This window comes from Rhodococcus sp. NPDC059968, assembly GCF_042738615.1.
GTDB lineage: Bacteria > Actinomycetota > Actinomycetes > Mycobacteriales > Mycobacteriaceae > Rhodococcus_F.
Genome location: NZ_JBHWUE010000081.1, coordinates 1 through 42,513, shown reverse-complemented (window position 1 = coordinate 42,513; position 42,513 = coordinate 1). Strand labels below are relative to the sequence as shown.

Genomic DNA, 42,513 nt, shown 5'->3' with positions numbered 1-42,513 from the left:
TCAGACAACCGCTGATCACTGCTCGGCTTCACCCATCCCACACGTGGCACGGGCTCGAGAATAACAGCCGTGTGATTCTAAGTAAACGGTATTGGAGCTAGCCCAGATGACTGTTGCCTCTGCACCCACCGTTAATCTTTCCGGCAGCGTGTCCATGCCGCGCCTCGGCCTCGGGACGTGGCCGATGAAAGACGCCGAAGCAGAACGCGCGGTCGAGTCCGCCCTGACGCAGGGCTACCGGTTGGTCGACACTGCCGCCGCGTATGGCAACGAAGCCGCGGTCGGCCGCGGGGTCCGTCAGTCGGGCCTTCCCCGGGAGGAGGTCTTCGTCACGACCAAACTGCACAATTGCGACCACGGGTACGACAACGCCCTGCGGGCGTTCGATCGGTCGTCGGACGAGCTCGGACTCGACTACCTCGACCTGTACCTCATTCACTGGCCGATGCCGTTTCTCGATCGCTATGTCGAGACCTGGCGGGCGTTGGCGAAGCTGCAGGAGGACGGACGGATTCGTGCGATCGGCGTGTCGAACTTCAAGCCTGCACACCTCGATCGGTTGATCGCTGAAACCGGCATCGTTCCTGCCGTGAATCAGATCGAACTGAACCCGCGCACCAACCGACCGGAAGAACGCGCCTACCACCGGGAACAGGGGATCGTCACCGAATCGTGGAGTCCCCTCGGGCCCGGAACCGATCTCCTGGAGATTCCGGCTATCACCGATCTCGCCCGCAAGTACGGCAAGCAGCCCGGACAGGTGGTCCTGCGCTGGCACATGGATCTCGGCCTGGTCGCCACCCCGAAGTCGGCGAACCCCGGGCGGATCGCAGCGAACATCGATGTCTTCGACTTCGCCCTCACGGCGGACGAGGTCGACTCCATTACCGCGCTCGATACCGGTTCAGTCCCCCCTGTGGACTCGGACAAGCCGCTGAGCCCGCCCCCGGGCGTCGTCGAATCCGGGGTGAACTAGTCCCGCTGGGTTTGCCGGCTGCCGGGACACGTCGATGACCGGTGCCGGCCGGAGGGTGCTCAGAGCGAGGTGACTGCCCGCAGCACGGTGGCCGCCGCCCCTACGTAGGCCAGGGCGACGGCAACCGTGCGGGCGTGGGCCGGGTCGACCCGGCCGGTCAGGGTGCTGCCGATCTTGACGCCGACCAACAGGGCGGCGGCCGCGGTCAGACCCAGTCTCGGATCGATGTGGACGGCTCCACCGGACGCGAGTTTGGTGGCCATCGACAGGCCGGCGACCGTGAAAAAGAACGGTTGCAGGGTCGCGGCGAAGGCTTGTTGTGGCCACCGGGTGGCGAGCGCGTAGATCGTCACCGGGGGTGCGGCGACCCCGGCGGTGGTGTTCATCAGTCCGGATACGAAACCCGCAGCCACCACCGGGGTTCGGCGATCGCCGTGGTGACACAGGCGCCGACGAGCCAGCACAGTGGCGGTGAGCCCGACGAGGACGCTGACCCCGACAACGAGGGCCAGCCACGACGCCGGGACCGCAGCGACCAGCACGGCGCCGGGTAGGACGCCGAGGGTCGCCGCCGCGGTCAGCATCCGGTACCGGCGCCAGTCCACGTCGCGGCGCACGACACCGAAGATCAGTGCGGCCGAACAGATGCTGCAGATGTTGACCAGCAGCACCCCCGTTGCGGGGCCGAGGAGCAGCGTGAGCAGCGGGGCGGAGACGAGCGCGAGACCGGTACCGCTGAGCCGCTGCAGGACGGCGCCGACCATCACCGCTGCGGCGACCGCCGCCCCGAGCAGGAGCACGGTATCGATCAACTGGTGCGCTCTCCGACGCCGATCTCCATCAGGTCTTCGCCGACGATCAGGTCGCCGGAGAAACCGGCGGCCGCGGCCTGCCACCGTTCGGTCGGGTTGTTTCCCGGCGCGAGATGCGAGAGGACCAGTGTTTTCACCCCGGCCTCCTCGGCGACCGGACCGACCTGCTCGATCGTGGTGTGCGAGTGCAGGAGGTGTTCGATGAACCCTTCCTCTTCCGGGCTGTACGGCGGTTCGCCGTAGAGTGATTTGACCCAGTCGGCGTCGATCACCTCGTGGACGAGGACGTCGGCGCCTGTGGCCATCGTGATCAGGTTGGGCGTGGGTGCGGTGTCGCCGGAGAAGACGATGGATCCGTCGTCGGTGTCGAAGCGGAACGCGAATGCGGGATAGACGGCGCCGTGATCGACGAGGGTCGCGGTCACCCGGACGCGGTCGTCCTCCATGACCAGGAACGGGTCCATGACCGGGAACTGGTTGTCGTTGGCCCGGGCCCCAACTTCGGCGGGAATCGGGATGTCGTGGGTGCGAATGAGCTTGTCGAGACCGGGTTTACCGGAGTCGCGGAGCCGGTCGTTGATGTCGGTGGCGAATGCCTGGGTGAGGTAGTTGGTCATGTCCACCGTGCCCGGTGTCGGGTTCTCGGGGTTGATCACCGGGACGTCGGTGTTGCCGGAGATCGGGGGCAGGGCACCCCGGTCACCGGGCCCGTACACCTCGACCGGTGCCGGACCGGGAAGTCCCTGGTACCAGCCGGAGAGCACGACGTTGAAGTAGTCCATGGTGTGATCGGAATGCAGGTGCGTCAGGAAGACACTGCGCAGTCCCTCGTAGCCGTGGAAGTCGCCCTCCTTACCGAGGTTGGCCAGCCGAAGTTGGTGTGCGACGCCCATTCCGCAGTCGACCAGATAGATCGCGTCGTCGACGACGAGCGCGGTGGCGATGCCGTGGCGGGTCTGGTCGGTGCCGTTGTGGGGGGCGATCCAAGTCATCGGGCCGCCGGCGGTGCCGAGCAGGACCAGGCGGGTGCGGTGCGAGCGTGCGTTGTCGACGTACGCGAAGCTGCCGGTAGACGCCTCGGAGGTGGTGGTGTCGGCCGAGGAGCATCCGGCCAGCGCGGTCGCGGTCCCGAGGGCCATGACGCCCGCGAGCAGTCCGCGGCGGGAAAGCGAATGTTGGTGAGCCTCATGGATGAGGTTGCACATCGAAATAGTCCTTCGCTGAATTCGGCACGGCCGGCCTCGACAGGGGCGCGCGTAACGCGGCATTGCCGGAGCGACCGTCGTGTGGGCGTCGACGCTGGTGCGGACGCCGCAGGCGCAGGCACCGGATCGGGTGGGTGGGTAACTCAGGAAGCGAGCGGTGCGGACCGGGCGGTGGTGGGGTTCTTCGTCCCGGCGCGTTCGCGTTCGGTCATTCCGCCCCATACCCCGTGCGGTTCGGGGGTGCCCAGGGCATGGGCGAGGCAGTGCGGCCGCACCGGGCAGTCGCCGCAGATCTTCTTGGCCGCGTTCTCGCGGCGGATCCGTTGTCCGGCGGGTTCGCCGTCGGGGGCGAAAAAGGTGGCCGAACCGGTGGTGCGGCATCGGGCGTGGAGCTGCCAGTCCCAGAATTCGGTGACGGCGGTGAGCTTGGCTTGCTGCCGCGAGAGCAGAGTCGACGGCATGGTGGTTCTCCTCCGGGGACCCGGTGACGGTCCGCCGCCGGGCACACGAATATCGGCGGACGTGGTTGCCCGCGGCCGGCCGGCGGGGTGGGTGCGCCACGCTCCCCACCCCGCCGACCGCCGACGGTCAGCGAATTCCTATGCGGGGATGGGGGTGCCCCGGTGGGTTTCGCTGAGTTCGGCCGGGCGCGCCGACTGTCCGGAGCCCGGGTCCTTGTGGAAGGCACCGTTCTTCATGATGCCCACGATCTTGGACTGGTCCTGCAGGATGGTGATGTCCTCGAGCGGGTCACCGTCGATGAGGATCATGTCCGCGTAGAACCCGGCCTTGACCTGCCCGAGGTCGTCGGGCATCCGCATGATCTGCCCACCGAGGGCGGTGGCCGAGAGCAGCGTGTCCTTTGGGGAGAACTCGAGCAGTTCGACGAAGTGCTGCAGGTCGCGGGCGTAGGTGCCGTGCGGGGTCCACGCGAAGCCGTAGTCGCCGCCGGGCAGCACCCGGATGCCGCGTTCCTTCATCTTCTTCAGCGCCTCGATCGCACAGTCGAGCTCGTGCTGGTATCCGGCAGCTTCGGCGGCCTCGGGGGGATACCCGAACGCTTCGGCGTCGTGCAGGGTGGCGACCAGCCAGTTCAGCCCGGGTGCGACGAAGATGCGGTCCTTCTGCTCTTCGAGCATGTCCAGACCTTCCTCGTCGGTGAAGGAGGCGTGGTAGATGATGTCGACGCCGTTGCGCAGCGACATCTTCACGCTCTCCCCGGACCGGGCGTGGGAGCACACCCGCAGTCCGCGGCGGTGCGCCTCGGTGACCGCGGCGAGGGTTTCCTCGTCCGAGAAGTAGTTGTCCTCGGCGTGCTGGTTGCCGGTGATCTCCTCGCCGGACATGCTCAGCTTCACCAGGTCCGCACCCAGGTCGACGTTGCGCCGGACGGCTTTGCGCATCTCCTCGGGACCGTCGGCGAAGGCGGTGATGCCCTTGACCAGTGCGCCGCCGGTGACCGCGATCTCCTGACAGTTCGCCAGGTAGCGGGGGCCGGGGATCTGGCTGGCGTTGATGGCGTTGCGGATGACCACATCGAGTCGCGGCTTGGCGGCCGCGGCGCCGACGCACATGGTGTAGCCGGAATCGATGTAGGTCTGCGCCGAGCGGGCACACAGCAGGGTGTGCTCTTCGACGCCCATCGTCCCGAGACCGGGCAGGTCGGCGGAGTTGACCCAGGAGAAGTGGGTGTGAGCGTCACACAGACCCGACATCAGGAACTTGCCCTGGCCGTCGATGACCCTCGCGCCGTCGCGAGGCAGATCTCCGGTGCCCTTGCGGACCTCGGCAATGCGTTCGCCTTCGACCAGCACTTCACCCTCGTACGGGTCGGAGCCGGTGGAGTCGAAAATCCGAACGTTGGTGAAAAGGATGGACTGATCGGGGGTGTTGGCTGACGTCATTGTCGCCACTCCTTTCTGGGAGAAGCTCAGGGCTTGTTCAGGAATTCCTGAAGCCGGTTGGTGACAGCACTGGGATCTTCGAGGGAGTGCCAATGGCCCACCCCGTCGAGCACGTGCTTCTGGGCATTGGGGTAGATCGAGAGCAGTTCGTCGTTGACCGCGACCGGGCTGACCTTGTCCTCGTCGCCGGTGAGCAGCAGCACCGGGACGTCGATCGACGCGAAGTCGGGTTCGACGGCGGCGGCGAGGGCCTCGCAGGCGCTCGCGTAGCCCTCCGGGTCCTGACCGAGCAGCAGCTCTCGGACCAGGGCCACCGACGCCGGGCGGGTGCTGTGCGTTTCCTGCGACAGCGCTGCTCCGACGATGGTGTCGGCGACGGCGGACATGCCGCCTTCGCGGACGGTGCGGGCGCGAGTGCGGGTGGCGGTCTTGGCTGCCTCCGGCTGAGCGCGGACCGCGCCGAGGAGCGCAACCTTGCTGACGCGCTCCGGGTATTTGGCGACGAACGTGTTCGCGACCAGGGTGCCCATCGAGTGCGCGACCAGGGCGGTCTGGTCGATGCCCTCCGCGTCGAGCAGTGCGCGCAACTCCTCGACCCAGTTGTCGATGCTCGCCGGCCCGGCGAACGGGGACCGGCCGTGACCGGACAGGTCGTAGCGCAGCACAGTGTGGGTTTCGGCGAGCGTCGCCACCTGCGGCTCGTACACGGTGGTCGTACCGCCGAGGCCGTGGATCAGCACGACCGCCGGCCCGCTGCCGGTCTTCTCGACGAACAGCTCGCTGGTCCCGACCGGGGTGAGGTGGTCCACCGCGGCGGGAATGCCGATGCTGTTGCGCAGCTCGCCGAGGCCGGGCGCGGAGACGATTACCTCGTCGCCCTCGACCAGGTACTTCGGCGGGTCGAAGCCGATACCGACACCGACCGGGGTGCCGGTCGCGATCACGTCACCGGGTTCGAGGGTGATCCCGGCCGAGAGCGTCTCGATGATGGTCGGCACGTCGAAGATGAGCTGGGCGGTGTTGGTGTCCTGTCGCAGCTCGCCGTTGACCCGGGTCTGCAGCTGCAGGTCGTTGATGTCGATCTCGTCCGCGGTGACGGCCCAGGGGCCGAGCGGGCAGAACGTGTCGAGGGACTTGCCGATGAACCACTGCTTGTGGTCGCGCTGTAGGTCGCGGGCGGTGACGTCGTTGATGAGGGTGTAGCCCCACACGTAGTCCATCGCGTCGTCGCGGCTGACCTTGGAGGCACGCTTGCCGATGATGATGCCGATCTCGCCCTCGTAGTCCAGGGCCGAAGTGATGTCGGTGTGCGGGTCGACCGGATCGCCGGAGGCGATGACCGTGGCGGCGGGCTTGGTGAAGACCACCGGGTACTGCGGCACGTGCTGGCCGTCCGCGGAGCCGGTCGCGTCGAACCCGCTCTTGGCGAACTCGGCGGCGTGCTCGGAGTAGTTCCGCCCGACGCAGAACACGTTGCGGTGCGGGGTGATGGGGGCGAGCAGCTTGCCGCCCTCGGCGGGGGTGCTGGTGCTCAGCCGGCCGAGTGCGGCCTGGCCGCCGGCGATGATCTCCTGCAGCTCGCGCACGGGGGCACCGGTGTCACCGAACTGCACGGGCAGTGCAGCACCGTTCGCGTCCACAGCGCAGACGACCGCGCCGTTCTTACCTTGAATCCGCGCGAAGCGCATGAAACCTCCTGATGAACCAATGTGAACCAAACCGGGTTGCGGTTCGTATTGGTTACGATAGGTCGAGGGTGGTGTGATCGTCAACACTTGATTTTTCCGAGTGTTGGCAGGAAAGCTGTAAACCAAGCCCCTATAATTGGTTCGAATTGGTTCGTCGAGAGGAGTTGTCGTGACCCTGGCTGTGGGACCTACGGCTGCCGCTCTGCGGCACATCGAAGCCCTCGTCGCCGAGCGGCAGTTGGGCCCGGGTGACAAGTTGCCGACCGAGCGGGAGCTCGCCGCGGAGGCCGGTGTCAGCCGTGCGGTGATCCGTTCTGTACTCGAGGACCTCGAAAACCGGGGAACAGTGGTGCGTTACGTCGGCCGGGGCACGTTCCTCGCCCCCAGTGAATCCGCGGCCGCGGAGACGGCGAACCATCCCAGCCCCAGCGAGATCATGAGCTCGCGGCTCATCCTCGAACCGGAACTGCTCCCACTCGCCGTCGCCGCAGCAACGCGCGACGACATCGAGGAAATGCGCCGCTGCCTGCGCGGCGGTGACGGCGCCCGATCCTCGGAAGAGTTCGAACGATGGGACACCGCGCTGCACCACAGCTTCGCACTCGCCACCCACAACATCGTCCTCATCGGGGTCAGCCAACTCCTCATCGACAGCCGTCAACAACCGATCTGGGGCGGACTGAAGAAACGCACCTTCAACCCCGAACTCCATCGCGAATACTGCGGCGAGCACGAGGACATCGTCGAAGCCATCGCCGACCGGGACCCGGACAGCGCCCGCACCGCGATGCGCGCGCATCTGCGGCACGTCCGCACGACCCTGCTGGGGGACAACGCCTGACCGCACCACCACAGCACCACTCGCGAAGCGCCGGCCCTCGGTCGGACCAGGCTTCGGCGGTCTCGTCGCCATGCGCGAACGAGCGCCGCACCCACCGCAGACACCCCTGAACCAGGAGCACCCACCGAATGGCCGGACCCATCCAGGACATCGACGAGAACGACATCATCGTCACCCACGCGAAGTCCTACGCCGCCGGGGTTCCCGCGGTATTGGTGTCGTTGCAGCGCGGAATGGAGCAGATGGGTCCGGTGCGCACCGCCCGCACCCTGATGAAGCTGAACCAGCGCAAGGGGTTCGACTGCCCCGGCTGCGCGTGGCCGGAAACCCCCGGGCACCGCAAGCACGCCGAATTCTGTGAGAACGGCGCCAAGGCGGTCGCCGAAGAGGCGACCACCCGCACGGTGACACCGGACTTCTTCGCCGCGCACCCGGTGTCGGAGCTGTTGGGCAAGACCGACTACTGGCTCGGTCAGCAGGGCCGGCTGACGCACCCGATGGTGCTCAGACCCGGCGCCGACCACTACGTGCCGATCGGCTGGGATGCGGCGTTCACCCTGATCGCCGACGAGCTGCGCACCCTGACCAGCCCGCACGAGGCGGTCTTCTACACCTCCGGCCGCACCTCCAACGAGGCCGCGTTCGTGTACCAACTGATGATCCGGGCGTTCGGCACCAACAACATGCCGGACTGCTCGAACATGTGCCACGAATCCTCCGGCACCGCCCTGGTCGAGACCATCGGCATCGGCAAGGGGTCGGTGTCCGTCCCCGACCTCGAGCACGCCGATCTCATCCTGATCGCCGGACAAAACCCCGGCACCAACCATCCCCGCATGCTCTCCACCCTGGAGAAATCGAAAGGCAACGGGGCGAGGGTGATCGCAATCAACCCACTGCCCGAGGCGGGCCTGCTGCGGTTCAAGGACCCGCAGAAGGTGCACGGCGTCGTCGGTGACGGCGTCCAGATCGCGGACGAGTTCCTGCAGATCCGGATCGGCGGCGACCAGGCCCTCTTCCAAGGCCTGGGCCGGCTCCTCCTCGAGGCGGAAGACCGCAGCCCCGGCACGGTGCTGGACCGGGAATTCATCGACACCCACTGCGCCGGATTCGAGGATTACGCGGCCCACATCCGCCAGGTCGACATGGACACGGTGCTCGCGGCGACCGGGCTGACATTCGAGCAGATCCAGGACACTGCGGACGCGTTGATTGCGTCGAAGAAGACGATCATCTGCTGGGCGATGGGCCTGACGCAGCAGACCCATGGGGTCGCCACCATCCAGGACGCGGTGAACCTGCTGCTGATGCAGGGCATGATCGGCAAACGCGGCGCCGGGGTCTGTCCGGTCCGCGGCCACTCCAACGTCCAGGGTGACCGCACCATGGGCATCTGGGAGAAGATGCCCGAATCGTTCCTTGCCGCATTGGACACCGAATTCGGCATCCGGTCACCGCGGGAGCACGGCCTCGACGCCGTCGATTCCATCCGCGCGATGCGCGACGGCACGGCGTCGGTGTTCATGGGGATGGGCGGAAACTTCGTGTCCGCGACCCCGGACACCGAGGTCACCGAGGCAGCCCTGCGTAAGTGTGCGCTGACCGTGCAGGTGTCGACGAAGCTCAACCGCAGCCACCTCGTCACCGGACGGACGGGGCTGATTCTGCCCTCACTCGGGCGTACCGACAAAGATCTCCAGAACGGCAGAAAACAGCAGGTCACGGTCGAGGACTCGATGTCGATGGTGCACCTGTCCCGCGGCGGCCTGACACCGGCCAGTGAGCACCTGCGCAGCGAAGTTGCGATCGTCTGCGGCCTCGCGCAGACGCTGTTCGGGCCGGATCACCCGGTCCCCTGGCCGGAGTTCTCCGTCGACTACGCCCGCATCCGCGACTCGATCGCCCGCGTCATCCCCGGCTTCGCGGACTTCAACACCAAAGTCCGTGGGCCCGACGGTTTCGGATTGCCGCACCCGCCGCGCGACGAACGCCGGTTCGAAACCCACACCGGCAAGGCGAACTTCACCGTCAACGACCTGAGCTGGCTTCCGGTCCCCGACGGGCGGTTGATGCTGCAGACGATGCGCTCGCACGACCAGTACAACACCACCATCTACGGCCTCGACGACCGCTACCGCGGTATCAAGAACGGCCGCCGGGTGCTGTTCGTCAACGAGAGCGATCTGGAGACGTTCGGGTACGCGGCCGGGGACCGGGTGGATCTGATCTCCGAATGGCAGGCCGCCGACGGGACCGTGCAAGAGCGCCGAGCCAACGACTTCCGGCTGGTGCCCTACCCGACCCCGGTCGGCAACGTCGCCGCCTACTACCCCGAAACGAACCCCCTCGTCCCGCTCGATCACGTGGCCCGCAAATCCAACACCCCGGTCTCGAAAGCGATCCTGATCCGCCTGCAACGGAGACCGTGATGGGCCGGGTCACCACCCGCGCCCCGGTCGTGCGGATCACCGCCGACCGGCAGTCGACGCGTCCGGACACCGTGGTCGTCGAGGAACCGCTCGAGATCCGGGTCAACGGCACCCCGCTGGCGGTGACGATGCGCACCCCCGGCTCCGACATCGAACTGGCGCAAGGTTTCCTGCTCACCGAAGGGGTGATCACCGGCCGGTCGGACATCACCTCGATCCGCTACTGCAACAGCCTCGACGAGAACGGGCACAACACCTACAACGTCCTCGACATCGATCTGGCCGCCGGAGTATCCCTGCCGGAGACCGGTCTCGAACGCAACTTCTACACCACCTCCTCGTGCGGGGTGTGCGGGAAGGCGTCGCTGGAGGCGATCCGGACCCGTTCCCGGCATTCCCCGGCCGACGACCCGGTCGTCGTCGCCGCGGACACCGTCGCCGCCCTGCCCGCGACCCTGCGGGCGGCGCAGAAGGTCTTCGACTCCACCGGCGGCCTGCATGCGGCCGGACTGTTCACCGCCGACGGCCAGTTGCTGGCTGTACGGGAGGACGTCGGCCGGCACAATGCCGTCGACAAGATCATCGGCTGGGCCGTCGAACAGGACCGCATTCCGTTGCGAGGCAGGGTTCTGCTGGTCAGCGGCCGCGCCTCGTTCGAGCTCGCCCAGAAGGCCGTCATGGCCGGCATCCCCGTCCTCGCCGCGGTCTCGGCACCCTCGTCGCTGGCCATCGACCTCGCCGACGATGCCGGCCTGACCCTCATCGGCTTTCTGCGGGGGGACACCATGAATCTCTACACGCACCCACCCCGCATCCTCGCTGGCCGAGCAGCCCGGCCGGTCACACTCTCCGGGTGAGCATGACCTCGATGTCGTCGAACCCGGGCGCGGTGAGCCCAGCAGCGCGCATCAACCGCAAGTCATTGGCGGCGATCGCCGCACCGGAGGCCCGCTTCTGCGGATGCCACGTCGACGCGATCTCCTCGTACTGCAGTCGGGCCGCGGTGCCGTAGCCGAGCAGCAGCAGGCTGTGGGCGAGGTTGATGCTGTGCATCAGGTTGTCGGGTTCCCTACCCAGGGCGGCGACGGACAGATCATGGGCGTGCTGGGGGCGCCCGGTATACAGCTCGAGCTCGGCGACGTACGCGGCGAATCCCGGATAGTGCGGATCGAGCCGGTACGCGACCTGGTAGTCCTCGGCGGCGTCCGCCCACCGCTCCTGCAGCACGTACAGGGCGCCACGTTCGACCATCGGCCGTGCCTGCTCGGGATGCAGCACAAATGTCTGGGTGAAGGTTTCGATCGCCTCGTCGATCTGCCCGAGCATGCGCTGGCACCGACCACGCCCGATCAGCGCCGAGTAGCCCCGCCCGTCCCCGGCGAGCACAGCCTCGAACAGGGCGAGCGCGACCTCGTATTCCCCGGCCCGATAGCGGTCCCAGGCGGCGGAGGTGCTCACTGTCAAGGTCTCACTCACCATGTCCGGTCTTCACCCCAGCGGACACGGACACCGGGCGGCGGGCCGGTCGTTTCGCGCGGATCCCGTAGTCCCCGACATGGTTGCGCAGCAGGTTCCCCGCACGTTTGCCGTCACCGGCTGCGAGGGCGTCGGCGATGGGCCGGTGCTCGGCGGCTGCGTCGATCAACGGAATTGCCGTCGTCGCCAGGCTCACCGCGGTGAGGACCTCGATCCCGAGTGCCTGCCACGCGTCGAACAGGGCCCGATTGTGCGCCGCCTCCACGATCGTCCGATGGAAACCAGCACTCGCCCGTGCGAACTCCAGTACCGCCGATCGGCCGGCGGCCTCGACCATCTCGTCGACCCGGCCGTACAACGGCTCGGCGGCACCGGCGAGATAGGGGGCTGCGAACTCGCCCGCCAACCCTTCGAGAGCGGCGCGCACCGGATAGTAATGCTCCAACTCGGTGGAGTCGATGCGGCGAACCCTGGTGCCCCGATTGGGGACGTACTCCACCAGCCCGGTCGAGACCAGCTCGCGCAGTGCCTCACGGACCGGGGCCTGACTGACCTCGAGGCGCGCGGCCACATCGAGCTCGCGGATGGGATCTCCGGGCTCGTACGCACCGTCGAGTATCTGTTCGAGCAGATACTCGCGGATCTTCGCCCGCAGGGGCTGGCGTGGAGGCATCGATTCGGCCTTTCGTTGAGGGTCACCCAACAGATTATCGATATCTCTCGGTTCGGCGGTCTAGCGCAGTGGGTGAATTATCGATAATCTTGCCACATCCATGCAGTCCGAACCAAGGGAGGAACGCATGACACACACCATTCCCCTCAACAGCGGGACGACCATGCCGGTCCTCGGCCTCGGAACCTGGGAAACCTCAGGCGAGGGCACCTACCACGCGGTGCGGCTCGCCCTCGACCTCGGCTACCGTCACCTCGACACCGCGACCTTCTTCGGCAACGAAGCACCGGTCGGACGAGCGGTCCGTAACAGTGGGATCGACCGGGCCGAGATCTTCGTGACCACGAAGATGCCCCCGGCCGATGCCGGACGCGAACGGCAGACACTGCAGCAGAGCCTGCGGGAGAGCGGCCTGGACTACTTCGACCTGTGGCTCGTGCATTGGCCACCCGGCGGCGCCGCCAGGGCCGCGACCTGGGAGAAATTCATCGACGCCCGCCGCGGCGGCGCCGTCCACGCGATCGGGGTGAGCAACTACAGCCTCGCCCAGATCGACGAGCTGAGCGCCGCCACCGGCGTCACCCCCGAGGGATGGGCTCCGCTCAAATCCACCGACCTGGCCGCCGCAGTACTGACCGACATCGCCGACCGCCACGGCGTCACCGCCGCCCAAGTCGTGCTGCGGTGGCACATCCAGCACGACGTCGTGGTGATCCCGAAAATCCACCTCACCACAGCGCCTCGCGCTCAACATCGACGTCTTCGGCTTCGGCTTCGGCTTCCGACTCTCGCCCAGCGAGATGACCGCAATCGACACCATCGCCCTGGTCTCCGAGCCCGTGCCCGCGCTGTGGTGACTCGACAACCACTGCCCACCCCATTTACCGAAGGACCCCTCTGATGACCACCACAGAATCCACCCCGCAGACCGGTCCCCTGGCAGGGCGCGTCGCGCTGATCACCGGAGCCTCCGGCGGGATCGGCGGTGCCATAGCCCGGCGCCTCGCCGCCGACGGCGCCGATCTGTTTCTCGCCCACGGCCGTCACGTCGACGACGCCGCACAGGTCGCCGACCACGCCCGCAGCCTCGGTCGGCGAGTCGCGCTCGCTCCCGGCGACCTCGCTGATCCGGCCGTCCCCGCCGCGCTGGTCGATCAGGCCACCGAGCAGCTCGGATCGGTCGACATCGTGATCGCCAACGCCGGAGTCGGCGCCCAAACCCCCTGGGATCAGGTCGACCTCGACCAATGGAACACCACCCTCGCCGTCAATCTCACCGCCCCGTTCCTCCTGGCCCAGCGGGCGCTGCCGACCATGATCGACCGCGGCTTCGGACGCGTGCTGTTCATCTCCTCGATCGCCGCCCTCAACGGCGGTGTCGTCGGTCCGCACTACGCCGCGAGCAAGGCCGGCCTGCACGGGCTGACCCATTTCCTCGCTCCCCGCGTCGCCGGCAGCGGAGTCACCGTCAATGCCCTCGCTCCCGCCCTGATCGGCAACACCCGAATTCTCCCGACCGACCCGGAAGGGAAAGGGAAGCTCCCCATGCCCATCCCCGTCGGCAGACTGGGCGAACCCGACGAGGTCGCGGACATGGCGATCACCATGCTGCGCAACAGCTACCTGACCAACAAGGTCATCACCCTCGACGGCGGGCTGCTGCCACGATGACCGGACACCTCACCCTCGCCGAAGCGGCGAGTGCTGCCGCCGCCGCAGAAGACCATGCCCACCGGTTGGGTACGCCGATCGCGATCACCGTCGTCGATCCCGGCGGGCACGTCATCCTGCAACATCGCCAAGACGGGATCCATGTGGCGGCCACCGCAGTCAGCGCCGCGAAAGCCCGCGCCGCCGCTCTGTTCAACCGGCCCTCCGGGGAGCTGGAAACATTCGTCGCCAACCCCGAGCGACCCGCACTGAGCGCACTCACCGCCGTCGTCGACGACGTACTCGCCGTCCAGGGCGCACTGCCCATCCGCATTCACCTACCCGGCCATACCCGCCCCACGCTGCTCGGCGCAGTCGGAATCTCCGGCGGCACACCCGCCGAGGACGAAGACATCGCCCGCCACTCAGCCAACGCCCGACCTCTCTGCGAAAACAGCGCTCGTTGCCCAATACCTCCCCGGGACGCAAGAACTGGTCATCATCGCCGACCCTGAAGACGGCGCAGCCTCCTTCTTCAAGCGGCTCGGGATGAGCCTGCCACCCGCGGCGGCCGAGCAAGCCGCAGGCACCGGCCGGCTGGTGGTCAGCCCCGAGCGCCTGGACGCCCTCAACTCGGATCTGGTCATCATCCTCGTCAACGGCGGCGCCGCCCGCGATCTCGAATCCCTGCCCGGCTTCGCCGACCTGCCCTCCGTGCGAGAAGGCGGCATGTTCATCGCGGACTACCCCACCGTCACCGGCGTCAACCTGCCCAGGCCCGCAATCGGTCACGCACGCATTCGATCAGACGCTGCCCTACCTGCGCGCCATCGCCTCGTGATGGCGAGGAGGACGCCCCCAACTGGTGCGCCGTACCGACCGCCCCCTCAGGAGAAAAAGGTGGTTCGCTCATGAGGTTGGATCTTGCTAGTGGTGTCGGGATTCTGCGGTTGGCTGTCGATGCGGGGATCGCCCTGACGTCGATGGTGATCGCAGTCCCGGTTGCCTTCGTCATCGGCGAGGCAGCAGTGATCGGACGGGCGATGCGTGCGTACGAGGACGAGGACGAGGACGAGGACGAATATGGGTACCTGGACGAGCACGAGCGGTGCACCGTGTCGCCGGATTCGAGCACGCATGACCTCGGGACGGTAATCGCGCTCGGATGAGGAGGGCGGCTGGTCTTCGCCGATATCGACGACCTTGCCGTCGATCCGTCACCCGAGATCGACGGCGAGGCGGCCGAGCATAGATGAAACTCGGCATGGTTCATTGCCGATGACAATTAGTCACGTCAGAGTTGCATTTGTTCCACCCCAATGGTTTACGCGATAAATGATGAGCTGGGTAGCCGACCGGGTTCGCCCTGCACCCTGTCGCAGGGGGTCGCGCGCGATCTCTCTAACTGCGGGCTTCCGTTTTGACGATGGTCAGAACTGACTCCCAAGGCTTAGCGGTCAGTCCTCGGCGCCAGCTAGGTGTGTACTGGCCTGTTCGCTGGTGGATGTCGTACCCGATCCAATTCTATGGGCAGCTACGAACCGCGCGGCGCCGAGGCAAGCGCCGGTCACATGGACTCCGTGGATCCCATCCCGTTTCTCGCGGCTCTTGATTTCAGCGCGGTCCTTGGGGCGGTCTCCGGTCATTGCTTGCACGCCGCGGCCGGCGGGAAACGGCAGGGCGTCTAAGCCCCAGTGGACTCAGCATCGACTGGTGGTGTCGGGGACCTGGGGATGCACAAGTCGACGCTGGTAGCCAAGGCGATCATCGTCGCCTTCTACAAACAGTCGGACAAATTCAACTACATCATGGGGCTCCAACGGCGGCCGTGAGGCCCTGATAGAAGGGGGCATCCTGAGGCGGGTCGCACTGCTGATCGTCGTCTTCTGCGGTGGGTTGTGGAAACGCGCGAAGGTCGTTTCGACGCGCGCGACTGCGGCCACGAGGCCGACTCCGGCCACGACGATCGGGACGAACACCACACGAGATGTGTTTCATATGTGGAACAATGTCTCATATTCGAAAGGATGGGATCTGGTGAAGGACGAGTCGAAATATCTGGCGCCGGCCGTGGATACGGCAGCGCGAGTCTTGGAGTTCCTGAGCAGGTATCGGACGAGCCAAAGCACGCTGAGCGAGATTGCGTCGGCGCTGGAGGTGCCCAAGAGCACGTGCCTTCGCGTGCTGCTGACGCTGTCGCGTCACGGTCTGGTGTCCTACAGCGAGGATTCGAAGCGGTATTCGCTCGGGTTCTTTGCGGTCGTCCTCGGTGCGCGGGCCGAGGAAGGGCACAGTGCTATCAACCGAGCGCGTCCGTTGATGACCGAGATCGTTGAGCGCAGCGGCCTTACCGCAGCCCTGGTCCAGAGGGTGTCGGACGATCGCCTGATGTACGTCGCGAAGTCTGACGGCGCCGCGATCAGCACCGTGCACGTTTCGGTGGGCAACCGGTTCCCGATTCTTCAAGTGTCGTACGGCAAGTGGTATGTGGCCTTTGCCGATGCGGAGCAGCGCGATGCGATGGTTCCGACCGTGCTTCCCACCACGGCCACCCGTGTTACCCCGGATCGTGCGACCTACCTGGCCGAGTGCGATGCACTGGATCCGCACGGCGTCCTGGTCTCGCGCGGGGAGTACGCACCGGGAGTCCTGGCCGTGTCGATCCCGCTGGTGGACCAGCGGGGCGACCTCGAGGGCGTTGTTGTCGCACTGGGGTTCTCGGACTCGTTCGAGGAGGACGAGCTTGATCCCATTCGGTCCATGATGCAGAGCATCGCGATGCGCTGCAATGCGCATGTGACGGCAGGCTGAGGAATCGGTGTCTCGAGTTTCGGAGGGGTGGCCCACGGCTCAGCCTTCCGTTCCTTGACGCGTGGCGCCCGAGGGTGGCGTGCCGTTCCTGGCCTACGCGAGTAGTCGCGACGCGGGGGCACCGCCTGTCGCGATGCCCTCGAAGAACTCGACGTTCGACAGCCCGAAGGCGTTTCATATATGAAACGCTTGCCCATATATGGAACAGTGCCCTACAGTGCGGAGGTAGTGATCTGCGGCACATTCCCGGCAACCTGAGGAGCGCTTGTGGCATCGACAACAACCGACACCGACTGGACCCGTCTGTGGGCGAGCCCCGATATGCAGGCACTGAGGAGGGACAGACGAGCCTTCTTCGCCGTCGCCTGGACGCTGTTCGGGGCCGGATTCACCACCCTGATCGGGGTGAGTGCGTTCGCGAAGCAGACCATGGGCAGTGAGATCGTGGACGGTCTGAGCGTCGGACTGGTTCTGGCACTCGCCTACATCACGATCGTCATGGTGGTTACGTTCTGGTACGTGCAGCGTGCGCGGGTCTGGGACGCGATGGCCGCCAGGGCAATTGCGGGAACCAGGTTCACCTCGCGAGCGGAGTCCGCTGATGCCTGAAGGCTTCAACCCGACCGCCGTCGTGGTGACATTGATGCTGCTGGCGGTCACGCTGGTCGCGACCTATACCGCCGCGAAACGCACGAGGACCGCTGCGGACTTCTGGACCGCTGGAGGAGCGATCTCCGGTCGGAAGAACGGCATCGCGATCGCCGGTGACTTCCTGAGCTCGGCGTCCCTGCTGGGCATCTCCGGCCTGGTCTTCCTGACTGGGATGGACGGCATCGTCTACGCGGCGATCGTGTGCGGGATCTTTCTGATGGTGCTGTTCATGATGGCCGAGAAGCTGCGCAACCTCGGCCGCTTCACGTTCGCCGATGCGCTGGCCACCCGTCTCCAGGCGGGGCCGGTACGTATCGTCTCGGCGATCTCGACACTGTTCATCTGTGTCTTCTACCTGCTCGCGCAGATGGTGGCGGGCGGTGTTCTGATGGAAGCGCTCACCGGCATCGCCTTCACATGGGGCGTTGTCGTTTCGGCCGTGCTGATGCTGTCTTACGTCCTCTTCGGCGGGATGCTGGCCACCACGTGGTTGCAGATCATCAAGGCCGTATCCCTGATGGCGGTCGTAGGTCTGCTCGCAATCCTGGTCCTCATCCGCATCGACCCGAACCCGTTGCAGGTGGCGCACCTGGCCTCCGTGCAGTCGGCGCTCGGAGACTCGTACTTCGCCAGCGGCAACGCCTACGGCAGCTCGCTGAACATCATCTCGATGGCGGTCGCCGTCACTTTGTCCGCGGTCGGGCTGCCGCACGTGCTCATGCGGTTCTTCACCGTCCCGGATGCCGCCCAGGCGCGGAAGTCGGCCATCTGGGCCATCAGCCTTATCGCCGTGTTCAACGTCCTGATCATCTTCCTCGGGCTGGCAGCCCGAGCTGCCCTGGGCGACGGAGGTAACGTGCAGGCTGGTGCGGGCGGCAACCTCGCACTACCAGCCCTGGCGGTGTTCCTCGGGGGAGGTGAGGGGTTCGGTGCAGACCTGCTGCTGGCACTTGTCGTGGCGATCTCGATCGCGACCCTTCTCGCAGTGTCGGCCGGGCTGGTCCTCAGTGCCTCCAGCGCCGTCGCACACGACCTGTGGTCGCAGGCATTCCGACGTCCGGAGCGGCAGGAGATCCCCGTCGGTCGAGTCGCCGCGGTCGGCATCGTGCTGGTCACGGTCGGTGTCACGCTGCTGCTGGGAAGTGGGCAGAACATCACCTTCCTCTCGACGCTCGCCGTGTCGATCGCAGCGAGCGCGAACTTCCCGGTGCTGATCATGACGCTGATCTGGCGTCGGATGAGGACCATCGGGGCGGTCATCGGCTCACTCACCGGACTCATCAGCTCGCTGGTGCTCATCGTGCTGGGACCGCTGCTCTGGCCCACAGTGGCACCGCTCATCTCGGACTCGCTGTCCGTGACGGCGCCCTTCCCGTTGAGCTTCCCGATCCTGATCTCGATGCCGCTCGGCTTCATCGGCTGCATCGTCGGAAGCCTGCTCAGCAAGGAGGAGATCGACGACGCATCCTTCGACGAGCTCCAGGTCCGTGCGCTCACGGGCGCGGGACTCGACAAGGACAAGGTGCTGTCGCACTGAGCTGAACGGTCTTAGACGACCCCGAGGCACTCGCTCGGATGTGCCCCGGGTGGCGACTTCGCCGTCGCATCGCTGCGATCGCGGATTCTGGCCCCCGACAGGCACCGTCGACCAGGACAGCACTTCCTTGCCGACACCACGACTCGTCCACCCACCTGATGGCAACTGACGTTGCCGCAACCACACCTCCTGGAGGCACACCATCATGAGCTCCTCTTTCAAGTCCGTTCTCCGCGAAGGCAGCCTGGCCGACCGCGTCATCCTGGTGACGGGGGGTGGGACGGGGATCGGGCGCTGCATCGCCCACGAGGTTGCCTCGCTGGGCGCAGTGACGCTGTTGGCCGGCCGACGCGCGGAGCCGCTCGAACAGGTTGCTCGAGAGATCGCGGACGCCGGGGGCCAGGCCGACTTCGTCTCCTTGAACATCCGTGACGCCGACAGCGTCGAGCGGGCTGTCAGTTCCCTGGTGGACAAGCACGGGCGGATCGACGGTCTGGTGAACAATGCCGGTGGTCAGTTCCCCGCGCCGGTGGAGGACATCTCACCCAACGGCTGGCGGTCGGTCATCGACCTCAACCTGACGGGCACGTTCCTGGTCAGCCGGGCCGTCTACCGATCCTCCATGCAGACGCACGGCGGCTCCATCGTGTCGATCGTGGCGAACATGTGGAACGGCATGCCCTTCATGGCCCACACGGGAGCCGCGCGCGCCGGTGTCGTCAACCTGACGCAGACCATGGCGTTGGAATGGGCTTCCCACGCCGTACGGGTCAACGCCGTGGCCCCGGGGGTCATCCTCTCCAGTGGGATGGACACCTACACGCCGGAGCAGCGAGAGGGGATCGCCCAGCAGGCCCGAGGCATCCCGGCCGGACGCATCGGCACCGAGAGTGAGGTGTCGGGAGCGACGGCGTTCCTGCTAACCGACGCTGCATCCTTCATCACCGGCGAGACGCTGAAGATCGACGGCGCCGCCAGCCTGCTTCCCCAGCCCATGATGCCGATGGCCGCGTTCGAGCCGATGCCTATCTTCGACGGCTTCCACCTGGCGCAGGAGATCCCCGAGTTCTGGAACCCGGCCAAGGTCTGACGCCCGTCGTGTGGCATGAGCGAGCCCACCGTGCGTGGCTCAGGCCGACTATCGATTTCTGATTTGATCAACGAAAGGTGTTCTCGCCGTGACGCTCAGCCCCGCATGGCTCCAGGCAATCCTGGCGGCACGCTCCATCGCACTGATCGGCGCCTCGGACGACCCGACGAAGATCTCCGGTCGCGCCATGTCCTACCTGCGGCGCTACGGCTACGGCGGAACCGTGTACCCGGTCAACAGTCATCGGGACGGCGTGCAGGGTGTTGTCGCGTACAAGTCGGTCGCCGAGGTACCTGAGCCGGTCGACGTGGCCGTACTCTCGCTGCCGCAGCGTGACGTCGTTCCAGCGCTTCGACAGTGCGCTGAGCAGGGCATCGTGGTGGCCGTGGTCTACGCATCGGGGTTCGGCGAGTCCCGTCGGGCGGGGGAGCCCGACCTGCAGGCCGAGATCACGGCGATTGCCCAGGAGTCCGGCATGAGGATCCTCGGACCGAACTGCCTCGGCGCGATCGGGTTTGCGCATGGAGTGACCGCAACCTTCGCGTCGGCCCTGGACGACGGCGACCTGCCGATCGGCCCGATCGCGCTCGTAACCCAGAGCGGTGCGTTCGCCAGTTTCGTCTTCAGCGCTGGCCGCGATGCCGGGCTCGGCTTCCACTTCGTGGCGAACACCGGCAACGAGGCGGACCTGACGGTCGGCGAGGTGCTCGCCGAGGTCATCGAGCTGCCGGAGGTACATCTCGCGCTCACCCACATCGAGGGCATTCGTGACATGCCCTCCTTCGAGCGGGCGGCGCGTCGCGCACGTGAGCTCGACAAGCCGCTCGTCGCCGTCAAGGTCGGCAGGACACAGGTCGGCGCAGAAGCCGCGCGGGCTCACACGGGATCGATTGTGGGGGATGACGCGTACTACTCCGAGGTGTTCGCCAGGCATGGCGTGGTGCGAGCAGAGTCCATGGCCGAACTCGTCGATGCTGGGCGAGTCTTCGCGGATGGTCGCCGCACGGCGGGCAACCGTGCCGCCATCGTGTCGATCTCGGGTGGAACGGGTGTCCTGATGGCGGACGCCTGTATCGCCATGGGCATGGACGTGCCGGAGCTTGACGGCGTGATCCGCGACGGGCTGGGCGAGCTGTTGCCGGCGTATGCCTCGACGCGTAATCCCGTCGACTTGACCGGCTCGGCCCTCGACAACCTTTCGACCTTCGGAGGAGCCTTGGACCTGTGCGTCGATGACGAGGCGACGGACATCGTGTTCGTCTCGATCGGGAACGCCAGCTCGAGCGAGGCGGCGATCTGCGATGCCATCCTCGCGGTGCACGCGCGCAGCGACAAGCCGCTGATCGTCACGTGGGCCGGGGGCAGCGGGCTGCCCGCCAAGAGGCTGGCGGCCGACGGCGTGCCGGTTTTCGACGACCCGATCCGCGCGATACGAGCCGGAAGCTTTCTCGTGGGTTGGAGCGAGGCCGCCCGCCGACCGGGTGCCGCGAGACTGCACGGTGCCGAGAACGTCAAGAATGGAGTGCCCGCATGAAGAGCGACGAGATGCTGCCCACCTTGGTACGCGAGCTGGCGCAGGAAGATCCTGATCGGGTGGTTCTACAGCACGTGGACGGACGGTCGCACAGCGCGCGAGAGGTGCTCGAATCCTCCATGGCCTGGGCTGCGGCGCTGGAGGACAGGGGAGTGGGGCGCGGGCAGACCGTCCTGGTGATGCTTCCGCCCAGCTTCGCGGGTATCGAGCTCTGGCTGGGGATCGCGTCCCAGGGGGCGGTGGAGGTGCCGGTCAACACCGAGTACAAGGGCAGCATCCTGGAGCACGTGCTCGCGGATTCGCGCGCCGAGGTCGCCGTGGTGGCCGAGCGGTACCTCGACACCTTCCTGATTGCCGCCGGGACAACGGGTCTCAGGTGGCAGGTCGTGGTGTGGAACGACGACACCACGCCCGTCGGCACGGACCTCCCGTCCTCCGAGCACTCGCTCGTCCGGGACTCTGCGGCGCTGCGGCCCGGGGCCACGCCCACGCAGGTCGTCGAGCCGCGTCCACGGGACACGTCGTGCGTCCTGTACACCTCGGGCACGACGGGACCCTCGAAGGGGGTGATCGTGCCCTGGCAGCAGCTGTACGCCACTTCGACCGGCATCATGCCCCAGTCCGAGCTTGGTCCGGACGACGCGTTCTACGCGCCGTTCCCTCCCTTTCACGTGAGCGGCAAGTTCCCGTTCTACAGCATGATGCTGTGTGGCGGACGGGTAGTCATCAAGGAGCAGTTCAAGACCTCCGAGTTCTGGAGCGAGATCGAGGAGCACCGCTGCACCACGACGATGCTGCTGGGAGCGATGACCAACTTCCTCTTCCGCCAGACCCCGAGCGCCTCGGACGCCGACACGCCCCTGCGCAACGTCCTGATGGTCCCAGCCATCGCGGAAGTCGACGAGTTCAGGGACCGGTTCGACCTGCGGGTCCACACCGTCTTCAACATGACCGAGGTCAGCTGTCCTCTGGTCTCCGACATGTGGGACCTGGGACCCGCCGGAAGCTGCGGCAAGGTCCGGGACGGCTACCAAGTTCGCCTCGTCGATCGCGACGACAACGAGGTACCGGTCGGTCAGGCCGGGGAGCTGGTCGTACGAGCCGACGAGCCGTGGGCGCTCATGAACGGCTACTGGGGCCTGCCGGAGAAGACCGTCGAGGCTTGGTCGAACCTGTGGCTGCACACCGGTGACGCCTTCATCCGCGACGCGAACGGTCACTACTTCTTCGTGGACCGGATCAAGGACGCGATTCGCCGACGTGGTGAGAACATCTCGTCGGTCGAGGTCGAGTCGCAGGTCCTCCACCATCCGGCTGTCGCCGAGTGCGCGGTCGTGGCGGTTCCTTCCGAGTGGGGCGAGGACGAGATCCTGGCCGCTGTCGTCCTGCGTGACGAGCTCACCGAGACCGAGCTGTGGACCTACTGCCAGGAGCGGCTGCCGCGATTCATGGTGCCTCGGTACATCAGCTTTGTGGAGGCAATCCCCAAGACGGCCACGTCGAAGATTCGCAAGGCGGTGATCCGGGACATCGGAGTGACCGAGACCACCTGGGACGCCACGAAGGGTCCGGGTTCGCGGCCGCAGGCCTCGGAGGACAAGTCGCACGCGTAAGCACTCGTCGATCCACGACTCATTAATTACAGGAGATAAAGTTGTCCACGATCACCGTTGCCGTTCAAGACGGCGTCGCCCGCATGGTCCTCAACCGGCCGGACGAGGCGAACTCGCTGAACACCCAGATGCTCGAGGAGTTGTCCGCAGAGCTTCACGCCCTCCACGGTCGGGACGACGTCTTCGCGCTCGTCTTATCCGGTGAGGGCCGCGGCTTTTGCGCCGGGATGGATCGCGCGCTCGCGGAGCGACTGCTGCCGGACGGGCAGCTCGGTGAGGTGCAGGAGCTCACGAGGTTCCTCGACCTCGGTGGTCGGGTCTTCGAGCAGATCCGGTCGTTCCCGGGTATCACGGTCGCTGCTGTGCGCGGGTTCGCGATCGGCGGCGGGATGCTGCTGATGACCGCCTGCGACGTCCGGGTCGTCGTGACGGGGGCACGGCTTGCCGTTCCCGAGTCGACCTTCGGTCTTCCCCTCTCGTGGGGTGCGGTCGGCGGGCTCATCGATCTGGTGGGCGAGGGTCGGGCCCTCGACTGGATCGCGACGGGGCGCAAGCCGTCCTTCGAGGAACTGATGATGTCCGGCTTCATCACGCGCGCCGTCGCCGAAGAGGACTTAGACGATGTGGTGGACGAGTACGTCACCACGGTCCGGGCCAATCCAGCCCTGTTCATCCGGGTGACCAAGCCGCAGATCCGGTCATACGCACGCCCAGCGTCCGCATTGTCCACGCTTGAGACCCTGGGATCCATCGGTCTGCTCGCGCTGAACGATTCCCTGCGATGACCGTGAAGGAGCAGGGCATGCCCATGACCCCCTCGTACGACGACGGACAGCTGCACATTCGCGGAGCCCTGCTGGTCGAGGACTCGATCGATGTTGTCGACGACGTCGTCATCGATCAGCCGCGACGAGGCGAAGCGCTCGTCCGGCTGGTCTCGGCCGGTGTGTGCGGCAGTGACCTGGCGATGATCGACGGGAAGCTCCCGTATCCACGACCGCTGATGCTGGGACACGAGGCCATGGGGGTCGTCGAGGCACTGGGCCCCGACACGGAGGCGCCCGGCATCGGATCCCGTGTGACGCTGTGGATGCGTCCGCCGTGCAGGGCGTGCCGGTCCTGCGTCAACGGCCGGGCGGAGCTGTGCGAGAACAGCGGCGGCATGTCCGCTCGCGGCACCCTGCTGGACGGCCGTACCTCGTCCAGCCGCGGCGGCGAACCGGTCTACCGCGGCCTGGGCATCGGAGCCTTCAGCACCCATGTCGTCATGCCGGTCAACGGCCTGGTGCCGGTGCCCGACGAGGTGCCGGACGACGTCGCGGCGCTGGTGGGCTGTGGGGTGTCGACGGGTGCCGGCGCGGTCCTCAACGTCGCGTGTCCGGAGCCCGGCGACAGCGTGCTCATCATGGGCGCGGGGGGAGTCGGGTTAGCCGCGGTGATGGCCGCCGCCGCGGTCGGAGCCGGCAAAGTCATCGTGTCCGATCCGTCGGAGCATCGGCGGAAGCAGGCGCTGGAGTTCGGGGCGACCCACGTGGTGGACCCGTCCGAGGACCTTCCTCTCCGCAAACAGTTGAAGGCGCTCACCGGGTCGTCGACGGTCGACGTCGCGATCGACGCGGTCGGCTCGACCGCGCTCCTGGAGGCCGGCTACGGGGTGATCCGCTTCGGCGGGGTCCTGGTGGCTGTCGGCCTGCACGGCATGGATGCGACGATGACCCTGCCCGCCGCGATGGTCGCTGTCAGCCACAAGCAGATCCGCGGTTGCTTCATGGGTGGCATCGACCCGCAACGAGACCTTCCGAGGCTCTTCGAGCTGTACACCAGCGGTCGCATGCCGATCGACAAACTCGTGACCAGTCGTCGCCCGCTCGGGGAGGTCCACGAAGCGCTCGATGACCTGCGTGAAGCCCGAGGCCTGCGCACGGTGCTCGACCTGACGTTGTAGAACTCCCTCCCTACAGAGACCTGGAGGTCTTGTGAACCACGAATGGAAGCAGCACTGGCTCGGCGGAACCTGGGCTGTGGCATCCGACCCGGACGCCTACTACGACGTCGTGAATCCCTCCACCGAGGAGATCGCCGGCCGGGTCCCGCATGCCAGTGTCGACGATGCTCTCGCAGCGCTGTCGGCCGCTCGCCGCGCGCAGGAATCCTGGGGTTCGTCCGATGTCAAGGAGCGAGCGGCGATCCTGCGCGCCATCGCCGCGGGGATCCGTGACCGTGCAGACGAGCTCGCGGCCCTGATCACCGCCGAGGTCGGAACACCGGTGTCGATGTCGAAGGCGCTGCAGGTCGACCTGTCCGCGGTGTTCTTCGACGATGCGGCTGCGCTCGTCGAGGAGTTCGCCTTCGAGTACTCCACCGGCAGCACCGACGTGGTGCTCGAACCTGCGGGAGTGGTGGCGGCGATCGTGCCCTGGAACTTCCCACTCCACCAGGCTGCGACCAAGCTCGCGTACGCACTGGCCGCAGGATGCACGATCGTCGTCAAGGCGAGTCCCGTGGCTCCGCTGGCCCTATTCGCCCTGGCGGAGGTCATGGACGAGGCCGGGCTGCCGGACGGCGTCGTCTCGGTCATCGCCGCCGACGGTCGGACGGCAGGTGAGGCCATGGTCTCCTCGCCGGACACCGGCTTGGTCAGCTTCACCGGTTCGACCGGCGCCGGCCGCCGGGTGGCGGCGCTGGCGGCCGAGCGCGTGATCCCGGCGGCCCTCGAGCTGGGCGGCAAGAGCGCGAGCATCGTCCTCAACGACCTGGAGCCTGACGCCTACGCGAAGGCGGTCAAGCGCACGGTCTCGGACTGCATGCTGAACGCGGGCCAGCGATGCATCGCGCTGTCCAGGCTGCTGGTCCCCCGTACGCGTCTGCGAGAGGCCGAGCAGGCGGCCACGAGCGCCTTGGCACGATGGATTATCGGGGACCCGACGTCAGCGGCGACGACGGTGGGCCCGATGGTCTCCGAGGTGCAGCGCGATTCGGTCACCCGGCATGTCGACGGTGCGATCCGTGAGGGCGCGCGTGTCGCGGCGCAAGGATCCGCCGACATGCCAGGTCGAGGCTTCTTCGTGCAGCCCGTGATCCTCTCGGACGTCACGATCGACATGGCTGTGGCGACCGAAGAGGTGTTCGGTCCGGTCCTGGTGATCCTGGCATTCGACGACGAGGACGACGCGGTCGCGGTGGCGAACTCCACGCCGTACGGGCTGTCCGGGGCGATCTGGAGCTCCGACGCGGAGCACGCCAAGGCCGTCGCGCGTCGGGTGCGCACCGGGCAGATCTCGATCAACGGGGGAGTTTTCGACCCGAAGGCTCCCTTCGGCGGGCGAGGCGACTCCGGCTACGGGCGCGAGTGCGGAGCCAGCGGGCTCGAGGAGTTCCTGGTGACCAAGGCGCTGCTGAACGTCTGCTCCTGACAGTCAGTCCTGGTGTCGGAAGATGAGTTTGGCCTGCCCGCCGTTGAAGCGCTCGGTGACACCATCGGCAAGCCGCGCCATCTCATCGCCGACCGCGCCTACAACTACGCCACCAACGACAAGTTCGCGCTGCCCGTCTTAAGGGTTCGGAATCACCCCGACGGGGTTCTACCAATACCGCTCGAGTGCACGACAGGCCTGGAGGTAACGGTCACCGCGACAATGCCCCAATCTCACGACGAAGCGCGACCGAATGGGGCATCGATTGCGCGGCGCTGAGGCAGCGGCTCATCGAGCGACGTCGGAGTGGCCTGCCCCGCCCCGCCCCTTGCCATCGCCCCGCCGATAAGTTTATGGTCAGTCCATTCGCATGAGAGGAGATCAGCGTGTCGATCAGAGTGGGATTGTCGGTCACGGACGCGCTCCTCGTCCCGAAACCCGCGGATCGGCGGCTTCTCCTCGATTCCGCGGCAGAGGCGGGGCTCGACCACATCACCGTCGGTGACCACATCAGCTTCCACGGTGGTACCGGGTTCGACGGCATGGTCTCGGCCACGTCCGTCCTGTCCAGCCACGACACTCTGTCGGTGATCATCGGCGTCTACCTACTCGGCCTGCGTCATCCGATGCTCGCCGCCCGCCAGATCGCGACACTGTCGCAGATCGCCCCCGGCCGACTGGTTCTGGGCGCCGGCGTGGGTGGTGAGGACCGCTCCGAAATCTCGAACAGCGGAGTCGATCCCAGCACCCGCGGCCGTCGCCTCGACGAGACCCTCGAGGTGCTGCGCGCCGTCCTCACCGGCGAGGAGGTGACCCATCACGGTGAGTTCTTCACCCTCGACCGGGCGCGCATCCTGCCGGCGCCGCAGCCGGCGGTGCCGATCCTGATCGGTGGCCGCGGCGAATCCGCCATTCGCCGCACCGCCCGCTTCGGCGACGGCTGGCTCGGAATCTTCTGCACACCGCGACGTTTCGCCGAGACCCGGTCCGCGATCCTCGAGGCCGCCGCGCAGGAGAATCGTGCGCCGGACTCGTTCGGCGTCAACGTGTGGTGCGGGCTCGACAAGGATGCCTCGGTTGCGGACCGACTCGTCGGCGAGAAGATGCAGGCGTTGTATCAGTTGCCGCGCGACAAATTCCGCCATCTGGCACCCGCCGGAACACCCGAGCAGGTGGCCGAGTGGCTGAACTCGTTCGTCGAGGCGGGCGCCGACAACATCACCCTGGTGCCGGCGACGACGTCGATGGAGTCGGCCATCGAGCACGCGGCGACCGTCCGCACACTTCTGCTCACCCATCACCGCTGACCGTGTGATGCCCACCTCCGACGAAGGCACCGGTCGTAAGCACCTTCCACTCAGCGCGTTGGACGAGCTTCTCGACGACGCCGCGGTGGCCGTCGACTGCCTGTCCGCGATCGTCCGGGTCTGTTCGGAGGCCACCGGCAAAGCAGTAACCCTCTTCGACCGCCAGGGACACGTCGTCGCGTCCGCCCGGCCCGATGCCGGCAGGCAGACGACGTTCCCACCACTGCGCGAGATCGTGCGCGAGCACGCAACGACCCCGACCAGTGCGGAACCCGTGCTGTTGCCCGCCGAACTCGGCACCGGGTTGTCGCGGCGGAAGATCCTCAGCGCGATCGTCGAACGCGGCGAACACCTCGGATGGCTCGTCGTCGACGAACAACCCACGCCGTTCCATCCCACGGACGAGTACGTGACCCTCCGCTGCGCCCGCCGCATCGGCGCGCAGTTCCTCACCCAGCGTCGCATCACCCGGGTGGCCTGGAATGCGCGGTCCGCACTCGCCCGCCAACTCGTTCGCGGCTCCGGCGCCTGGGCCGATCTCGCGGCCGGTGCCGAATACCTCGGCGTGAACGTCCACGCCCGCCGGTCCCTGGTGTATGTCCGCGAATCCGACGGAACACCCGAGGATCTCGACCGCTCCCTCGCCGAGCACACCGAGCGTGCTCTCGGCATGGAGGTGTTGTCGACTCGGGGTTCGGAGGGAATCCTCCTGCTCATCGAGGCACCGGAGCACGTCGCGTCCCCGACCGTCGTCCGGCGCATCACCGCGACCCTCGAGGCGGCGGCCGCCGAACTGAGCCCGACGGGAGGTCTGATCGCCGGGGTGTCGTCCGTGTACGAACCCGATTCGTTCACCCGCGCCTACCGCGAGGCACGGGAGGTCGTGCGCTGCATCGACCGTTTCACTCACGGAACAGGGCATCGCGTTCTCGCCGTCGACGATCTGGGACCGGCCCGACTTTTCCTCGCGAACGGCGAGATCTCCGCCATCCGACACTACATCGACGACATGCTCGGCCCCCTCCTCGATGACGACGCGGCATCGACCGAACTGATTCGCACCCTGGCAGTGTGGTTCGAGCAGAATCGCGGTATGCGCCGCACCGCCACCCGTCTGGGTGTGCACGAGAACACGGTGCGCCTCCGGTTGTCGCGAGTGCACGCCCTCACCGGCCTCGATGTCACCGGTGACGCGTCTCATCAATTGAGCATCCATACCGCGCTTCTCGTCCTCCGACTTCGTGACCATCCGGCCTTCCACGTCGAAAACCGCTGCGCCGAAGCGGAATGCGACGACACTGTACGCATCGATGCACTGCCCGACGAACGGAGATCCGCATGACCGACCCGCACCGCCGCAAGGCACTGGTAACCGGTGCCGCACGCGAGGGCGGTATCGGTAAGGCCATCGTCGCCCGGCTCGAAGCCGACGGGATGGAGGTGGTCACGCTCGACCGTGCACCCGGGTGCACGTACCAGGCCGACATGTCCGCCGACGAACTGCCGCCCCTCGACGACATCGACGTCTACGTGGCCAATGCGGGTCTGACGACGATGTTCGGTGCCGCACACAGTCTGTCGATCGACAAGTGGCGGAAGGATCTCGACGTCAACCTCACCGGGACCTTCCGCGTGCTCCAGCAGTGCCTGCCGGGGATGCGCGAACGGCGGTACGGCCGCGTCGTCGCCATCTCCAGTACCGCAGGCACGCAGGGCATGCCGGCCCAGGTGTCGTACAGCACCACGAAGGCGGGCCTGCTCGGTCTGGCGAAAACCGTTGCGGCCGAGAACGTCGCCCTGGGCATCACCGCCAACGCCGTCCTGCCCGGAATGACGGCCAGCTCCGGCATCCTGTCCATGCCTCAGGACATCCAGGACGCGTGGCTTGCATCGATGCCCAACGGATTCGTCGACCCGGCCGACATCGCGGATGCCGTCGCGTTCTTCGCCTCCCCCACCGCTCGCAGCGTCACCGGCCAGTTCCTCACCGTCGACGCGGGCGACGGTCTCAACACCCGCACGGTCACCTCCTCGGTGGCGCAGCACCGATAGCGTCCGCGCGTGCTCAGTTCACCAGCACACCGCCGTCGACGGGCAAGCTCACCCCGGTCAGATACGCGGACGCGTCGCTCGCCAGAAACACCACCACCGCGGCGATGTCCTCGGGGTCGCCGATGCGTCCGAGGGGAATCCGGGCGTCGATGATCTTGCGCTTGTAGTTCTCGGTATAGTGCTCTGTCGCCTCGGACGGAAAGACACCCGGCAGAATCGCATTCACCCGGATTCCGTTCGGCCCCAGTTGCGCGGCGAGGTCGCGGGTCAGCCCGAGGACGGCGGCCTTGCTCGCGCTGTACGCGGCGGCGGGCATCTTCGCCGTCGTCAGCGCCATGACGCTGGAGACATTGACGATCGAACTGCCGCGACCCATCACCCGCGCGCACGCCTGGATCATCCAGTAGGAGCCGTGCACGTTCACGTCGACGACCGACCGGAAGTGGTCGGGCGGATCCTCCGTCACGTGATGGTATTCGCCGCCGGTGCCGGCGTTGTTGACGAGGACGTCCACCCGCCCGAATGCCTCGACGGCGGCTTCGACGAGGCGATCACACTGGTCCACCTGCGTCACGTCGGTCTCCACCGCCACCACGCGGGGGTTGTACTTCCGCACCTGCTCCGCGGTCGCGGCCAGTTTGTCGCCACGCCGCGCCCCGAGGACGACGTCGGCACCCGCTCGAGCCAGCGCGAGCGCGTACGCCACTCCGAGACCGGACGACGCCCCGGTCACCACCGCGACCTTGCCGTTCAACGAGAACCGCTCCAGCCCAGCATCGTTCCGGGACCGGTATCCGCTGATCGATGTCATAGGGAAGCTTTACCACGCACCGAAGGCCATCCGAAGCGACCACCGAGGGGCCACTGTGGATTTCTTCAGCGACAGTCGTGCGTGTGTTTGCGGTACCGGCCGACCGACCCGATCGTGGAGACGTGACGGAATTCGACGTGAACACGCTGACCACACGAGCGACGGCGGCCGCGGGTCGCCGATGGCCGGGAGCCGTGGTGTCCGCGCCGTCGGCGCTGCCGGGTGGGGTGTCGAGCCTGACCTACCGGGCCACCCTGACACGGCCGGGCCGGCCCGACACAGACGTCGTCCTCAAGATGGCACCGCCCGGACTGGAACCGGTCCGCAACCGCGACGTGCTCCGGCAGGCGCAGATCATCCGCCTCCTCGGAACGACGCCCGGCGTCCGCGTCCCCACGATTCTCTTCGAGGAGGACGGGACTCCCGAACGCCCACCCCTCTTCGCGATGACTCTCGTCGACGGGCAGTCCTACGAACCGCTGCTCGACGTCGCCGACTCGCCGCCCGAACCCGACACCGTCGCCGCCCGCGCCCGCGCGGCCGCCGGGATGCTCGCGCGGATGCAGATTCTCGACCCCGTCACGCTGGGTGTCGGGAACGAACCGGTTGTCCCGGTCGCGGACGAACTCGCGCGCTGGCACCGTCTACTCGACACCGTCGACGACGGCATCGTGCCTCGCCACGCCGAACTGCATGCAGCGCTGGCGGACCGGATCCCGGCACCGGTCGCTCCCACTCTGCTGCACGGCGACTACCGACTCGCGAACATGCTGTTCGCGGGCGAAGACCTCGCCGCGATCATCGACTGGGAGATCTGGTCGGTCGGCGATCCCCGCACCGATCTGGCATGGTTGCTGATGCACACCGACCCGGCGCACCGGTTCCGGCGGTCCCGTCCGGCGGCCGATGTCGCGGCCGGCGCCGGGATGCCGTCCCCCGGCGAACTCCTGGCGGCCTACCGCGCCGAGCGTGACGTTCCGGTTGCCGACCTGGACTGGTTCCTGGCCTACTGCTACTACAAGACGGCGTCGACGATGTCGGTCTTCGTCAAGCGCAACCGAAGGCGGCCCGCCCCGGACCCCGCCCTGGTCGTCGCCGCGGAAAGCCTCGCCGACGTCGTCGAACGCGGACTGGCCGTGTTCGGCGCCCCGGCGGTTACCTGAGCCTGTGCCGTCAGGCCGGCGGCACCACCTCGACGACGACCTTGCCGAGCGCGGCCCGGTCGTCCAGCGCGCGCAGTGCGGCCGCCGCCTGTTCGAGCGGGAACGTCGCGCCGACATACGGACGTATCCGCCCCTCGGCGGCCAGTGATTCGACGGCGTCCCGGACCATCCGCAAAGTCCCGGGATACTCGGTTTCCATGTTGTCCATGGTGATTCCCGTGACGGTGAGGTTGCGGTGGAGCAGACGGTTGACCTTGACGGTGGGGATCGAGCCACCGGTGAATCCGACGACGACGAGCCTGCCGCCCTGGCGTAGTGCACGGAGGGAGTCGGTGAACCGGTCACCGCCCACCGGGTCGATCACCACGTGCACACCGCGCCCGTCGGTGAGACCGCGCACCTCGTCGAGCCACGGCCCGTCCGACCGCACCACCGCATGCGCTCCACACTGGCGCGCGACCTCTTCCTTCCGGTCGCTGGAGACCACGGCGATTGCCTGCACACCGAACGTCTCCGCGAGATCGAGGGCCGCGGTGCCCACCCCGCCCGCGGCGCCGTGGACGAGCACGTACTCGCCCGGCTGAACCTGCGCCCGGTGGAGTGCGTACCAGGCCGTCGAGTAGTTCATGTAGAGCGCCGCGCCTTCGACGAACGACATCGACGCCGGGATCTTCACCGTGTATTCGGGCAGTGCGAGCGCACGGTCGGCGAGGGCCCCGTGCCAGACGATTCCCCCGACGCGGTCGCCCGGCCGGAAGTCCGCGTCTGTCGGCGCCTCGACCACGACACCCGCGTACTCGCTGCCGCACACGTACGGGGTCGGCACACCGTTCTGGTACTTACCCCAGGTCTGCAGGGGGTCGATGAACGACAACCCGGCGGCGTGCACGTCGACGAGCAGTCGCTGCCCCTCCGCCCGGGGGTGGGCGCCGCGCGGTTCGGGTATCTCCACCAGCGTCGCGGCCTGCGGACCGGTGAGCTCTTCGACGACGACTGCACGCATGGGCGTCTCTCCTTCTGTTCAGTGGAAGTAGGCCACGACCGCGTCCGCGACGCAGGCTGCCTTGTCGTGACCGTCGATCTGGAAGGTCTGCCGGATCGTGAATCGGTATCCGCCCTCGATCGGTCGCGCGTCGAGCAGTCGCGCCGTCATGCGGATCCGGGAACCGACCCGGACAGGGTTCAGGAACCGCACCGTGTCGAACCCGTAGTTGAGCCCCAGCGAGTGCCCGGTCATCTCGAAGATCTCGTAGAGGAACTTCGGCCCGAGGGACAGCGTGAACAACCCGTGGGCGATCGTGCCGCCGAATCCTGCCTCGCGACCCCGCGCGGGGTCGAGGTGGATGCGCTCGAAGTCGTCGGTGTCCCGCGCGAATGCCGTGATGCGGTCCTGAGTCACGTCGTACCACTCCGTCGTGCCCAGATCGGCGCCGACCTTGGCGACCAGTTCGTCGATTCCGTTCAGCTTCAGCATGGCCGCATGCAACCACGGCGACCGCGACGTCCACAGGAAGAGCTGGTTCGGGCACTGGAGAAATCAACAGTGCCGCGCCTCGCGGCCCTCGCCGTGCGTCCAGGTGCTCCCTACCGTCCGACACATCGGATCCCGAATCGGAGGACGCCCCATGGACTGGACCATTCCCGACGACGTGCAGCAGTTCGTCACCGACCTCGACGCGTTCATCGATCGCGAGATCGCACCGCTCGAGGCCAAGCACCCGCAGTTCTTCGACCACCGACGCGAGTACGCGCGCACCGACTGGGAACGGGACGGGTTCCCGAAGCAGGAATGGCGCGAACTGCTGCTCGAGGCCCGGCGTCGCTCCGACGCCGCCGGGTTCTTCCGGTTCCCGTTGCCGCAGGCCCTCGGCGGGAACGACGGCAGCAACCTCGCGATGGCCGTCGTCCGCGAACACCTCCTCACCCGGGGCTCCGGTCTGCACTTCCCCCATTCCGACGAGGCATCGGTGGTCGCGAACCTGCCGCTCGCCCTCGTGCTGCACGAGTACGGCACCGACGAACAGCGGGAGCAGTACCTCGAGCCGCTGATCCGCGGCGACATCGAGATCGCGTTCGGCCTCACCGAGCCCGGACACGGCAGCGACGCGACGTACCTGGAGACGTCGGCCCGACGAGAGGGCGACGACTGGGTCATCAACGGGGCGAAGCGCTTCAACAGCCTCGTCGACTGCTCCGAGGTCGACCTCGTGTTCGCCCGCACGTCCGGGCAGGCTGGCAAGGCGGACGGGATCACCGCGTTCCTGGTGCCGACGAACGCGCCCGGCTTCACTGTTCCCTTCAACCACTGGACGTTCAACATGCCCAGCGACCACTCCGAGGTCCATCTCGACGACGTGCGGGTCCCAGGAAGTGCCGTGGTCGGGGAAGTCGGCCGCGGCCTCGACTGCGCGCAGCTATTCGTCCACGAGAACCGGATCCGGCAGGCTGCGTCGTCGCTCGGTGCAGCGCAGTTCTGCATCGACGAGAGCGTGAAGTACGCGCAGGAGCGCGTCGTCTTCGGGAAGCCATTGCACGAGCACCAGGGCATCCAGTGGCAACTGGTGGAACTCCAGACCGATGCGGAACTGATCCGCAACACGATCTACAAGACCGCGGCGATGATGGACGAGCTCGGGAAGACGGCCGTCACCGACAAGGTCGCGATGGTGAACCTGCGGAGCAACCAGCTCGCCTGCCGGGCGGCCGACCGCGCCATCCAGATCCACGGCGGCGTCGGATACTCCCGCCACAAGCAGTTCGAGCACATCTACCGCCACCACCGCCGCTACCGCATCACCGAGGGCACGGACGAGCTGCAGCTGCGCCGCATCGCGAGCAGGATGTTCGACTTCTCGTCCCATCGCTAGTCACCCTTTTGGACTGTCCTTTACTTTGGCCTGTCCATATGGTGTTATCTGTGACGGAGACCACTGCCGGTGGGTTTCCTGCGCGGCATCGCCGCCCCCGACTACCGATATCAATCGACAGGAGCTTCCATGAGCGCAGTCGGCACGACTGAGTTGCAGGCGCCTACGCGGCATCTGAACCGCTGGTGGTATGTGGTGACAGGCTTTCTGACTCTGTTGTTCGGCACGACCGCGGTCAATGTCCTGTTCAACATCCTGGGCAAGCCGATGACCGAGGAGTTCGGCTGGGAACGAAGCGTCATCAGCAACGGCCTGTCCATCGAGACGGTGCTGGTGGGTATCAGCATCGTCATCCTGGGCTTCCTCATCGACCGGTACGGTCCCAAGATCCCCTCGGTTCCGATGTCGCTGGCGTTCGGAATCGGCCTGATGCTGATGTCCGCCCTGCCGAACAACCAACTCGCCTTCTACCTGCTCTGCGTGGTGATCGGAGCCGGAGCGGGCGCCGTGAACCCGGTCGCGCACTCGACCGTGGTGAGCGCGTGGTTCCAGGACCGTCGCGGCATGGCGTTGGGCATCCTCATGGCGGGCCTCGGCTCGTGCGGGGTGCTCATGCCCTATCTGGCGAACTGGATGCTCGGCATCGGCGGATGGCGCATGGCGTTCCTGGTCATCGGCGCCCTGTGCACGGTCATTCCGGCCGCGGTCTACGCCTTCGTCACCCGGATGCCCGCCGAACACGAAGCCGAGCGCAAGGCCGCGCGTCTGGAAGGCCGGATGGCCGGGGAATCGCTGCTCACCGTGGCGAGGAAGTACCGGCAGTTCTGGCTGCTGTCCGTCGCCATCTTCCTGGTGTCCTCGGCGACGTTCGGCCTGATGTCCCAGGTCGTGCCCATGACCACGGACAAGGGCATCAGCCAGGGCACCGCCGTCTCCATCCTGTCCGTTCTGAGCCTGGCGTCGATCGGCGCACGACTGCTGGTCGGCTACCTGCTGGACCGGTTCTACGCCCCCGCCATCGGCTCGATCATCTTCGCCCTGTGCGGGGTCGGGGTCTTCTTCATGATCACGTCGTCGCAGACCGGTCTGCTGTTCGTCGGCGCGGCCCTGATCGGTCTCGGCCTGGGATCCGAGGGTGATCTCGCCGCCTACATGGTGAGCCGATACTTCCCCAAGCACTCCTACGGCCGGGTGCTGGGATTCATCTACTTCCTCTACGCGCAGGGGTCGGCGTTCGGCATCTTCCTGCTCGGACAGGTCTACAGCGCCACCGGTTCCTACAGTGCCGGCGCGCTGCCGATCATCGTGTTGGTCGGAATCGCCATCGCCTGCCTGCTGATGATGGGTTCCTACCGCTTCACCCTGGACCATCGCGAGATCGGCGCCGACAACGTCACCGTCGAACAAAAGGAGCACGTATGACCGACGGATTTCACGACGCCTTGGTGACTCGCGCCACCGAGGAGATGCCGGAGAAGTTCTTCGACCGGTTCATGTTCAATCTTCATCCGGACGGACGTACCGCGCCGTCCGTGATCCTCGGTGCCGGGGTCTATCCACCCCGGAACGTCGTGGACGGTTTCGTCGTCCTCACCACGGAGTCCGAGCAACGCAACCTCCGTTACTCCACCGAACACTCCGAGACCGACGGCGCCTCCGTCGGACCACTGAGATGGGAGACGGTCGACGACAATTCCACCTGGCGAATCCAGCTGGGCGAGAACAAGACCGGCCTCGAACTGGACCTGCTCTGGCACGCCCGGGCGCCCTACTGGCTCGGGTCGGTGGATGTGGAGAACACCGACGGAAACGTCACCTCATTCGACCATCTGTTCCAGCCCGGCCGGTACGAGGGCACGCTCACACTCGACGGAACCACCACCGACGTCGGTGGCTGGTACGGACTGCGCGACCGCTCCCGCGGGGTGCGCACGATGTCCGGCGGCCAGGGTCTGCACGTCTGGTACCAGGCACAGTTCCCGGACCGCACGTTCGGCTTCCTGCTCGTCGAGGATCGTGAAGGCGGACGAATCCTGTTGGAGGGCGCCGTCATGCATGACGACGGCCGACTCGACGACATCACCGACGTTCGGCACGACCTGGTGTTCACCGCGGGCAACGACCTCGCCAGTGGCACGGTGGAGGTCGTGACTGCGGGCGGTGCGACCTACCGCATCGGCGCGGACGCCTCCGCCGGCGGCGGCTACATGGCCGGCGGCGGCTACGGCGGGCACCACGGCAAGGTCCGTGGCCGCGATCACGAAGAGTTCGACGTCTACCCGCTCGACGGGACCGTGGGTCCGAAGACTCTCGACTCGGCCCTCACCGACCGTTGCTGCGCGTTCGAGTGGAACGGGCAGACCGGGTACGGGATCTTCGAATTCGCGCTGTCGCGGTCGTCCTCCTACACGTACCGCCCCAGCCTCGCACGATAAGTCGACACCGTCACTGCCCCTGCACCTATCGGTCGGTGCAGGGGCAGTGCTAGTGACGGAAGGCGTCCAGGCCCTCGCTCGCCATTCGCACCATGTGGTCGGCGAGCCCGGCCGTGCGGGTCACCTTGGTGGGCCAGTATGCGATCGAGAAGATCATGCCCAGGCAGGATTGGGTGGCCACGGACACCTCCGCCGGTGAGGCGGCGGGGATGGACCGCGCGACCGCAGCCTCCCAGCCCTGGACGTACTGCTTGCGCCGGCGATTGATCGCCTTCCGCCACGGATCGACCAGCGACCGGTCCTCCCGCTGGCTGACGTTGACGAGGTGGCGGTGCCGGGCCGCGAAGAGGGCATGGTGGCGGATCATCCGCTGGAGATCTTGGTCCGCGTCGTCGAGCACCGGGTCGGTGGCGCCGATCAGCTCGTCCATGGCCTCGTCGAACAGCGTGGCCAGAATCTCGTCCTTGCCGGAGAAGTGGCGGTAGATGGCAGGACCACTCAGGCCGGCCCGCGACCCTAATTCGTCGACACTCGTACCGTGAAAGCCCTTCTCGTAGAACAGCTCTGCGGCGGTGTCGAGAATTTTCCGGTTGCGGTCCACCGAGCCATTCTAGCACCTGTTGTTAACGATCGTTATGATGGACCGATGACGTCGCCAGCCGGAATCCCCTCATACCTCCAGGTGGTCGCCCTGCCCCGCGAGTGCGGGCCGGTGCTCGTCCCGTCCGCCTACGAGGACGAGAACGGCCACATGAACATCCGCCACTATTTCGACCTCGAGGCGCAGGCGATCGCCGTCGTCTTCGATCGGATGGGCATCACCGACGACTACCGCGCCACGCGCGGCCAGGGCTTCTTCACCGCCGAGCATCACATCCGGTACTACGCGGAGGTGCACGTCGGCGACCGCGTGTCGGTGCACGCGCGGATCGTCGAACGCTCCGACAAGGTCGTCCACGCCATGGCGTTCCTCGTCGACGACACCACCGAGCGCCTCGCCAGCACACTCGAGGTCACCGCGACCCACGTCGACCTCACCAGCCGCCGGGTCGCGCCCTTCGCGGACGACGTCGCCGACACTGTCGACCGGGAACTCGCCCGCACCGACGTCGACTGGCCCGCCCCCGTCTGCGGTGCGATGGGGATCCGAACCCGGGCCTGAGCGGCGTTCCTTCCACAGCGCCGGGGACAGACGCGCACCTTTTCGGTTCCCGCGCGCGATTTAGGGCCCGACAACGGGTGCGTCCACCGAATAGCTGCGCAACTGTGGCAACCCTCGACGCGATTCCGTTGGCAAAGATGCGAATTCATTGCGTGAGCACCGCCTGAAGGCGCGAGACCGACGACCGCTCGGCGTGCCGAGCCGGGCGACCCGCTTCCGGGCCACATCCTCCTTCTGCAGAGAAGTGCGAACTCATCACCGCAGGTGAAAGCCTTTTTCGCGACGCCCCTTGAAAACGCTCGTTATCAGCGCTACCTTCGTCATAAGGTAAGACCAAAAGAACTTCGCGGACGGGCTCCCGTTCCGCGTGCAACAGGAAAGGACCAGAAGGTCGATGAGTGACTTCACGGATGTGACGTACGAGGTCGAGGACGGACTCGCCTGGATCACGATCAACCGGCCCGACCGGTACAACGCGTTCCGCGCGCGGACCGTCGACGAGTTGGTGAAGTCGTTCAAGAAGGCGTGGGGCAGCGCAGAGGTCGGGGCGATCGCGCTGACCGGCGCCGGCGAGAAGGCGTTCTGCTCGGGTGGCGACCAGAAGCAGCGGATGGAGACGGGCGACTACGGCCCGTCCGACAGCGGACTGTTCGAGGTCGAGGCACTGCACCGGGTGATCCGGGACGTGCCGAAGCCCGTGATCGCCGCGGTCAACGGTGTCGCGGTCGGTGGCGGGCACGTGCTGCACCTGCTGTGCGACCTGTCGATCGCCGCCGAGCACGCCATCTTCGGGCAGAACGGCCCGCGCGTCGGGTCGTTCGACGCCGGCCTCGGCACCGGGTACCTGGCGCGGGCGATCGGCGAGAAGCGTGCACGGGAGATCTGGTTCCTCTGCCGGCGTTACAGCGCCGAGCAGGCCCTCGACTGGGGCCTGGTGAACAAGGTGGTGCCCGGCGACCAGTTGCGGGCTGAGGTCCGGGCCTGGGCGGACGAGATCCTGCAGCTGTCGCCGACGTCGCTGAAGGTGCTCAAGCAGTCCCTGAACGCTGACACCGAGCACTTCATCGCGCAGGGCAACATGGCGTACTCCACGCTCAAGCTGTTCGGGGAGTCCGCCGAGGCGATCGAGGGCATCAGCGCGTTCAACGAAAAGCGCAAGCCCGACTTCTCGAAGTTCCGCGGCGCCTGACAGTTGACTTCCGGGCGGCGGGGCTGACTCCCGCCCCGCCGTCCGGCAACTCACGCACCAGGACCCGTCACAGAGAGCAGTCGCCCACATGCGTTTTACCCGAGAACAACGAGAGTTCGCGGCGGCCGTCCGCGAGTTCTGCGACGCCGAATGCAAGACCCTGCAGCAGCGCGACCTGCTGACCGACGGCGGCGCCCTGGCCAACAGCCCCGTCATTCTCGACAAGTTCGCCGGCCTCGGCTGGCTCGCCGTGTCGCTGCCGGAGGAGTACGGCGGTGGCGGCGCCGGAATGGTCGAGGAGTGCATCTTCCTCGAGGAATCCGCACGCGGCCTCGCCCCCATCACCGCCTACTCCACCGGTCTCACGGCAGCCCAGACTTACCTGCGCTACGGCACCGAAGACCAGAAGCGCACCATCGTCGGCAACATGGCGTCCGGCAAGCTCGAGGCGATCGCCCTCAGCGAGCCCGGTGCGGGTTCCGACCTCGGTGGTGTCCGGATCAAAGCGGAACTGGTCGACGACCACTACGTCATCAACGGGCAGAAGACCTGGATCTCCGCCGCCCACATCGCCGAGCACATCCTCCTCCTGGCCCGGACCGACACGACCGGCAACAAACACCAGGGCCTGACCCTGTTCATGGTGCCGGCCGATACGCCCGGGCTCGAAATTCACGAGATCAAGACCATGGAGGCCCGGACCTGCAACGACCTCTACTTCACCGACGTCGCGGTCCCGGCGAGCGCTGTCGTCGGCACTCCGAACCAGGCGTGGCGTCACCTCATGCGGGGGCTCAGCGTCGAGCGCCTCATCATCGCCACGATGGCACTCGGCGGAGCCCAGCGCTCACTCGACGACGTGATCGCCTTCGTCACCGAGCGCGAGCAGTTCGGTCACAAGATCAGCAGTTTCCAGGCCATCCGTCACCGCATCGCGGATCTCGCCACGGAGATCGCGTTCGCGAAGTCGTTCGTGTACGAGGTGGCCGAGCGGATCGATGCCGGCGAGGAAGACAACCTCAACCGCGAGGGGTCGATGGCTAAGCTGAAATGTACCGAAATCGCGAAGAAGACCGCACTCGAGGCGATGCAGATGATGGGCGGCTACGGCTACACCCGCGAATACGGCATGGAGGAACAGGTTCGCCGCTCCTTGGCTCCGCCGATCTATGGCGGTACCAACGAGATTCAGCGCGAGATCATCAGCAAGAGCCTGGGCCTGTAGCCCTCGTTCCCGACCATAGGACCATCGCATGACCACTTCTCCCTTCGCGTCCGACGCCCTCGCGGGCAAGCGCGTGCTCATCACCGGCGGCGGCACCGGCCTCGGCCGCGGCGTAGCCCGGCATCTCGTCGACCACGGCGCCGAAGTCCACCTGTGGGGCCGGCGTCCCGCGGTCCTCGAAGAGGCCGCGGCGGAAGCGTCGGTCTCCCGGCCGGGCTCGGTCCACTGGCAGACCGTCGACGTGCGCAACGCCGACCTGGTGTCGTCGGCGATGGACGAGATCTGGACGCTACACGGCCCGCTCACGGGCGTGATCAACAACGCCGCAGCGAACTTCATCGCCCCCACCGAATCGCTCAGCCCGCGCGCCTTCGAGGCCGTCACCTCCACCGTGATGAACGGGTCCTTCAACACCACCCACGCCGCGGGCCGCCGCTGGATCGAAGGCGGCACCAAGGGCGTCGTCCTGTCGACGCTCACCACCTGGGTCTGGAGCGGCTCCGCGTTCGTCGTCCCGTCCGCGATGGCGAAGGCCGCCGTGCACTCGATGACAATGTCTCTCGCCGTCGAGTGGGCGCGCTACGGCATCCGCCTCAACGCGCTCGCGCCGGGACCGATCCCGACCGACTATGCGTGGGAGATGCTCAACCCGACCGAAAAGAGTGCAGTCGGGGCGACCCAGGCCGACCAGGTGCCGATGGGCCGGATGGGCACGATGGAAGAGCTCGCCAACCTCACCATCTTCCTGCTGTCGGATGCCTGCGACTACCTCACCGGCCAGACCATCGCCATGGACGGCGGCCAGATGCTCGCCGGCCCCGGCACTTTCGCCGGTCTGACATCGATGAGCAACGAGGACTGGGCCACCGCCCGGGAGAAGAGCAAGGCCGCCAGCGAAGCCGCGAAGGCGCAGCGCGGAGTCTGACGCCCACCTACGAGGCCTGCCTGCCGGTGACGACTCAGTCCCGGCCGGCAGGCCTTCGCCATGTGCCACTATCCAGCGTCGCCGTCATGCAGGTCGTCGGACGCAATCGATCGGAAAGACATGCACCAGATCACTGCCCGATAGCTTCGTCTTGTCCTTCACGTTCGCCATACACCCGGGCACAGCGACGCGACACCCTCTCGTCGTTCGTCACCGGCTGCAGCGGCAGTCCCGGTCGGCGGCCCCGAGAAGCCGGTTCGGGACTGGATCCGCGTCGGCAGGAATCCCTCCTCGCCGCCGGAAACCGCGACGGAGACATACCGATGCTAGGAGCATGGTGACACCGCCACGAGTTTCCGAATGTTCTGAGCGCGTCGGACAACGACCGTATTCGGGCGTCCAATCGAGCGTTTTGCGGCGGTGCAAGTTTTAGGAGTCGACCGTACGCTGCATGCGTCGTTCGGCAAGGCGCAGTCGACTGATGGACGCACATTTCGCACAATCCCGTTCGAGGCGCTGCTCGATCGACCATGGCAGGATTCATGATCGGCCACCGACCCGCGGCCGACGCGCTCGCGACTCTCAGCCGGGTTCACTCAGTCGCCGACACTTCATCGAGGAAGTCAAGGCCGTCGAGCCCGATCTCACGTTCGTCGGTGACAACTCAACCGTCGACCGACCCGTTGCCGGCACGACGCCGACCAGCGCGCCCCTGAGCGAACTGGCACCGAATCGGGCGCGCCGGCGCAGCGGTGTTGCGGTGGTGCAGCCTAGTCCGAAGTTACTGCTATGAGAACGAGCGAACCCCCGGTTGAGCTGGGGGTTCGTTGTTTTCGGTTGTGGTTGTTCTGGCTACCTGACCGTGTGGGGGATGGTGGTGTCGAGGAGTTCGAAGGCCCGTCGTTGGGTGGGCGTGGGGACGGCCAGGGTCGTCACGATCGGTCCGTCGTCGCCGTATTGGAGGTCGTTGCGGGTCAGGGTGGCCAGGTGGGCCAGCAGGGCTTGGTAGGAGCGGCCCGGCAGGTCACCGTCGGTGGTGGTCTTGCGGGCCGCCTTGGCCCGGGCGGCGGCCGA

At 66.9% G+C, this 42,513-nt stretch carries 41 protein-coding genes and 1 pseudogene; 30 read left to right on the top strand and 12 right to left on the bottom strand.

What is annotated here, in order from left to right:
- Window positions 1-106: 106 nt before the first annotated feature.
- Window positions 107-976 carry an aldo/keto reductase gene (locus tag ACFWAY_RS40510; protein ID WP_378514513.1) on the top strand — a complete coding sequence of 290 codons (870 nt, stop codon included), beginning with the start codon at window positions 107-109 and terminating at the stop codon, window positions 974-976.
- Window positions 977-1,035: 59 nt separating this feature from the next.
- On the opposite strand, the gene ACFWAY_RS40505 is transcribed toward ACFWAY_RS40510, so the two are convergent.
- From ACFWAY_RS40505 to ACFWAY_RS40485, 5 genes are all read right to left on the bottom strand, one after another.
- Window positions 1,036-1,788: a TSUP family transporter gene (locus tag ACFWAY_RS40505; protein ID WP_378514512.1), complete on the bottom strand. Its 753-nt coding sequence runs from the start codon at window positions 1,786-1,788 to the stop codon at window positions 1,036-1,038.
- On the bottom strand, window positions 1,785-2,993 hold the full coding sequence (locus ACFWAY_RS40500; protein ID WP_378455510.1) for an MBL fold metallo-hydrolase: 1,209 nt from the start codon (window positions 2,991-2,993) through the stop codon (window positions 1,785-1,787). Before ACFWAY_RS40500 ends, ACFWAY_RS40505 begins: the two co-directional genes overlap by 4 nt.
- A gap of 143 nt (window positions 2,994-3,136) precedes the next feature.
- Window positions 3,137-3,454 (bottom strand): WhiB family transcriptional regulator, encoded by a 318-nt coding sequence (locus tag ACFWAY_RS40495; protein ID WP_378455511.1) that lies wholly within the window; start codon window positions 3,452-3,454, stop codon window positions 3,137-3,139.
- A 138-nt stretch (window positions 3,455-3,592) separates the two neighbouring features.
- Entirely contained in the window at window positions 3,593-4,897 is a 1,305-nt protein-coding gene (locus tag ACFWAY_RS40490; protein ID WP_378514511.1) for an amidohydrolase family protein, read from the bottom strand.
- Between the two features lie 26 nt (window positions 4,898-4,923).
- On the bottom strand, window positions 4,924-6,585 hold the full coding sequence (locus ACFWAY_RS40485; protein ID WP_378514510.1) for an alpha/beta fold hydrolase: 1,662 nt from the start codon (window positions 6,583-6,585) through the stop codon (window positions 4,924-4,926).
- A gap of 169 nt (window positions 6,586-6,754) precedes the next feature.
- Between ACFWAY_RS40485 and ACFWAY_RS40480 the strand changes: the two genes are divergently transcribed.
- The 3 genes from ACFWAY_RS40480 (at window position 6,755) to fdhD (ending at window position 10,712) form a co-directional block, all read left to right on the top strand.
- Window positions 6,755-7,426 (top strand): FadR/GntR family transcriptional regulator, encoded by a 672-nt coding sequence (locus tag ACFWAY_RS40480; RefSeq protein WP_378514509.1) that lies wholly within the window; start codon window positions 6,755-6,757, stop codon window positions 7,424-7,426.
- 128 nt (window positions 7,427-7,554) lie between these two features.
- On the top strand, window positions 7,555-9,855 hold the full coding sequence (locus ACFWAY_RS40475; RefSeq protein WP_378514508.1) for an FdhF/YdeP family oxidoreductase: 2,301 nt from the start codon (window positions 7,555-7,557) through the stop codon (window positions 9,853-9,855).
- A complete protein-coding gene (gene fdhD / locus ACFWAY_RS40470) occupies window positions 9,855-10,712 on the top strand; it encodes a formate dehydrogenase accessory sulfurtransferase FdhD (RefSeq protein ID WP_378455516.1) in 858 nt (285 codons plus the stop codon). Before ACFWAY_RS40475 ends, fdhD begins: the two co-directional genes overlap by 1 nt.
- Here the strand turns inward: fdhD and ACFWAY_RS40465 are convergent.
- Window positions 10,696-11,313: a tetratricopeptide repeat protein gene (locus ACFWAY_RS40465; protein WP_378455517.1), complete on the bottom strand. Its 618-nt coding sequence runs from the start codon at window positions 11,311-11,313 to the stop codon at window positions 10,696-10,698. The two genes, fdhD and ACFWAY_RS40465, sit on opposite strands and share 17 nt — an antisense overlap.
- Before the next feature lie 10 nt (window positions 11,314-11,323).
- Window positions 11,324-12,004, bottom strand: coding sequence for a GntR family transcriptional regulator (locus ACFWAY_RS40460; protein ID WP_378514507.1), 681 nt, complete (start codon window positions 12,002-12,004; stop codon window positions 11,324-11,326).
- A 127-nt stretch (window positions 12,005-12,131) separates the two neighbouring features.
- On the opposite strand from ACFWAY_RS40460, the gene ACFWAY_RS40455 reads away from it, so the two are divergent.
- From ACFWAY_RS40455 to ACFWAY_RS40370, 18 genes are all read left to right on the top strand, one after another.
- The gene (locus tag ACFWAY_RS40455; protein WP_378514506.1) at window positions 12,132-12,905 is read left to right on the top strand and encodes an aldo/keto reductase; all 774 of its coding nucleotides are present in this window, start codon (window positions 12,132-12,134) and stop codon (window positions 12,903-12,905) included.
- Complete coding sequence (locus ACFWAY_RS40450; protein WP_378455520.1) at window positions 12,905-13,675, top strand: SDR family NAD(P)-dependent oxidoreductase; 771 nt, start codon at window positions 12,905-12,907, stop codon at window positions 13,673-13,675. The genes ACFWAY_RS40455 and ACFWAY_RS40450 overlap by 1 nt, the downstream gene beginning before the upstream one ends.
- Window positions 13,672-14,169 carry a heme-binding protein gene (locus ACFWAY_RS40445; protein WP_378455521.1) on the top strand — a complete coding sequence of 166 codons (498 nt, stop codon included), beginning with the start codon at window positions 13,672-13,674 and terminating at the stop codon, window positions 14,167-14,169. The genes ACFWAY_RS40450 and ACFWAY_RS40445 overlap by 4 nt, the downstream gene beginning before the upstream one ends.
- A 34-nt stretch (window positions 14,170-14,203) precedes the next feature.
- Window positions 14,204-14,569, top strand: coding sequence for a hypothetical protein (locus ACFWAY_RS40440; RefSeq protein WP_378514505.1), 366 nt, complete (start codon window positions 14,204-14,206; stop codon window positions 14,567-14,569).
- On the top strand, window positions 14,566-14,823 hold the full coding sequence (locus ACFWAY_RS40435; RefSeq protein WP_378514504.1) for a hypothetical protein: 258 nt from the start codon (window positions 14,566-14,568) through the stop codon (window positions 14,821-14,823). The genes ACFWAY_RS40440 and ACFWAY_RS40435 overlap by 4 nt, the downstream gene beginning before the upstream one ends.
- 868 nt (window positions 14,824-15,691) lie before the next feature.
- Window positions 15,692-16,465, top strand: coding sequence for an IclR family transcriptional regulator (locus ACFWAY_RS40430; RefSeq protein ID WP_378455523.1), 774 nt, complete (start codon window positions 15,692-15,694; stop codon window positions 16,463-16,465).
- A gap of 267 nt (window positions 16,466-16,732) precedes the next feature.
- Window positions 16,733-17,074, top strand: coding sequence for a DUF485 domain-containing protein (locus tag ACFWAY_RS40425; protein ID WP_378455524.1), 342 nt, complete (start codon window positions 16,733-16,735; stop codon window positions 17,072-17,074).
- Window positions 17,067-18,653: a cation acetate symporter gene (locus ACFWAY_RS40420; protein ID WP_378514503.1), complete on the top strand. Its 1,587-nt coding sequence runs from the start codon at window positions 17,067-17,069 to the stop codon at window positions 18,651-18,653. The genes ACFWAY_RS40425 and ACFWAY_RS40420 overlap by 8 nt, the downstream gene beginning before the upstream one ends.
- A 205-nt stretch (window positions 18,654-18,858) precedes the next feature.
- Window positions 18,859-19,743, top strand: a complete 885-nt coding sequence (locus ACFWAY_RS40415) for an SDR family oxidoreductase (RefSeq protein WP_378455526.1) — start codon at window positions 18,859-18,861, stop codon at window positions 19,741-19,743.
- Between the two features lie 88 nt (window positions 19,744-19,831).
- Window positions 19,832-21,277: an acetate--CoA ligase family protein gene (locus tag ACFWAY_RS40410; protein ID WP_378455527.1), complete on the top strand. Its 1,446-nt coding sequence runs from the start codon at window positions 19,832-19,834 to the stop codon at window positions 21,275-21,277.
- A complete protein-coding gene (locus ACFWAY_RS40405; RefSeq protein ID WP_378455528.1) occupies window positions 21,274-22,890 on the top strand; it encodes an AMP-binding protein in 1,617 nt (538 codons plus the stop codon). The genes ACFWAY_RS40410 and ACFWAY_RS40405 overlap by 4 nt, the downstream gene beginning before the upstream one ends.
- A gap of 41 nt (window positions 22,891-22,931) precedes the next feature.
- The gene (locus ACFWAY_RS40400) at window positions 22,932-23,675 is read left to right on the top strand and encodes an enoyl-CoA hydratase/isomerase family protein (protein ID WP_378455529.1); all 744 of its coding nucleotides are present in this window, start codon (window positions 22,932-22,934) and stop codon (window positions 23,673-23,675) included.
- 17 nt (window positions 23,676-23,692) lie between these two features.
- Window positions 23,693-24,835, top strand: a complete 1,143-nt coding sequence (locus ACFWAY_RS40395; protein ID WP_378455530.1) for a zinc-binding dehydrogenase — start codon at window positions 23,693-23,695, stop codon at window positions 24,833-24,835.
- Between the two features lie 31 nt (window positions 24,836-24,866).
- Entirely contained in the window at window positions 24,867-26,303 is a 1,437-nt protein-coding gene (locus tag ACFWAY_RS40390) for an aldehyde dehydrogenase family protein (RefSeq protein WP_378455531.1), read from the top strand.
- A gap of 12 nt (window positions 26,304-26,315) precedes the next feature.
- A complete protein-coding gene (locus ACFWAY_RS40385; RefSeq protein ID WP_378514502.1) occupies window positions 26,316-26,582 on the top strand; it encodes a hypothetical protein in 267 nt (88 codons plus the stop codon).
- A gap of 107 nt (window positions 26,583-26,689) precedes the next feature.
- The gene (locus tag ACFWAY_RS40380) at window positions 26,690-27,610 is read left to right on the top strand and encodes an LLM class flavin-dependent oxidoreductase (RefSeq protein WP_378455533.1); all 921 of its coding nucleotides are present in this window, start codon (window positions 26,690-26,692) and stop codon (window positions 27,608-27,610) included.
- Window positions 27,611-27,617: 7 nt separating this feature from the next.
- Window positions 27,618-28,952, top strand: a complete 1,335-nt coding sequence (locus ACFWAY_RS40375) for a PucR family transcriptional regulator (RefSeq protein WP_378455534.1) — start codon at window positions 27,618-27,620, stop codon at window positions 28,950-28,952.
- Window positions 28,949-29,662, top strand: coding sequence for an SDR family oxidoreductase (locus tag ACFWAY_RS40370; protein WP_378514501.1), 714 nt, complete (start codon window positions 28,949-28,951; stop codon window positions 29,660-29,662). The genes ACFWAY_RS40375 and ACFWAY_RS40370 overlap by 4 nt, the downstream gene beginning before the upstream one ends.
- A 13-nt stretch (window positions 29,663-29,675) precedes the next feature.
- Here the strand turns inward: ACFWAY_RS40370 and ACFWAY_RS40365 are convergent, their stop codons facing one another.
- Complete coding sequence (locus ACFWAY_RS40365; RefSeq protein ID WP_378514500.1) at window positions 29,676-30,473, bottom strand: SDR family NAD(P)-dependent oxidoreductase; 798 nt, start codon at window positions 30,471-30,473, stop codon at window positions 29,676-29,678.
- A 122-nt stretch (window positions 30,474-30,595) separates the two neighbouring features.
- On the opposite strand from ACFWAY_RS40365, the gene ACFWAY_RS40360 reads away from it, so the two are divergent.
- Window positions 30,596-31,636 carry a phosphotransferase family protein gene (locus ACFWAY_RS40360; protein WP_378455537.1) on the top strand — a complete coding sequence of 347 codons (1,041 nt, stop codon included), beginning with the start codon at window positions 30,596-30,598 and terminating at the stop codon, window positions 31,634-31,636.
- Window positions 31,637-31,646: 10 nt separating this feature from the next.
- Here ACFWAY_RS40360 and ACFWAY_RS40355 read toward each other — a convergent pair whose 3' ends face one another.
- Both ACFWAY_RS40355 and ACFWAY_RS40350 read right to left on the bottom strand, forming a co-directional pair.
- On the bottom strand, window positions 31,647-32,639 hold the full coding sequence (locus ACFWAY_RS40355; RefSeq protein WP_378514499.1) for an NADPH:quinone oxidoreductase family protein: 993 nt from the start codon (window positions 32,637-32,639) through the stop codon (window positions 31,647-31,649).
- Window positions 32,640-32,657: 18 nt separating this feature from the next.
- Window positions 32,658-33,110, bottom strand: coding sequence for a MaoC family dehydratase (locus ACFWAY_RS40350; protein ID WP_378455539.1), 453 nt, complete (start codon window positions 33,108-33,110; stop codon window positions 32,658-32,660).
- Window positions 33,111-33,261: 151 nt separating this feature from the next.
- Between ACFWAY_RS40350 and ACFWAY_RS40345 the strand changes: the two genes are divergently transcribed.
- The 3 genes from ACFWAY_RS40345 (at window position 33,262) to ACFWAY_RS40335 (ending at window position 36,938) form a co-directional block, all read left to right on the top strand.
- Window positions 33,262-34,503: an acyl-CoA dehydrogenase family protein gene (locus tag ACFWAY_RS40345; protein ID WP_378514498.1), complete on the top strand. Its 1,242-nt coding sequence runs from the start codon at window positions 33,262-33,264 to the stop codon at window positions 34,501-34,503.
- 129 nt (window positions 34,504-34,632) lie between these two features.
- Window positions 34,633-35,925, top strand: a complete 1,293-nt coding sequence (locus tag ACFWAY_RS40340; protein WP_378455540.1) for an MFS transporter — start codon at window positions 34,633-34,635, stop codon at window positions 35,923-35,925.
- A complete protein-coding gene (locus ACFWAY_RS40335; RefSeq protein WP_378514497.1) occupies window positions 35,922-36,938 on the top strand; it encodes a hypothetical protein in 1,017 nt (338 codons plus the stop codon). The genes ACFWAY_RS40340 and ACFWAY_RS40335 overlap by 4 nt, the downstream gene beginning before the upstream one ends.
- Before the next feature lie 49 nt (window positions 36,939-36,987).
- Here ACFWAY_RS40335 and ACFWAY_RS40330 read toward each other — a convergent pair whose 3' ends face one another.
- Window positions 36,988-37,539 carry a TetR/AcrR family transcriptional regulator gene (locus tag ACFWAY_RS40330; protein ID WP_378514496.1) on the bottom strand — a complete coding sequence of 184 codons (552 nt, stop codon included), beginning with the start codon at window positions 37,537-37,539 and terminating at the stop codon, window positions 36,988-36,990.
- A 45-nt stretch (window positions 37,540-37,584) separates the two neighbouring features.
- On the opposite strand from ACFWAY_RS40330, the gene ACFWAY_RS40325 reads away from it, so the two are divergent.
- The 4 genes from ACFWAY_RS40325 (at window position 37,585) to ACFWAY_RS40310 (ending at window position 41,439) form a co-directional block, all read left to right on the top strand.
- Complete coding sequence (locus ACFWAY_RS40325) at window positions 37,585-38,100, top strand: thioesterase family protein (RefSeq protein WP_378514495.1); 516 nt, start codon at window positions 37,585-37,587, stop codon at window positions 38,098-38,100.
- Between the two features lie 394 nt (window positions 38,101-38,494).
- Window positions 38,495-39,289 (top strand): enoyl-CoA hydratase-related protein, encoded by a 795-nt coding sequence (locus ACFWAY_RS40320; protein ID WP_378455544.1) that lies wholly within the window; start codon window positions 38,495-38,497, stop codon window positions 39,287-39,289.
- An 88-nt stretch (window positions 39,290-39,377) separates the two neighbouring features.
- Window positions 39,378-40,514, top strand: a complete 1,137-nt coding sequence (locus ACFWAY_RS40315; protein ID WP_378514494.1) for an acyl-CoA dehydrogenase family protein — start codon at window positions 39,378-39,380, stop codon at window positions 40,512-40,514.
- A 28-nt stretch (window positions 40,515-40,542) separates the two neighbouring features.
- Entirely contained in the window at window positions 40,543-41,439 is an 897-nt protein-coding gene (locus ACFWAY_RS40310) for an SDR family oxidoreductase (protein WP_005250892.1), read from the top strand.
- An 852-nt stretch (window positions 41,440-42,291) separates the two neighbouring features.
- Here ACFWAY_RS40310 and ACFWAY_RS40305 read toward each other — a convergent pair.
- Window positions 42,292-42,513: pseudogene (locus ACFWAY_RS40305) on the bottom strand (transposase); the annotation flags it as partial.

Bases quoted from the DNA above. Each gene is read 5' to 3' on its own strand.
- ACFWAY_RS40510 (WP_378514513.1), top strand. From the start codon at position 107: ATGACTGTTGCCTCTGCACCCACCGTTAATCTTTCCGGCAGCGTGTCC.
- ACFWAY_RS40500 (WP_378455510.1), bottom strand. From the start codon at position 2,993: ATGTGCAACCTCATCCATGAGGCTCACCAACATTCGCTTTCCCGCCGC.
- ACFWAY_RS40495 (WP_378455511.1), bottom strand. From the start codon at position 3,454: ATGCCGTCGACTCTGCTCTCGCGGCAGCAAGCCAAGCTCACCGCCGTC.
- ACFWAY_RS40490 (WP_378514511.1), bottom strand. From the start codon at position 4,897: ATGACGTCAGCCAACACCCCCGATCAGTCCATCCTTTTCACCAACGTT.
- ACFWAY_RS40485 (WP_378514510.1), bottom strand. From the start codon at position 6,585: ATGCGCTTCGCGCGGATTCAAGGTAAGAACGGCGCGGTCGTCTGCGCT.
- ACFWAY_RS40475 (WP_378514508.1), top strand. From the start codon at position 7,555: ATGGCCGGACCCATCCAGGACATCGACGAGAACGACATCATCGTCACC.
- fdhD (WP_378455516.1), top strand. From the start codon at position 9,855: ATGGGCCGGGTCACCACCCGCGCCCCGGTCGTGCGGATCACCGCCGAC.
- ACFWAY_RS40460 (WP_378514507.1), bottom strand. From the start codon at position 12,004: ATGCCTCCACGCCAGCCCCTGCGGGCGAAGATCCGCGAGTATCTGCTC.
- ACFWAY_RS40455 (WP_378514506.1), top strand. From the start codon at position 12,132: ATGACACACACCATTCCCCTCAACAGCGGGACGACCATGCCGGTCCTC.
- ACFWAY_RS40450 (WP_378455520.1), top strand. From the start codon at position 12,905: ATGACCACCACAGAATCCACCCCGCAGACCGGTCCCCTGGCAGGGCGC.
- ACFWAY_RS40445 (WP_378455521.1), top strand. From the start codon at position 13,672: ATGACCGGACACCTCACCCTCGCCGAAGCGGCGAGTGCTGCCGCCGCC.
- ACFWAY_RS40440 (WP_378514505.1), top strand. From the start codon at position 14,204: ATGAGCCTGCCACCCGCGGCGGCCGAGCAAGCCGCAGGCACCGGCCGG.
- ACFWAY_RS40435 (WP_378514504.1), top strand. From the start codon at position 14,566: ATGAGGTTGGATCTTGCTAGTGGTGTCGGGATTCTGCGGTTGGCTGTC.
- ACFWAY_RS40420 (WP_378514503.1), top strand. From the start codon at position 17,067: ATGCCTGAAGGCTTCAACCCGACCGCCGTCGTGGTGACATTGATGCTG.
- ACFWAY_RS40415 (WP_378455526.1), top strand. From the start codon at position 18,859: ATGAGCTCCTCTTTCAAGTCCGTTCTCCGCGAAGGCAGCCTGGCCGAC.
- ACFWAY_RS40405 (WP_378455528.1), top strand. From the start codon at position 21,274: ATGAAGAGCGACGAGATGCTGCCCACCTTGGTACGCGAGCTGGCGCAG.
- ACFWAY_RS40395 (WP_378455530.1), top strand. From the start codon at position 23,693: ATGCCCATGACCCCCTCGTACGACGACGGACAGCTGCACATTCGCGGA.
- ACFWAY_RS40375 (WP_378455534.1), top strand. From the start codon at position 27,618: ATGCCCACCTCCGACGAAGGCACCGGTCGTAAGCACCTTCCACTCAGC.
- ACFWAY_RS40370 (WP_378514501.1), top strand. From the start codon at position 28,949: ATGACCGACCCGCACCGCCGCAAGGCACTGGTAACCGGTGCCGCACGC.
- ACFWAY_RS40365 (WP_378514500.1), bottom strand. From the start codon at position 30,473: ATGACATCGATCAGCGGATACCGGTCCCGGAACGATGCTGGGCTGGAG.
- ACFWAY_RS40355 (WP_378514499.1), bottom strand. From the start codon at position 32,639: ATGCGTGCAGTCGTCGTCGAAGAGCTCACCGGTCCGCAGGCCGCGACG.
- ACFWAY_RS40350 (WP_378455539.1), bottom strand. From the start codon at position 33,110: ATGCTGAAGCTGAACGGAATCGACGAACTGGTCGCCAAGGTCGGCGCC.
- ACFWAY_RS40345 (WP_378514498.1), top strand. From the start codon at position 33,262: ATGGACTGGACCATTCCCGACGACGTGCAGCAGTTCGTCACCGACCTC.
- ACFWAY_RS40340 (WP_378455540.1), top strand. From the start codon at position 34,633: ATGAGCGCAGTCGGCACGACTGAGTTGCAGGCGCCTACGCGGCATCTG.
- ACFWAY_RS40335 (WP_378514497.1), top strand. From the start codon at position 35,922: ATGACCGACGGATTTCACGACGCCTTGGTGACTCGCGCCACCGAGGAG.
- ACFWAY_RS40325 (WP_378514495.1), top strand. From the start codon at position 37,585: ATGACGTCGCCAGCCGGAATCCCCTCATACCTCCAGGTGGTCGCCCTG.
- ACFWAY_RS40320 (WP_378455544.1), top strand. From the start codon at position 38,495: ATGAGTGACTTCACGGATGTGACGTACGAGGTCGAGGACGGACTCGCC.
- ACFWAY_RS40315 (WP_378514494.1), top strand. From the start codon at position 39,378: ATGCGTTTTACCCGAGAACAACGAGAGTTCGCGGCGGCCGTCCGCGAG.
- ACFWAY_RS40310 (WP_005250892.1), top strand. From the start codon at position 40,543: ATGACCACTTCTCCCTTCGCGTCCGACGCCCTCGCGGGCAAGCGCGTG.